Here is a 57671-nt window from a genome sequence, read left to right as displayed (position 1 = left end):
GTGCCAGGTATTATAAAAAAGTCCATGAAAAAATTCTGCAGGATAGTTAGCTCCTGCAGGATTTTTTCATGATGTGGTAAATTAAATCTAGGTAAAACTTTTTTCAGGCAGGGGTTGCTGTTCAGTAAGAGCAACCCCTTGTATATTCTGGATTCAAGGAGAATGAGGCTGATCAGTAAGAAATTCCTCGTAATTGGCGGGACAAAATCGAGGAATTTCTTTCATTTCCTGAAGACAGGTTACTCACCCGGTGAAAATGCTGCGATTTAATAAAATATAACATGAAGGGGGCGGTGTAATGGAGGAAACCGAAATAGTGCGTTTTGGTGTTTCCATGAGCCGGGAATTAGTGGAACAATTTGACCAGATGATATCCGGGCAGGGATATGGAAACCGTTCAGAAGCGATTCGCGACTTAGTTCGGAAAGCGCTGATAGACCCCAAGCGGCTTCAGCTTGAAGAAAGTGTTGCCGGAACGATTGTGATTGTATACAATCATCATTTGTCAGATAGTCTTACTGATTTACAACATCATTATCATCATGAAATTGTGTCGACTATGCATATCCATTTAAATTTTCATCAATGCCTCGAAATTATTGTAGTACGCGGGGTGCTGAAGCGGTTGGCGGAATTGCAGCAGCGGATTCAGGTGTTAAAGAATGTCATATATGCGGAGTTATCGGTTACGAATATTGATGCCGATGGGGAAGAACATGTTCATTCTGATGATTGTGATTGATTAAGAGCGGCGCATCTATTCAATTGATTTAACTGCTGTAAATGATTGAGATCTGGAACATGCCGTTGCCCAGACCTCATTTTTAATTAATCATTTATAGTTAGGCCAAGCCCAAAGCCCTGGCGCTTTGTGCAACAATAAAACAGACTGTAAAAGCGACGATGGTGGGGATAAGAAAGGAAAGAAACGTCCACTTGGCACTGCCGGATTCCTTATAGACGGAAAGCAGTGTGGTTGTGCATGGCCAATGAAGAAGACAAAATAACATCGAACAAGTTGCTGTAAGCCAGGTCCAGCCATGGCTGACCAAAATTTGGCGAAGTTCTTCCAGGCTTTCAAACTCCATCAATTGACCTGTTGCTAAATAACTCATGAGCAAAATGGGCACAACGATTTCATTGGCGGGCAGGCCAAGAATAAAAGCCAGGAGGATAAATCCGTCTATGCCAATAGCATGCCCCAAAGGCTGTAAAAGGGCTGCCAAATGTCCGATAATGCTCATATCACCTATGTAAACATTGGCAAGGATCCAGGTGATCGCACCGGCAGGAGCTGCCATAATAACGGCACGCCTTAGGACAAAAAGTGTCCGGTCGATCAGGGAGCGGTAAATAATCGCGCCGATTTGTGGCGGCCTGTAAGGCGGTAATTCCAGTACCAGAGAGGAAGGCTCGCCTTTTAATATGGTGTGGGACAAAATCCAGGATGCGGCAAAGGTTGCTGCAATACCAAGAAGAACCAAGCAGGTAATCACCATGGAAGCAACGGCTGTTTCCAGCTCGCTGGCGAAGGCTCCGCCGACAAAAATGGTTGCAATAGCGATAAGGGTAGGAAAACGGCCGTTACAAGGTACAAAGTTATTGGTCAGCATGGCAATCAGCCGTTCCCGCGGTGAGTCAATAATCCGGCAGGCCACAATACCGGCAGCGTTGCAGCCAAAGCCCATACACATGGTTAAAGCCTGTTTGCCGCAAGCTTTGCATTTTTTGAAAAGATTATCCATGTTGAAAGCAACTCTTGGCAGATAACCGAGATCTTCCAACAATGTAAATAAGGGGAAGAAAATAGCCATTGGCGGCAGCATAACAGATACCACCCAGGCCAAGCCGCGGTAGAGACCCAGGACCAGCACACCATGCAGCCAAGCGGGAGCGGCGGCAGCTTGAAACCATATAGTAAGCTGCTCTTGAAAGGCAAAAAAAGCATCGGCCAGCAAGCCGGAAGGTACATTAGCTCCTTCAATTGTTATCCAAAATACCATTCCTAACAGTGCTAGCATGATGGGATAGCCAAACAGGCGGGAGGTAAGGATATCATCAACTTTTGTTTCCCAGTTGGCTTTCGTTTGCATTTGGCTTCGAACTACTTTGTGTGCTATCTGTTCAGCGTTAGCGTAAATATCGGAAACAATCTGATCACTAAACGTATTACCGGAACTGAGACGCAGTTTGTCTGCCACAGTGCAGATTTCGGCAAAAGTTGGCATTGATTTATCTATTCCGTTCATAAATAAGCAACCTCCCTTAAGTCAGTTTCATTTTGAAAATTTAAATAGCGAGTGATGTTTTCAATCATTGTTTTATCTCCATCTAATAAGCGCAGCGCAACCCAGCGAGGATTTAGCTTGTGACTTACAATAGGTTGGATAGAGGGGAGGAGTGCTTGAATGGCCTCTTCAATTTCCGGGGAATAAATGGTCTGTTTAGGCTTGCTTTTACGAAGGCCGCTGCTAACCTGGTGGATTATTTCTTTTAAATTGTTTATTCCTTCTTCCCTACGGGCAATAGTAGCTATAATTGGAACGTCTAGTTCTTTTTCTAATTCTTGTAAATGAATTGTAATATTTTTTTTGTTGGCTTCATCCATAAGATTGACACAGATAACTACGCTGGGAGTAATTTCCATGATTTGCAGGGCCAGGTTCAGGTTGCGCTCCAGGCAGGTTGCGTCTAAAACGACAACGGTAGTATCCGGCTTGCCAAAGCAAATAAAGTCACGGGCAATTTGTTCTTCTGTGGTGTGTGCCAATAGAGAATACGTTCCCGGCAGGTCAACCAATAAAAATTTCTTTTTACGATGGGAAAAGGTTCCCTGTGTATTATCAACGGTTTTACCCGGCCAGTTGCCGGTATGCTGGTGAAGTCCTGTCAAAGCATTAAATACAGTACTTTTGCCAACATTCGGGTTCCCGGCCAGAGCAACGACATATTGCTCCGGAACAGAGGATATTCCGAAATGTTCCCGTAATATCCGACAATGATTCTCTTCATTCATACTGATTCGCCTCCATACACTATATAGGGATATACCTTGATCATACTGGCATCGTCACTGCGCAGGGCAACAGTGGTATTGCGGACTCCAAAGGCGATAGGGTCGCCGGACGGACTTTTCCGAATGCATTGCACGGGGGTTCCGGGAACCATTCCTAAATCCATAACCCTTCGGCGCAATAACCCTTTAAGCTCTACAGAGGATATTTTGCAGGTTGCGCCTACCACAAGGTCTGCCAGTGAAGTTGATTTTGCTGTAATATTCATACGTTCACCTCCTTCTAAGTTTACCCAGGCTAACTTTTTATCAGCTCTATAACATTGAGGATAAAATAAGGTTAGCTAAAGCTAACTAGGTGCTCAAAAAATGATTAGCTTCAGCTAACATCAGCTCTTCAACCTGTTGCTATAGAATATGGTGTAAGCGAAAAAGTGCCACTGCTGCTAAAATATTTTTTAGCAAAAAAAACTAGCGGCCGCTTATACTGGCTTGCTAGTTTTTTGTAAACAAGATAAAGGTATAGGGATATTAGGGATTTTGTAAATAATACGAACGTAGTGGTTGCAGGCCGGCAGCGAACTCATATACCAGCGGTATGCCGGTTGGGATTTCCACTGCCATGATGTTATCAGGACTGATTTTATCAATATGTCTGACCAGGGAACGTAAACTGTTGCCATGGGCTACCACCAGCAAGCTGCGTCCCTGAAGAATTTCCGGTGTCAGGGTTTCCTGCCAGTAGGCAATAACCCGTTTCTCGGTATCTTTCAATGATTCGGTGGCTGGCAACTGATCTTGCGGAATGGCGGCGTAACGGACATCATGACCGGGAAAACGCGGATCTTCTTTTGACAAAGCAGGAGGAGCGATATCATAACTTCTGCGCCAAATTTTAACTTGCTCGTCACCAAAGATTTGAGCGGTTTCCGCTTTATTACGCCCCTGCAGAGCGCCATAGTGGCGCTCATTCAGTTTCCAGGTTTTATATTCAGGTATCCAAAGCTGATCCATTTCCTCTAACACGATATGCATAGTTTTAATGGCCCGTTTCAGGCAAGAAGTAATAGCCTTATCAAACTGATATCCAGCCAGGTGCAGCAGCTTTCCCGCTTTACGGGCTTCATCCACTCCTTCAGCCGTCAGATCAACATCCGTCCAACCGGTAAAGCGGTTGGTCCGATTCCATTCGCTTTGTCCGTGACGGATAAAAACAACCCTGTAAGTATAGTCTGTTGAGTTCGTAGCCGACATGGTAAACACCTCGCAATAAGTAGTTTTAAGTATAAATTCGACAAAATACAAATATTACCTCTGTCATAGCATCGTGGTTACTCAACTGTTGGTTTGTTTTATATATCCATTACGGTTGTTGCAGGAAGGCGAGACGACCGGGAAGTTACCGAACTTAGAGGAATTTATAAAATCTTTGGAAGAGTATACAGGATATTATAGATAAAAATAGGTATTTATGTTATAATGAACGCAATCGAATATTCCGGGGAGCTTGTATGGCAGGCTGAGAGGAAGTAATCAAACTTTGACCCATATACCTGATTTGGATAATGCCAACGTAGGGAAGCCTGTGGTGTTATGTTATAAATACAAGAAGGATATGCCGATGGGTGTATCCTGTTTTTATGTAGTACAAAGTATGCTAGGTGGAGGAGGAGCGTCCTGCGCCTGGAGCTAAAAGACAGCTAAATAGCGAGGGAGCTCGTGTTTCGAGATGAGAGGAAGCTTTTTAGCTTCGACCGGCCTGATTGGTTATATGCCATGGGGAAAAGCTATTTAGTTAGTCATACCTTGCTGACGATATTTATTCCCCTGTATGGCGTAATCCATTCGGACAGGGGTTTAAGCAGGTTATGCTTAAAAAATAAATATTGTTTGTGAGGTGTTTTTTTTTGAAAGAGAAATCCGGACTTTTAAAAATGGTTATGCTGTCAATGTTGATTGCCGTCGGGGTAGTTATCTCGCCTATTCTTCGGATTGAAGGAATGTGTCCGATGGCTCATTTTATAAACATTGTTTGCGCTGTGTTCCTCGGTCCGTGGTATTCCCTGCTTTGTGCAACGCTGATTGGCGTAATCCGGATGATGTTCATGGGTATTCCGCCGCTGGCTTTGACAGGAGCGATTTTTGGAGCCATGTTATCAGGAATCTTGTATAGAATATCTGGAGGCATATTGATTTGTGCCGTTATCGGAGAGGTTGTCGGAACAGGCATTGTTGGAGCTATTGTTTCTTATCCTGTCATGACTTTTCTCTGGGGCAAAGAAGGGCTTACCTGGATGTTTTATGTCCCGTTATTTATTTCCGGCACGCTGATTGGCGGACTGATTGCATATGTTTTTCTTAGCGCACTGAGAAAGGCAGGCATACTGGCAACTTTTCAAAAGAGATTAGGAGCAAAAGTGTATGATCAACCCAAAATTCAGTATCACTGATCTGCTGAAGATACGATGCCAGGTTAAGGCACAGAAACCGTTAATTCACTGCATTACAAATCCTATTTCCATTAACGACTGTGCTAATGTGGTTCTTGCTGTTGGCGCAAAACCTATTATGGCAGAACATCCGGCGGAGGTTTCGGAGATCACAGCCACAGCAAAGGCATTAGCTGTAAATCTCGGCAATATTACTGACCAGCGCATGCAGGCAATGCTGCTTTCCGGTAAAGTAGCCTGCGAAAGGCATATTCCTTCGGTTATTGATCTTGTTGGTATTGGCTGCAGTCATCTAAGGCTTGACTTTGCCAAGCGATTTATTTCCAAATGCCACCCTAACGTTATTAAAGGCAATATGTCGGAAATTAGGGCACTTTGCAGCGTTGAAAGCCATGCAAGGGGGATAGATGTTGGTGATCAGGATATTCTTACTAACGATAATCTGGATGATAGCATAAAACTGCTACAGGCACTTTCATTAAAAACCGGTGCTGTTGTCGCCGCAACCGGTAATGTTGATATAATTACGGACGGAAGGGATACCTATCTGATTGCAAACGGCTGTGAAATGCTTTCTATGATTACAGGTACGGGTTGTATGTTAAACGTTTTGATTGCAAGCTTTATTTCCGGTAAACACATTATCGCCGGGACGATTTTGGCGACCGCTTTAATGGGAATCGGCGGAGAAATTTCTCAACGTGTACAGGGGACCGGAATGTTTAGAACGGCCTTGTTAGACAACCTCTTCGGTATATCAGACAGTGTGTTTTCAGAAAAAATCAGGTACTCAAAACATTAAAATACTTTACAGAGGCCCTGCGGGGAGAATGCTCCTTGCAGGCTTTTTTGTTGGGGCTGGATTATTTCATTTGTTAAAGGCCAGCAAACGGACAGGTTAGAAGAAGCTTGATTATTGTGAGTTGTGACCGGACAACTAGGGTTGTTTTAGTTTGTTTCCAGTGGCTTGCGATGATTGCTTAAGGTTGCGGGATAAGAGCATCGACAAAGAAATGTTTATTGACGCTTTTATCCTGGTTGAAAGAAAATTATAGTGCTTGAATATACTGAATAATACAAAAATAATGACACTATAGTTTCATTATGGTAATATAAATAACCGGGGGTAAAAATAGTACACTGAATAATTGCTGAAACTTAGAAATGGAGAGATGCATATGGAAAAAGATAATGCATTGCATGAAGATTTACATCGGGGTTTAGAAGAACGGCATATTCAATTGATCGCTCTTGGCGGGGCAATTGGCGTAGGTTTGTTCCTTGGAGCCGGTGCAGCGATAAAAACAGCGGGTCCGTCGTTGATGCTTGTCTATTTATTTGCAGGTATCATTATGTTTTATATTATGCGGGCCTTAGGTGAAGTGGCTGTTGCCTATCCGGTATCCGGGACTTTTAGTGCACATGCGAATATTTTTCTGGGACCGCTTTACGGATATATTACTGGCTGGACATATTGGTTTATGTGGGTCGTGACTTGTATGGCCGAGATTACGGCAGTTGGAGTGTATGTTACTTTCTGGCTGCCTGAAGTTCCGCAATGGATTCCTGCGCTATTGGCACTGGTTGTTATGACTGCTGTTAATATAATCAGTGTTCGTGCATTTGGAGAGTTTGAATTTTGGTTTGCCCTGATAAAAATAGTAACCATTTTGATCATGATTTTTGCCGGCTTAGCTATGATTATCTTTGGTTTGGGTAATGACGGTGTTGCCATTGGTATTTCCAATCTTTGGACTCATCAGGGATTTTTTCCGCAGGGTATAGGTGGTATGGCAATGGCTTGTGTTATGGTGATGTTTTCTTACCTGGGGATTGAGCTGGTCGGAGTCACGGCTGGTGAAGCCAAGAACCCGGAAACATCACTGCCGGCAGCCATTGACAAAGTATTTTGGCGCATTCTGATTTTTTATGTTGGTGCATTATTCGTAATTATGTCTTTATATCCATGGAATCAAATTGGTACTATGGGGAGTCCTTTTGTTTTAACATTCAATAAACTGGGGATAAGAGCAGCGGCCGGGATCATTAATTTTGTAGTATTGACAGCAGCGCTGTCCTCCTGCAACAGCGGTCTTTTCAGTACAGGGAGAATGCTGTATAATCTGGCATTGCAGGAAAAAGCGCCGGCGGTATTTAAGAAATTAAGTTCGCATCAGGTACCTGTTAGAGGTATTTTGATTTCAGCCGTTTTTTTATTAATTGGGGTGGTTCTCAACTATTTGGTTCCTGCCCAGGTATTTACTTATGTTACCAGTGTAGCTACATTTGGGGCACTTTGGATTTGGGGGATAATTTTGCTTATTCAGAAAAAGTACCGGGAAAGCCTGACTGCTGAGCAGATAAAGCAAATAAAATATCCCATGCCCCATGCTCCTGTTTCAACCTGGCTTGGCTTGGCATTCCTTATTTTTGTTGTGCTGGTTATGTTTTTTGATAATGATACGCGAGTTGCGTTATATATTGCACCAGTTTGGTTTGGCATTGTTGTTGCCTCTTACTATGTGTTTGGCATGGCTAAGGATAAAAAAGAATAATCTTAACTTATTTTTGCAGCAGCCTTTGATATTTTACTATCAGGACATCAAGCTCTTGACTAATTTTTAGAATTTCGGGATCAGTAAGAGGCACAGTGAGGGCCAGGTCGTTCAGTCTTTTGCGCAATTTCTCGATTTTTTCTTGCAGCTCAAATAAATCCGACATGGAGTGGAGCCCCCCCTTTCCCGCAGTATTCACGGAAAAGGTGATCTTTATGTAGCAAGGATAGGATTTAAATTTGTATTACTATCAGTGCCCTTAAAAATAATTATTACTGGAAATGATAACTTTAATTGCCGTCGATCCTCGCGTCATTCCTCTTGGCTCAAAGGTTATGAAAAAGATGTCATTTCACTGTCCCTGAGAGTTTCAGGCAGAAATAAAAATCCGCCGTCACCAGAGCGTAACGGTGGATTTCTTGATTTTCCTTAGCCGGATAAAGGATCAAGTGTATTTCTTCAGACGTCAGGTATTTCTTATTATTGTTGCGCAGAAGCTGTTAATTCGGTTTTTACTTGCTGGATATCAGCCGGATTTGCAGGGGCGGCCGGTTTGTAATATCCTTTTTGCTGAGCCGTTTGCACAATCTGATACTGGCGCTGTTCATCCTGATTTCTCATTTGCTGGAAAGTCGACCGTAATTGAGAATTATTGGTTTCAGCAATAACATTAGCATATGTAGCTAAACTGCCTTTTATCATGGCCAGGTAATCATTGAGCATATCTTTATCATTCATTTCCAATTTCCTCCTATTGCAAAAATGACATTAGCTTTTGTTTAGAATTTCTGGCCTCCGATGCATCCTGTATAAACAATTGCTTGAGCTGAGAATCGTTGCATTGTTGGGCGTATGCCTCAAGCTTGTTGGCTACGGTCTCATGACCACCAATCATGTGACGTAAATGCTGAAGTTCCATTTGATTTAGCTGTGCCAAACTTAACACTCCTTTCGAATATAATACAAGATTATTATTGTTTTTTTGGATAAACTTATTCAAAATAAAATATGGTAATATAAGGGAAAATGGCTAAGGGAAGTAATTGCGGAAGAGGGATACGTCGTTCTTATCAGATTTTTTCTTTGCTTCATTGCTTTATTCGATAAAATTTTGCTATTGTCAGTATTTTTATCCGTAAGCTGCACTGTGATTCTTGAGCTAGCCGGCAGGGGCAGTTAATTTGAGACGTGGAAAAGAGCCAGCTGTCGTTGGCTCTTTTGGGGGGACGATAATATCATCGGCATGGCCTGAACGGACATAAGTCTTCAAGCCACTGTGGGGTTACTGGTTTACAGCAAAGCCGGATTTTTCCTTGTTTTAAATTGTGCTAGCCAATAGGATCTTCAATTAATGTTGCAAAAATAAAATCATGTTCATGATCCTCAACTTCAGTAGTCGTTCCGCATACAAAATGCACATGTCTGTCCTCATCGACAAACACGGCGGGGCCTGAACGAACACAGATTTCATGAAAATGATCCTCGTAGAAGTCTGTCTTTGTTCTTATTTCATGGATGTGTTGACAATTACCGATTGGAATTACTTCGTCTGAAACTCCGGCAAAGCGATGATTGTGAGGATCCTCTTCCAATTCTGCGAGTCTGGTGCTTCCCAAAAATTCATGTACGTGAGTTTGCTGCTCTTCCTCGCAGTACTTTCTTGTATCATTGGACATCGTTACACCTCCTTTATGTAATATTCTATGTTACATAAAACGGTAATGTGTTTTTAATATTATGAACGAAGAGAAAGACGCGAGTGCAGAATTTGCCGCAGCATTCCGTATTCCTCATGCCGGAAAGAATTGACTAACATCGGAAAAACGCCAACAGCAGATTAGTAGTTGGCGTTTTTCTAATGTATGGTATGCGTACATGTTGCATAAAAGCAGGATAGCGGTTAATTATTGCCATTCTCTTCTATATATCTTTATATCTTTTCATCTAGTTGTAAACGATGATACAATAAAGTGATACGTTACATATGGGGAGGTTTTATGGTAAAACAAAGTTTGTCCGTTTTTTTGTGTTTGATAGTAACAGTGCAGCCGGTGGTTGCCGGGGCTGGCTCTTTTACTTCCGGATCGCCGTTCCGTCAGATAGAGTTAACATCGAGCTCCTCCTTTGATTTATCTATTGCAGGGCCTGCGCTGGCGACCCAGGAGCAGTGCGTACAATATTTGCTTAGACACAACCCTTTGCCGCTAATTACTGTTTCACCGAAACAACTGGTAGCATATTATTATGAAGAGGGTGAACGTGAGGGAATCCGGCCCGATGTCGCTTTTGCCCAGGCGTTGCATGAAACAGGAAATTTCCGCTATGGCGGGGATGTAGTACCTTTACAAAATAACTATTGCGGTCTGGGAACTACCGGCGGTGGGGTGAAAGGAGCCTGGTTCGATTCGGCTCAAATCGGGGTACGGGCTCAAATACAGCATTTGGTCGCTTACTCCTTGACGCGGAGACCGGTGCTGCCTGTTGTTGATCCACGGTATGAACTGGTTCGCAGGTCGCCTTCTTTTGGACAAGCGGTAAGCTGGACGGATTTAAACGGGAGATGGGCTGTGCCGGGCACTACCTATGGACAAAAAATCCTGCTGATTCACCAACGGATTTTGGCTGGTATGTAGGCTGCTGAGAGCAAAAAGCAGGACCAAAAGTTTATTTGAGAGTGTGCAGCGAAAGTATATGGGCACTGACACCAATACCTACAACCAGTAATAGAAGTTTGATGTATAGAATCTGTATCCCGAAACTGGATAAAGCGAGAGAACTCCATAACAGGAGCAATGCCAGAATTTTTGTCCGGCGTTTCACTGCCCTGTAGGTTAGATAGTTATAAATATAACTGCCCAATATTCTATGGTGAATCAGCCAGTTATGCAGTCGCGTTGAACTGCGGATAAAACAGTAGGAAGTAAGCAGCAGAAACGGTGTAGTGGGCAGCAGGGGAAGAAAGAGCCCAATAACCCCTAAACATAGCGATAAGCAGCCAATTCCTATTAAAAGATATTTCTTAATCATACCGGTTTGCACGATAATGCCCTCTTCTTTCCTTGGCGCTAAAGAATCAACTGTAATGTAATCTTTATTATACAGCATTGCAGCGGGCTGCTCTAGCTTGGCAGTTGGAATTTTATTTTCTATGCACGGTGTGTTGTTTTTTTGAATAAACTAATTCGATGTGATAAAATAAGATATAATGCCGATAGAAGTGCTCGGAATTGATGGAATGCAGGGAAAGAGGTGGAAGCAATGCATTGTGTACAACCTGTCGCACCGCAGATTTTTTGGGTAGGCGGCAATGACAGAAGGCTGGAGCGTTTTGAAAATATGTTTCCGCTGCCAAATGGCGTGGCGTATAATTCATACTTAATTGTAGATGAAAAAACCGCACTTGTGGATACAGTTGATGCTGCTATCAGTGCGCTGTTTTTGGAAAATGTCGTTCATGTGCTGCAGGGGCGTAGTCTGGATTATCTGGTTATCAATCATATGGAACCGGATCATTGTGCCAATATTGAGGAATTAGTGCGGCGCTATCCGGATGTGAAAATTGTGGGCAATAAGAAGACTTTTCAGTTCATTGAGCAATTCTATACCCTGGATAAACGGGAAAACTATCTTGAAGTGAGTGAGCGCGACGAGATCAGTCTGGGCAGGCATGTACTTAAATTCTTTTTTGCACCAATGGTGCACTGGCCGGAAGTGATGTTTACCTATGAACAGCAGGAAAAAATTTTATTCTCTGCCGATGCGTTTGGTTCTTTTGGAGCGTTGTCCGGCAATTTGTTCAGCGATCAAACCGATTTTGAGTCGGCTTACCTGGAAGAGTTCAGGCGTTATTATGCCAATATTGTGGGAAAATACGGAATACAGGTACAAGCCGTATTAAAAAAGGTGGCCGGTCTGGAAATCAGGATGATTTGCCCGTTGCACGGCCCGGTCTGGCGTAGGGATTTGCCGTATGTTTTAGACAAATATGACCGCTGGAGTAAGTATGAGCCGGAGAAAAAAGGGGTTGTGCTGCTCTATGCCTCGATGTATGGCAATACCGAAAACGTCATGAATATCATTGCCAATAAATTAGCGATTAAAGGAATTTCCGATATGCGAATGTACGATGTATCCAAAACACATCCTTCTTATATCATCGCGGATGTGTGGAAATATAGCCACCTGGTTATTGGTTCGCCTACCTATAACATGGGGCTGTATTACGTGATGGAGGCTCTGCTGCGTGAAATGGCGGGTTTGAAATTACAAAACCGGAAAGTGGCACTTATCGGCAATTACACCTGGTCCAGCATGGCAGTTAGAGTGATGCGTAATTTGATAGAGGAAATGGAAAATATGGAGATCATCGGAATGCCGTTTACGATAAAGTCCTCCATGAAAGTTGAGCAGGAGGCGGAACTAGACAAATTAGTAGACGATATCTATGTATCGGTGACTGTGTAAAGGCACTGCCGGCAAAACGCCGTGCCCGGCAGTCCTTGTAACCCGGTTTGCAGTGTCTCAATAAGCAAGAATAAATATAGGTTCAAACTGCAAAACAGCGGAGAAGTTCAATTATAACTTTCCGCTGTTTTCAGTCTGAATTTTTTACGATATCTTATCAGACGGAACCGGTCAAACCGGTGGCAAGCTGGTAATACCTGCCTCGCTGGGCGAGCAGTTCTTCGTGATTGCCGCGTTCAATGATGCTGCCATTTTCCAGAACCATGATAGCGGCGGCATTGCGGATGGTAGAAAGGCGGTGGGCGATAACGAAAACTGTTCGGCCTTCCATAAGGGCGGACATTCCTTTTTCCACCATCCGTTCGGTACGGGTGTCGATGGAACTGGTTGCCTCGTCCAGGATCAGCACCGGTGGTGCGGCAACGTAGGCCCTGGCAATAGCAAGCAGCTGACGCTGGCCCTGGGACAAGTTCGCTCCATTAGCATTGATGACGGTGTGATATCCTTGCGGCAGACGCCGGATAAAAGAGGCTGCACTGGCCCGCTCGGCAGCTTCCATACAGTCTTCGTCGCTGGCGTCAAGTCGTCCGTAGCGGATGTTGTCCAGTATTGTACCGGTAAATAGCTGGGTATCCTGCAGTACCATGCCGAGGGAACGACGCAGGCTCTCTTTTTTTATCCGTTTGATATCAATGCCATCGAAGGTTATACTGCCTTCATGGATATCGTAGAAGCGATTGATCAGATTAGTGATAGTGGTTTTTCCGGCACCGGTCGAACCGACAAAGGCAATGGTCTGACCGGGCTTAGCGTAAAGGGAGATATTGTTAAGCACTGTTTTTTCCGGTCCATAGCCGAAGGTGACATTATGGAAGCGTACATCACCCTTCAGGGGGATGTACTGACGGCTGTCCGGTAGGTACCAGGACCAGATATCGGGGTGGGACGGATCTTGAAGTATTTTGTAGCTTCCCTGGTTGTCGGTTTCCGTACGAACTAGTACGACATCGCCTTCGTCGGGCTCGAATTCCTGGTCCATAATTTCAAAGATCCGTTCAGCTCCGGCCAGTGCGGATAAAATATTGTTGAATTGACTGGATAGTTGCGTAATCGGTTGGCCAATCTGGCGGGAATATTGCAAAAAGGCGGCCAGGGAACCGATATCAAACCTTCCCATAATGGTTAGGATGCCGCCAAAAACTGCCGTAGCTGCATAACAGGCATTATTCAAGTTGACCATAATCGGCATGATGATACCGGCTAGAAAATTGGCTCTGGCAGCTGTCTGGCGAAAATTTTCATTCAGGTGGTTGAAAGAGCGTTTGGCCGATTCTTCGTGGTTAAATACTTTGATTTCTTTCAGACCGCTGATGCTTTCTTCGATGTGGCCGTTTAGCTCTCCAAGGATTTTCTGCTGATTTTTAAAATACTCCTGACTTTTTTTACCGAACTTGATGCTGAGACAGACCATCAGCACGATGATTAATGCGGTAACGACGAATAAAAGCGGGCTGAGTACCAGCATGAGCACGATGGCGCCGGTAAGGGTGATGACGCTGGATAAAAGCTGAGTCAGGCTTTGTTCGAGCATGGTTTGTATATTATCGACATCATTGGTATACCGGCTCATCAGTTCACCGTGGGTATGAGTGTCGAAATATTTCAGCGGCAGGGTTTGCATGTAGTTGAAAACATCATGGCGCAGGATATTGCCGGTACGCTGAGCGATTCTGATGGTAGTCCGGCTTTGGACATAGGCGGCTGCCACACCGGTCAAGTAAAGCAGACTGAGACCTAGTAAGGCCAGTGCCAGTCCGGAAAAGTTCTGAGGGAGGATATAGTTATTGATCAGCGGCTTCAAAAAATAGGAGCCGGCCAGCATGCTGGAAGAGTTAATTAATAATGCTGCCAGCATAATCAATATCAGCATGCGGCTGTCTTCAAGATACCTGGTGAGGCGAATAAAGGTTTTGCGAAGATGTTTTGGCTTTTCCGGGCTGACCGGCATACCGCTGATATGACCTCTGGATTTTAAAATTCCTCGATTTTCAGCCATTATGACACCAGTCCTTCCTGCTGTGAAGTGCAAATTTCCCGGTATACCGTATTGTTCTTCAGAAGCTCGGTATGTGTACCGATACCGGAGATTTTCCCGTCATCCAGTACGATAATCTTATCGGCCTCTTTAACAGAACTGATGCGTTGAGCTACAAGCAGCACGGTGGTATTGTTAAAGTTCCGCTGCAACGCCTGACGGACCTTAGCTTCGGTTGCTGTATCCAGCGCACTGGTGCTGTCATCCAAAAGCAGGATAGCAGGTTGTTTCAGCATGGCTCTTGCGATACACAGGCGTTGTTTCTGACCGCCGGATACGTTAACGCCTCCCTGTCCGAGTTCGGTGTCGTAACCGTGCGGAAAGTTCATGATAAAATCGTGGGCTTGAGCATTGCGGGCTGCTTGTTCGATTTCATACTGCGTTGCCTGTTCATTGCCCCAAAGAAGATTGTCACGGATTGTGCCGGAAAACAGCATGTTTTTCTGTAATACCATACCGATACTTGCCCGCAGACTGTTTAGCGTATAACTGTGGACGTCCTTGCCGTCAATCAGTACCTGTCCGCCGGTTGCATCGTATAACCTGGGAATCAGACTTACAAGAGAGGTTTTGCCTGATCCTGTGCCGCCGACAATAGCAACAAACTGCCCAGGTTCGACACTAAAGCTGATATCGGTTAGGACGTTTTTTTCATTACTGTCCGGGGCATAGGAAAAATCTACATGACGGAATTCAATTTTCCCTCGCGCAATGGCAGCATTGGCAGTGCTTTTTTGCTTACAGGGTGAACATTCCGCTTCGGTATTTAGCACTTCCAGAATTCTTTTGCCACTGGCCTCAGCACGGGCCAGCAGAATAAAAATGAGAGAAAAGATCATAACACTCATCATGATTTGCAGAAGATAACTAATGAAACTGATTAAGGCTCCGGTTCCCATTTCCCCTGTACCCACCATATTGCCGCCAAACCAGATAGTCGCCACTGTCGCGCCATTTAGGATCAGCAGCATAAGCGGCATGATCAGGCTGATCAGGTTGCCGGCATGTACCGCCGCTTGTGTCAGTTCGTCGTTGGAATGTTTAAATTTCAACTTTTCATAGGCTTCACGGACAAAAGCCTTGACTACCCGTATGGCAGTCAGGTTTTCCTGAATTGTGCCGTTTAAATTATCCAGTTTGTGCTGCGTTCTGGCAAAGCGTTGTTCTGCTGACCGGATAATTAACAGGACGCCAAAAGTCAGCAGAGGAACGGCAACGAAAATGACCATGGAGAGTTTCAGGTTAATGCTCATGGAGAAAAATATGGCGCTCAGGAGCATTAACGGAGCGCGAAGCAGCATACGCAGTGCCATCATCAAGGCGTTTTGCAGTTGGGTAACATCGCTGGTTAGCCGGGTAATCAGTGATGCACTGCTAAACCGGTCAATATTGGTAAAAGAAAAAGACTGCACTTTGTCAAACAAGGACTGGCGCAGATTAGCGGCAAAGCCCTGACTGACTTCGGCCGATAGTTTCATGTTTAAAACACCGAAACTGATGGCAATACCCGCCAGCAAAACCATAAACAGGCCGGTTCCGGCAATATAGCCAATATCCTGGCTGGGTATGCCGCTGTCTACAATTCTCGCCATGAGCAAAGGAATCATCATTTCACAGATAACATCAATACCTACCAAAAGCAGAGAATACAGCAAGGCCTTTTTATAAGGTTTTATATAAGGATACAGGTTACGTATCATGAGCTTCGCTCCTTCTAAAGGGAATCGGTGTTTGTGCACCCATGTCCTCAAGGTTGTGTATCATACGGAGATAAAATTGTTTTAACTGTCCTGTTTCCGCTTCACTAAATCCCCGGAAGGTACCCAGGTCAATTTTCTTAATGGCGTCTTCACACTCACTGATAAAGCGCAGCCCTTTATCGGTAAGGGTGATATAGTTGCGCCGCAGATCGCTTTTATCTGATACTTTGCGGATAAGACCAGCCTTCTCCATGCGTTTTACGGAGATGGCGACGGTAGCCGGACTGATGCCGATTCGTTCGGATAACTCTTTTTGGGTGGCCGACATGTTTTTCATATCGCCTTTCAATGTAAATAAAATGGCCGGATGGCTGGCTTCACTAAGGCCGCGCTCTACCATTTCCGCCTTCATCAGGTTGTAATGCATCCGGTTAAACGTGCGGAACAGCCATTCCAAAGCATTTGAATCATAAAGCATGAGGATATCACCGTCTCTGTAGTTTTTTGTTTGCCGACAAATAATTTGCCGACTAAATAATTATAAGCGTTTCTGACTCTATAGTCAAATCGGCTTACGGAAACTAGCAGAGTACAAGTCAACGGTATTAGGGTGTAGAAATTAAGCTATAAAAATACTAAAACTACATACCCTAAAAATGGTTATTGTTTATCTATTCTTGTATTTGGGGAGAATATAGGTTATAATAAATTTGACTACATTGAGCGGTTTAATAGCTATTTTCGGTATTGAACGGACGGCTTTTGAGTTACGACGAATTTACAACTAACGATCTCGGCGATGGACGGAACGTGGGTTGTTATCTAAAAATATATATAATAGTGGAGGTAGTATTCTTTGGAATCAAAAAACAAACTGCTTGTTATCCCCTTAGGCGGACTAGGGGAGATAGGCAAAAATATGACGGTTTTCCAGTATGGTGAGGATATTGTTATTTTAGACGCCGGCCTTGCCTTTCCGGAAGACGATATGCTGGGGATTGATCTGGTTATACCGGACTTTACCTATCTTTTGGACAACCGGGATAAGGTACGTGCCGTTGTTTTGACGCATGGGCATGAAGACCATATCGGCGCATTATCCTATTTGCTGAAAGAGATTAACGTTCCGGTTTATGGGACGAGACTGGCATTGGGGCTGGTGGAGGACCGGCTGAAAGAAAACCGGGTGGGCAATTATAATTTGGTGCCGATTAAGCCGGGCAATCAAATTTCGTTAGGGGCTTTCCAGGTAGGGTTTATTCAAGGCAGTCATTCCATTCCGGATTCCTGTGGTTTGTATTTTAAAACGCCTGTGGGTACGGTTGTCCATACCGGGGATTTTAAGATTGATCAAACGCCGGTGGATGGCAAATTAATCGACATTCATAAGTTCGCCGAATTGGGCGATAAGGGTGTTTTGCTTTTGATGTCGGATAGTACGAATGCCGAACGGCCCGGCTATACGGGATCGGAACGGGAAGTTGCCCGGGCTTTGGACGAGGAGTTTCAGTATGCAAAGGGCCGGATTATTATGGCCACTTTTGCTTCGAATGTATCCCGCATACAGCAAGCTGTTCATTCCGCTTGCAAGTATGGGCGGAAAGTGGCGGTGCTTGGCCGCAGTATGGTCAATGTAGTCAATATTGCCATGGATTTGGGATATTTGGAAATTCCGGAGGGAGTACTGATTGAACCGGAAGAAATGAAACAGTTCCGGGAAGATCAAATATTGATTTTGACCACCGGAAGTCAGGGGGAACCGATGGCCGGATTGAGCCGGATGGCCACCAACAATCATCGCAGTGTCTCCATTAGTCCGGGAGATACGGTGCTGATTGCCGCTACTCCCATTCCAGGCAATGAAACGTCCGTATCGAAAACAATCGATAACCTGCTTCGTCTGGGAGCTCATGTAGTCTATGAAAAAATATCTGGAATCCATGTTTCCGGTCATGCCAGCCAGGAAGAACTGAAGCTGATGCTGAATTTGGTACGCCCCAAGTTTTTTATCCCGGTACATGGTGAACACCGGATGCTGAAACGCCATGGGAAACTGGCGGAGGAATTAGGTGTGTTGCGGGAGAATATTTTTATTGGTGAAAACGGTCATGTGTTTGAATTTACGAAAAACACGGGGCGGATTTCCGGTAAGGTAACATCGGGAAAAGTCTTTGTTGATGGTTTGGGTGTCGGGGATGTCGGTAATATCGTTATTCGCGACAGGCAGCAGCTGTCTAAAGAGGGAATTCTAATTGTTGTTGTTACTTTAGATAAGCAGCGGGGCGCTGTGGTAGCGGGTCCTGATCTGGTATCGCGTGGGTTTGTTTATGTACGGGATTCGGGCGATCTGATGAACGAGGCACAGAACCGGGTCAAGGGAGTGCTGGAGCGTTGTGAGGCCAGCAATATTACTGAATGGTCAACCATCAAAGTACAGGTTCGCGAGACACTAAGTAAATATCTGTATGAAAAAACCGGCCGTCGTCCAATGATTTTACCGATCATTATGGAAGTGTGACAAGTTAGGTTTCCTGAACTTAGAAGGGGGTATCTTTAAGGTACTCCTTTCTTTTTGTTAATCACGGGGATAAGGTTGAGATGGAGGTTGAAGAAGCACGGGGATGGTTCCCTGGATAATTTTAACAGAAAAGAGAGAAGACTGTCATTTGACGAAAAAGCTGGCTGGAATTCAAAAATACTTGACGGATGCCATACCATGTTTTATAGTGTATATATACTGTACAGGAGTATAGTATAACAAGGAGGGGGAATCATGGGCCAAAATGGTGAAATAATAATTAAAATTGACGGTATGTCCTGTGGACATTGCAAAGCGGCTGTGGAAAAGGCATTGCGGGATGTTGCCGGAGTTATCACTGCCGAAGTGGACTTAGGGAAAAAGCAAGCGGTGGTAACCGGGGCCGCAGCCCTGTCCGATCTTCGGGCCGCTGTGGAAGATGCAGGTTATGACGTCGTCGGCTAAACAGCCGGAGGGTAAAGCGCAAGCGGAGACAATAATTTATGCCTGATCCGCTTGCGCTTATTTTTTCAGCCACTCTCCTCCGACAAGCAGTGGAATAGCTATTCTTTTGTTTTAACATATCAGGTAAGCGGGTTTGAGTTGACATAAAAGAAGCAATGCACTATGATTATAATACGGTCATTATGATTGCTTAAATTTTATAGTGAAAAGGAGAGTATTCCATGAAGAAAGTTTTGTTAGTATTGTGTATGCTGTTATTCGCCACTTCCGCTGTTTGTTCGGCTAGTCCTATGCCGGAATTTTCTTTGGGGCAGATTGCTCTTGATGTAAATATGGGCGCCCCTAATTTATCTACAAATCATGGTAAAGTTGATGGTGACAGTCATGTAGGGTACAGTCTGACGGTAGGTGTCGGCTTGGGGTATGCCGGACAATATACATATAACAAATTTAAGGCCGACAGTCCGTTGCATGGCAGCGGCAGCATTAAATCCCAGCAATTTTATTTGGTCAATAATATCGTTGATACCATCGCCAATGTTTCGCTTTTTGGCGGCCTTTCTCAAACACAAGCTGACGGCGGACCAAAACGCAGTGGGTTGGTTGTGGGGATTGCCGGAAGTGTGCCGGTTGCACCCAAAACGAAAGCTTATGGCGTATTGAGTGCCGGCAACCGTCTTTCCGGTTATGAAGTTGGCCTTAGTTATAAAATGACCGATAATGCTAACTTTAACCTGGGGTATCGTGACACTAAGTATAAAAATATCACCTTCAGCGATGACACCAAAAGTGATGTTACGGCCAAGGGACTGGTCGGCGGTTTTACATTAAAAATCTAAGCCCGGATGATTAAAAGCAGTGCAGGCAAAATTAACAAAAACCATTAACCAAACGGTTAGTGGTTTTTGCTGTTTATGGGAGCTTTCGGTTGGTGCATGACTTGGTCGCGGTACAGAGAAGGCATTTTATCGTAGAAGCAACAAAATATTGAAAATTCTGTATATTTTGCTCCCGATAGTTGTAATCAATACCCGGGCGCGCTATAATAAATATGGCACAGAGGATCCATTTTGCAAACTTTTTTTATGTTTGATAGAGGCCGGCGGTAGGATGAGGAATGTGCAATATAAACAAGACCAAAAGCACTTTCGGGCTGGAAGGCTTTTGGCTGAAGCAGGGTTGGCTAGGCAGTTTCGTCCAAAATAGCGCCGATATAATTTTTTATTTTGCCGATCATATCCAGATATTCCTCAGGAGGACATTCTTTTAGAACTTTGCCGGATTCAATATCAACCACCTCTACCATAAACTGGTCACTTTCTTCGTGAAGCTTAAACCGGAGTTTGGTATTAATGGATTCCAGAAAGTTGTTTAATATGTTATTTAATTTCTCTGCTTTTTGTTCGTCTATTTCTTGCTTTTGTTTGGGGCTGGCTTCCTGGCCTGCTTCAAAATCCACTCCTGTGGCAACAGCAGTTATATTTTGTCCGCTGCTATAGTAGTTTGATAACGAAGGCGGCATAGAAGACAGTGGGCTTAAGGACGTAATGCTATTGATATCCAAAAGACTCACCTCGCTATGGTTTCTTTGTGAAAATTGTATTATACATATTATCGGGAAAAATACGAAAAACTTTAGCACTTTTTTTCTTTTTTTATTATTTAATATTTTTCTGTTTAAAACGTTTCAGACGCTGAAGGCATAAATAAGGATATGAGAGGCAGGGGTGTGTGATGAAAGCCAGTGGGGCAGACAAATCAAGAATGTATTTTTTTGATAATTTGCGGGCTGCCATTATTTTGATCATGGTTTTCTTTCATGTGGCTATGGGTTATACTACCTGGGACCTTAAGTGGTGGTATGTGAATGACATCCAGAAAAATAGTTTTTTTGACCTGTTTGTTTTTGCAACCGATGTGTATATTATGCCGGTCATGTTTTTTATTGCAGGCTATTTTGCTCCTGCTGTGTTACTTAAACAGGGCTTGGTACTGTTCTGGCGCAATAAACTGATACGCATAGTCCTTCCCTGGCTGGGCGGAGTGCTGATGATTGCGCCGCTTATTGCGTACAGTGCAATTTTCAGCAGGACTGAAGCTCCGCCAAGCTATTTTTCTTTTTGGCTGTATGATTTCTTTGGGGCTTATTATCAACAGGCTCATTACTGGTTTTTAGAAATATTGGCTGCTTTTTTTCTCTTGTTTACCACGGCGTATTCGTATAAACCGGAGTATTTTAAACAACAGTTGCCGTGCAAACAGCCGTCAGTTCGTTTTTTTACGTTCTTTGCTTTACTTTCTGCGGTTCCTTTCTTTGTTGCCAATTTATTTTTCTGGGTTGATGCATGGGTACGTATTGATATTTTGTTTGTAATTCAACCAGTACGTATTGGTTTATATCTGTGCTATTTTTCACTGGGAATTTATGCCTGGAAACAGGCCTGGTTCAGTGAAACCGGTTATCGTCCGCCTTTATTCCAATGGGGTATTCCGGCAGTGCTGCTGTTGTTTCTTTTTTTGTTCTATCGTGTGAATTTTACTCTTTCACCTGAAATTTCACCACTACATAAAGCGGGGCACGCGCTCCTGTTTTCCTTCTTTTCTTTAACTGCAACATTTACATTTATCGCTTTTTTTCAAAAGTTTGCCGACAGTGATGCCTATTTGTGGCGTAGGTTAGCCGCTAATTCTTACACCATTTATTTTATTCATCAATGCGTGGTCATCCCTCTGGCGTATATGGTAAAAAACCTTTCTCTTAATGTGTGGGTAAAATATGCCGGAGTATCGGTAGTGTCGGTGGTTTTATGTTTTTTAATTGCCGAATATTGGATTCGGCCCTTAATAGTTCGGGGAAATATGGAGAAAAGAAAGCGATTGACAGGGTGACGAAAAAATTGTTACTATAAGGAAGTAATATTGTAGAATAGTAGATATTGTGTAGAATTTGGAAAATGCAGGGCGGCGGCATAGTAGATTCAGGCACTCCGACTTCGGAGTGCTTTTTTACATGACGGACTGCCAAAGGTAGAAAGGTAGGATGGAGAATTGAGCATTCAGCTAGTCATTATTGTTGCTTATATTTTTGTATTATTCGGGATTAGTATGTATGTAAAACGGCGTACAGCGAACAGTTCCGGTTTTTTATTTGCCGGACGCAGGCTGACTATACCTCTGGTTGCAGCGAATATTGCCGGTACGGCGCTTGGTGCGGCATCAACGATCGGGGTATCGGAGAATGCCTTCCAGTTTGGTATTGCCGCTGGGTGGTATAATGTGGCTTGGGCCGCTGGTGCCGTCAGTATGGCTTTGGTGGCCGCTAAAAAATACCGTGAATTGAATTGTACTACGATACCGGAGCTGTTTGAGCGGTATTATGATAAAAAGGGACAGATTGTTGCTGTAATCGGTATGATTACTATTCAATTGGTGATTACCTCTCTGCAGTATATTGCCGGAGGAGCTATCCTTTCTTCACTGCTGCCGGATATTTTTTCGCTGGAGGGCGGCATGATAACCAGTGCCATTGTGTTTATCGGCACCACGATACTGGGGGGATTATGGTCCTCCGGTCTGTCCAATATTTTAAGCGTAAGCTTAATTTATGCCGGTATCTGCGTCAGTACGGTTACAATTGTTATCCGGCAGGGCGGGCTGGGGACTATTGCGGCAGCATTGCCTGCCGGCACTGACTGGTTTGGACCTTTGGGAGGCTTTGGCCTGATGACGGTTGCCGGCTGGTTCGCCGTTATGATGACCCAGACCATTACGGCTCAGGGCCCTGTTCAGGTGGCCTGCGCGGCAACCAACGGTTCTGTGGCCCAAAAGGGATTTTTGTGGGGAGCATTATTGATGCTGCCAATAGGGTTCTTATGTGCGATTATGGGACTGGCGGCACGGGCTGTCCATCCGGACATGCAGGCTACGCTGGCAATGCCATATATGATTATGGGACTGGAACCGGTAGTCTCCGGATTGACATTAGCGGCTCTTTGGGCGGCAGATGTAGCCACTGCCTGTCATATTTTACTGGCGGCAGGGACTTTGTTTACACAGGATATCTATAAGCGTTTTTTTCAGCCGGGAATTAGTGATGCCAAGTACACGCTGGTAAACCGCTACGCCATATTGATTTTGGGTTTAATGACTTTGTGGTTGGCTTTTAACGCGGTTGGCATTGTGAGAACGATGATGATCGGCCTTAGTCTTACTACGGCATTTACTTTGGTATTTTTGTTTACTATGTTTGCTCCAAAGTTTTGCCGGAAAAATTCGGCTTTTTATACGACGGTGGCCGGTATTTTAGTGTTGGTTGCTTATCAGTTTATACCGGCGGTTAGGGCACTCGGACATCCGATTTATTTGGAATGGATCATTTGTCTGATTACGTTCTTTGGCACATATTTAGTTGATAGAACTCCTATTTCAAACTTTGAGGGGATTAAGCAGGAGGCGGCGTAACGTGGAAGGAAACAGCGTGGAAGTCGGTAAAGCGGCCTTAGCGATGGCGATCAGTGAAGGGCGGCAGGCCGAGCAGGTTATTCAGGAACAGCTTAAAAGCCGTAGTATTTATGCGGTGGCTATTGATTTTGGCGGTGAATACCTGCCTTCCGTTAAGAAAATTATTGAACGGGCCGTAGTGGCCGCACAGCGTCAGGGCCTTGTCAGGAATGATCATGTTGGTGAAGGCGCGGTAGCCGGTGCTGCCCATGCTGCGTTGGAACAAATTACGCCGAAAGCTGCCGGTCTGAATGTCGGCGGAAAGATCGGTATTGCCCGATCAGGTGAGCATTTGTGCGTAGCTGTTTATTTTGGCGTGGGTGTACTTAATCTTAATGAGGTTGCCGTGGGTTTGGCACACCGCTCCATCGCCCAGGAAAAGTAAAGCAAACCTTATTAAAAAGGAGTCTAGAACATGCAAGAGATGGAATTGGCCTTTGGAAAGGGTATGGTGCGTCTGGTCCTGCCGGAAGCGCGGCATATTGAAGTGGTGGAAGGCAGCCAGGCGGCCGGAGTGAGGGATATTACCAAAGCGGCACAACAGGCTCTAACCCGGCCGATAGGCGCTCCGCCCCTGAAGAAGATTATCAGTTCTTCGGATACCGTAGTAATCATAGTATCGGACATTACCCGGCAATGGGTTAGGCATGATTTATTTTTGCCTGCACTTATTAATGAATTGAATGCCGCAGGCGTTCCGGACAGTCAGATTACGGTTATGGTTGCTCTGGGAGCGCACCGTCCCCATAGCGACAGGGAGAATGTTCTGAATTATGGTCAGGAAGTTGTAGACCGGGTTGCCATAGTACAAAGTTATGCCCTGGAGGAGGAGCATTTTGTGCAGATCGGGACCACGTCCCGCGGTGTGCCGGTGACTATCAACCGCCGTATAGTAGAGGCCGACCGGATCATTTTAACAGGCGGCATTTGTTATCATCCGATGGCCGGCTTTGGCGGGGGGCGCAAAGCCATTTTACCCGGGGTGTCCGGCTATGACAGTATCCAGGGAAATCACCGCTTTTGCCTGAGCCCCGTGGTGGGAGAAGGGGTAAACCCGCTGTGTACGTCCGGAAATCTGGAAACCAATGATATGCACCAGGATATGATGGAAATGGCACGTATGCTGGAGCCGGATTTCTTGTTTAATGTGGTGCTGACTCCGGAAGGTGAAATTTCCGGATTTTTTGCCGGTCACTGGATTGAAGCCTGGCAGGCCGGCTGCCGTAAAGTGGAAGAGATTTATGGGGTCGCGGTTGAGCAGCAGGCCGATCTGGTGGTTGTTTCTGCCGGCGGTTTCCCTAAGGATATGAATTTTTACCAGGCCAGTAAATCCATTCATAACGCGGTGCCTGCAGTGAAACAGGGCGGGATGATGATTGCTGTCATGGAATGTCTTGATATTAATGATCCGCCGGACTTCAGCCAATGGTTCGATTATCCGTCGCTTTTGGAAGCAGAATTGGCGTTGCGTAGGGCGTTTACCGTCCCTGGTTTTATTGCTGTAAAAATGAGATATACCGCCAGGGAGATTCCGATTGTAGTCGTAACATTGGCACAAAACGCCGAATTTTTTTCGAAAACCGGTATTAAGGCAGTGAACAGTATGGAGGAAGCCATCCGGGTTGCCGCGCAAAGGCTTGACTTGTCTAACTGCAGGATTATGGTGCTGCCACACGGCGGGAGTACGCTGCCTCTAATAAAGAAATAAAATATGGAAAAAATACCTGTTTATCTTGCCGGGCGGCATGTAAACGGGTATTTTTATTTAAAGCACGTAGCAAGTATATTCCCAGCACTCTCATAATAAATTGCAGGGAATCCGATCCAAGTGATATTCCCGTTTATTTCAGTTCATTTCATTGGGTATGCAGTATTTGCTTTGTGTATAAATCTTCATTATCATGTTCATTTAGGGGGAATTCTCCGTAAACGAGTTATAAACATTGATTCTGGAGAGTGAGAATATGGAGATGGACAAGTCATACAGGATGATGGAAATGTTAAGAAAGAGGCAGAGTCGCTTGCTTAACCGTATCAGAGCATTGCAAAATGAACTTAGCAAAATAACGCGAATGCAAAAAGCATACGAGCAGGAAAGCTGCCGGTTGCAGACGATTGCTGAAATAACAAAAGCGGGCATATGGGATTGGGATGTGGTTAATCAAGTTTTTTATCATAACAGCCGTTGGAAAGAAATTTTTGGCTATGAAAGTCACGAACAGATTGTCATACCGGATGACTGGAGTATTTACTGCCATCCGGCGGAGAAAGAATCATTGCAGCGTATTCAAGAGGAACATCTGCAGGGAAATACAGATTTTTTCAAAATGGATTTTCGTTTGAAACAACGAGATCATTCCTATCGTTGGGTCCGGGTTTGCAGCAGGGCGTTTTTTTACCAGCATAAACAGCCGGTACGGTGGATAGGAGCTATTGTCGATATTCATGACAGTAAAATGCGCGAGAAGTGGACAAAAGAACGAAAATCCCTGCTAAAGGATTTTGTATCCGCGATATCCGATGCAGGTTATATTTTTGATGAAAGTGGTAATTGCGTTGAAAATTTCAGTAATCGGAAAGAGCGTCTGCCGTTTTGCGAGAGCAGAGAGGGGGATAAAACAATCTTTGATATTATTCCTTCTGCCCAGGCAAAACAAATATATGAAAATATCAGCAGGGTTATTGCAACACAAACCACCGGGAGATTTACATTAAATATAAATCTCCCGGCTGTAGGCCGGCGGACTTTTATTATCCGCATTACACCAATGGATTACCAGACCGGGGGAAAAAAGACGGTTGCGATGATATTGCTTGATGTGACTGAACAGGAAAAATCCAGATATATGCTGCAAGTTGCTTATGAAGCGCGACGGCGAAGTGAATTGTTAAATGAATTTTTGTACGAAGAACATTCTGTAACAGAGGAAAAAATGGTTCATGCAAGCAATATGGGACTGGAGTTCACTGGATTTTTATTTTGCCTGGTTATCACTATAGAGGTACAGAATAAGGATTTTCTTAATCATGGAGGTACCTATATTGATATTCAGGCTATTAAAGACGAAATCATTGACGATCTGCAGGGTATTAATGGTTGTACTACCTGGAGAAACCGGAATCAGATCGGGGTCTTATGCCGCATTACCGCTTTAGACCAACCATTTGTAAACAGCACGATGGAATTGGCACAATATATCAAACAGAGAATAGGGGATCACCATGAGGATTTGCGGGTGACTATTGGTGTCGGCGAGATTCATAATGGCTTAGCAGGGTTCCGGGAAAGTTTTCAGCAGGCATTAGAAGCCAATATGGCTTCTAGTTGTGTTGAAGGGAACGGTGAAATTATCCATTATAAAGATTTAGGAATATTGCAGCTTTTTTTAGATCAGGGAACACGTTCGAGAACCGCTGCGTTCGTCCGGGATACGATTGGAAAACTCATAAAATATGACACTGACAAAGGAACTGATTATCTGACGACTTTGGAAATGATTTTACAGAGTCAGAGTTTAAAAGAAACTGCAAACAGATTGTTTTTACATCACAATACGGTCGTTTTTCGTAAACACAGAATCGAAGCTATATTGGGAGTATCGATTAGTCATTTTGAAACAAAATTAACATTGGCAACGGCAATCAAACTGTACCGGCTCAATTTGCCAAAGTGACCTTAATTTATTTGGAGAGCTGTTGATATTGGTTCTTAAGTACAATAGACAGGTCTTTTTTGGGAAAAAGTTTGATATCCGGTGCCAATAGTTTTTTTGTCCTATCCGTTCTAAACTAATTAGTAAATGCTGTAGCTTACTGTACAGGCAGGAAATTATGCTACGAGGAGGGCTATGATGAATTTTAAACATACCAAGGGATCTAACGTACTTGGTTATGCCGCACATGATATAACGGATAAGTTCGGGAGACTGTTGCTAGCCAAGGGGACTCTGCTTACGCCCAGTGTGATTGAAAAACTGGAGCTCAGGGGAATTAGTTTTGAAATTTTACCGGCTCAATTAAAAAAACATAGTATTGTTTCCGGCAACCATCTGTTACAAGGCCATGATCCCCGCTTTCGGGTACCGGCAAAATTGGACCCGAAATTTCAACGGCTGGATATGGAAGTTGTCGGTCCAGCATCAAAATACTTGAATAAATTTTTGAAAGAAATCCAGGAGGATCCTTTTTTAAGTAATAATATCAAAGTTCTTGCTCAGGGGCGCAGGGTCACGTATTCCCATTCGATTAATGTCGCTTTGCTGTCCATCTCCATCGCAAAAAAACTGAAATTTGATGAGGCGGCTTTGCGCGATCTTACTTTGGGGGCCCTTTTTCATGATATAGGAAAGATACTGTTGCCTAAGTCGGTTTTAAACGAGGAAGAAGAAATCAGTGCGGGAGGAGAAATGATATTTCAGCAACATCCCGTGTTAGGAGGGGAACTGCTGGCAGGAGACATGTTGCCGCCAAGTATATATTTGGTAGCGCAGCAGCACCATGAAAAATATGCGGGAGACGGTTATCCGCAAGGCCTGGCCGGGGAGGAAATTCATCGCAATACCGTTATTGTAAGTGTTGCCAATGATTTCGACAAACTCACAACCGCCACTACGCAACGGGAAGTTCTTTTGCCGGATGAAGCTCTCGTCCATATATTACAATATAAAGAAATTGACTATCATCCTTTAGTTGTGGACGAGTTTAGTAAACTATTCATTTAAACAGGTTATAGTTAATCTTTGAAACTGACCGGGACGGTGATTGACGAGCCAACTAAGCAAGTATTTACTAAGCCGGCTACATATAGAAAACCCCGCTTTCCATCTGAAAGCGGGGTTTTTCTAGAGTCGTTTTGTTAGCAGAGGTACGGAAAGGTAAAGGCCTGTTATTGTCAGGAGAATCATGCCAATGGCAGTTATGTCAATAATCCAGCGGAAGTTTTGGTTACCGATCATTCCCTGATGGAGTTCTTTTAACATGGGCAGCGATAATACTCCGGTTGAGGCGGGAACTGTTTTACTTATGTTTGGGTTATTACCGGCAGTTAAATCAGAAGGGGGTGTTTCCTGAACGGTTTTTACGCCGGACCTTTGCGGCGGATGGTTTTTTGTCGCTCCGATCAGCCCGGGTTCAGCCAGAATAAGACCGGTAAAAGCCTCAAGCAGCAGAAAGATGGATAAAATGAGTCCCAGCCACATATGCAGCTTCCGGGCAATTTGTATATCGTTCACATTTAAAGACCTCCAATATTTTCCTTGCTGCCAGTATAGTAGAAAAATATGATAAATGTATGACAGGAAGTAGTATAGCAAGAGTCTGCAGCCAATGATTGAAGGAAAATAATGGCAATATAAGACCGGAATTTTTAATATGGGATAAAGAAAAAACCTTAATTGTAACTGCATGATGTAGCGCAAAAACAGAAACTGACACCGGATATAAAACGGTGTCAGCGTATTTTGAGCAATCTTCTGCAAGGCGGTTTTGTTTACTCCTCCTTAACCGGGGTTCACTTCCAAGTAAGGTAGTTTATTATTTTCAGTATAGGCGCCGGTACACTCCTGTAACAGGGTCTTGATCGTTTCATAACAGGGGGCGTCTTCATATAAGATCCGGTACAGGCCATTTAGCAGCGGCAAATCACGGATAGCCAGTTTCTGTTCTTCCTGAAGCTGTTGGGCCATTAAGTAACCGAACCGGATAGCTGGATATCCCTCTACAGTAATTCCCTCGGCTTTCATCTTGGCAATGGCCTGACTGGCAGTAAGGCCGGCTCCGAGAACTTCGCCAAGAGTACGGTTACGCCCGGCTTCACCGGTTACCTCAAGATCTCCCACTCCGGGAAGGCCGTAAACCGAGGATAGCCTGCCGCCCAGCGCTTTGGCCAGAAGACCCATCTCAGCAATAGCAAAAGTGAACAGGGCGGACTTTGTATTGTTATGCAAAAAGCCCTGACGGTCTTTAAAGCCTTCGGCCATGCCCAATCCCACGGCATAGGCATTTTTCATGGCAGCACAAATTTCCGTACCGATTACGTCGGTATTGACTTCGACCCGGTAGGCATCGGTCATTAGTTTGCTTTGCAGGAATCTGGCAGCAGCCAAATTGGCACTGGAATAAGTAACCGATGTGGGCGATTCCCATACTACTTCAATGGCTTTGCAGGGACCGCCGACGAAGACAAAAGAAATGCTTTCTTTCAAATGTTCGGGTAAGCGTTCTTTAAGAATATGGGGTAAAAGGACGACTCTGCCGCTTGCATCATATTCAAAGCCCTTGGTAACGCTGCCGACGATCATACCGGGAGTTAAATAGGGAATAACACGTTCAAAAATCATCCCCAGCGCATTAGAGGTTATCGCCATAATCACCATTTCGGTATTTTGCATGGCCGCAGTCAATTCTTCTTCATAGAAGGGTTTGACTGCCGGCGGCAAAGGATGTTTATGTTTCGGATGATCCTGGCCTGCTTTTAAAGCCTTGATAATCTTATTGTCGAGTTCGGTGCCCCAAAGCCGTACTTCATGTCCATTTTTAATAAGCGGCACAGCTAAAGCGCTTCCCATCGCACCTGCTCCAATAATTGTTACTTTTGACATTTGTCAACACTCCTCTTTTTTGTTTGGTGGAGTAAGAGAACAACAGTTGACAAAATGGTGCCTACCGCCTTTATCATAACAGATTTTATTGAAAAATCAATAGTGTGGAATACAGAGTCATATAAGTGTCTGTGGTCCCCAATGTGCTCCAGTTGTCATAAAAATAGCCAGCCTGGCAGAATTTGTGTATAATAATCCCGTAAAAATAGCGGATTTCTAATTAAATTCTCTATATTCGCAATAATCTGATCTGTTGGAAATTTTTCGAAGGGTGGTAGTATTTGTTCAAAAAAAATAATAATTAATTTTAAAACATTTATATAAAAAGGGATTGCCGGTTTTTTGCGCAAAACGTGTCAGAGCTTGGCACGCTAATTGCAGTATATAAGGGCGGTGGGGTAAATGCAACAGTTACAAGACATTATCAATCAGGAAAACAAAAAAAATCCTCTGACTGACGAGGAGATTGCCAAGCAGCTGGGGATGGGAAGGAGTGATGTGGCCAAAATAAGGCGTTCTCTGGGAATCGGCAATTCCCGGCAGAGAATGCGTGAACCGATGAAAAAGGCAATTCAGGAAATACTGGCTGGTTTCCCCGCACTGTCCGAACGGGCATTAACGCAAAAATTAAATGAAGCCGGTTTTTGTGTGTCGCGCCATGCCGTCAGTGAGGTATGGCAGCAGATTAAGGCGGCGGAACCTACTCAGCCGCTTAACGGTAACAGGATTAGGAGGGCTGATAATCATTCTCCGGCTACTAGCAAGGAGAGACTGCAAACAGCATTTGATGCTTTAATCGGATCACAGGGGAGTTTGCGGACTCAGGTGGAGTTGGCCAAGGCGGCTGTCCTCTACCCGCCCAAGGGTTTGCATACCCTGATTGCGGGGGCGACCGGCGTTGGTAAAAGTGAACTGGCGTTTTGTATGCACCGTTTTGCCGTAGAGTCCGGCAACAAACCGGAACATACGCCCTTTGTTGTCTTTAACTGTGCAGATTATGCCGAAACTCCGCAGTTATTAATGGCACAGCTGTTCGGATATGTAAAAGGTGCTTTTACCGGTGCGGATACGGATAAGGAAGGGTTAGTGGAAAAGGCTAATCAGGGGATGTTGTTTTTAGATGAGATTCACCGGCTGCCGCCGGAAGGTCAGGAAATTTTGTATTATTTAATCGACAAGGGGAAATTTCGCCGTTTGGGTGAAAGTGATACCTTTCGTGGTGTCACCTTAATGCTCATTGCGGCAACTACGGAGAATATAGAATCCTTTTTATTACTGCCTTTCCGCCGCCGCATACCAATGGTAATTGAGCTGCCGGGGCTTGCCCAGCGTCCGCTGGAAGAACGGTTTCAAATTATAGTGAGTTTTGTCAGAGAAGAAGCCAGCCGCATTCAATTGACTATTCGTGTTGCGTATAACGCCGTTGTGGCTTTGCTCATGTACGAATGTCACGGCAATATCGGTCAGTTGCGGTCGGATATTCAGGTAGCGTGCGCCCGTGCCTTTTTAAAACATATGGTGCAAAAGGAAGAGTTGTTAAAAGTGGAAATAACCGATTTGGCGCCTCAAGTGGTGAGGGGCTTGCTGTATCTGACGGAACAACGCCATGTGGTAGAAGCCATTTTACAGGGCGACCTGGAGGTCTCGCCAACGGACCAACAACGCTATCCCTTGCAGGAGACGCCTTATTTGCTGCCAGGTGCGGTATATCAGGAAATTGAAGACAATTATATCAAGATGGAAAATCAAGGGATTGATATTTCTATTATTAACCGGGTGATCAGCGATGAGTTGGAAATGAAAGTCCGCCAGCTGATTAAGCAGGTGCAAAAGAATAAGCGCACCTTAATCCGGCAGGATTTGGAGAAAATTGTCGGTGAAAAAATTGTCAATGCGGTGGACCGGATGATTAAACTGGCGAAAACCCGGTTGCCGGATATTGATGATAGCCTGTTTTATTGTTTATCCACTCACCTGGCAGCAAGCTGTGAACGCTTACGCATGAATACGAAACTGATTGTAAATCCCCAGTTTCAGCAGCTGCAAAATGAATATCCGTCAGAATATGAACTGGCCGGTAAAATGATACAGATTGCATCTTACTACCTGGGCAATGATCTGCCGGAGGATGAAATCGGTTTTATTACTATGTATCTCAAAGCGTATGCAAAAAAGGATCCGCTAAATGGAGCGCATGTGGGGGTTGTTGTACTAACACACGGCCGGGTAGCGGAAGGTATGGTGCAGGTAGCTAACCGGCTGCTGGGGGTTGAGTATGCCAAAGCCCTGGAAATGCCACTGGAAGAAAGCTCAGAGGCTGCTTTGCAGCGGGCGCTTCCGATTGTCAGACAGGCCGACAGTGGCAAGGGGGTGCTGATACTGGCCGATATGGGATCTTTAGTGGGTTTTGGCAAGCTGATCACGGATGCGCTGGGTGTTGTAACGCGTACGGTAACACGGGTCAATACGCCGATGGTTATCGAGGCTGTACGCAAAGCGCTTGTGCCGGATGCGGATATCGACGAAATAGCTAATGCCTTAAAATGGGATAATTTGAGTTGTGAGTTGGATGAATATCATGGCGGGCCGGAGAATAAGCTGCCGGATGCCATTGTCAGTATTTGTTTGACTGGTCGGGGGACTGCAGAGTGGGTTGCCAGGATGATTGACGATTTTATGCCGGAGAAACAGGTAAAACTGATCACCCTGGGGGCTTTAACTGATGAAGATGTCCAAAGCCGGCTGACGCAAATCGGCCAAAGCTATAACTTGCTGGCGGTGGTTGGAACGATCAGGACGTTAGTACCGGGAATTCCTTTTATTACCGCTAAGGAAATTGTCAAAGGGAACGGGCTGGAAAAACTCAAAAAAATTGTGCGGTTGCGGGGCGGTTATTATAAGCCTGGGCCTGAGCTGCCGGATACCGCCTGCCTGTTGAATGGGCTGATTCGGCCGGAACTGGTGTTCTTAAAACAATTCTGTCATAACAAGAATGAAGTGCTTAATAGTCTCGGGCAGCGGCTGATCCGGCAGGGGTATGTGCGCGAACAGTACATTGTATCCATCCATGAACGGGAAGCGTTGGCCCAGACTGTATTTCAGGATGTGGCCTTGCCGCACGGCAGCCCGGAATATATCGTCAAACCGGCAATTGCCGTTATGACCCTTAAGCAGCCGATTGAGTGGGTTGACGGACATCAGGTGGAGATCGTCTTTATGTTGGCTCTGAACAGCTATCAAAAAGATGCATTCCGCAAGCTGTATGCACTGCTCAATGATGGTGAACAGCTGCTGAAAATGAAACGATCGGAAAATATAGAACAATTTATACGGGTGGTTACAGATGGGGAAATGTTTTGAGTTTGATAAAAAAGCGATGGCCGTTGGTTTGGAGGCCAGCGATCAGGAAGACGTATTAAAACAGATGGCGCAAACGTTGTACAATGCAGGCTATGTTCTGGATTCCTACGGTGAAGCGATTATTCAGCGCGAACGCAGCTTTCCTACCGGTTTGCCAACAGGCGAGAACGGGGTAGCCATTCCGCATACGGATGTTTGCCATGTTAAAGCTCCCATGATTGCGGTCGGGACCCTTAAAGCACCCGTAGAATTTAAAAGTATGGGTGGACTGGAGGAGGTTGTACCGGTAAAAATCATTTTTATGCTGGCGATGAAGAATAGCGATAACCAGGTTAAGTTATTATCGCAGCTAATGCAGATCATTCAGGACCAGGAGTTGCTGGAACAACTAGCCGCGGCACAATCGGTCAGTGATGTGATTACCCTGTTGAATGGCAAAATTTATCTTTAGATACTGTAAAGGGGAGAGGAAAACATGAAACCCTTCCGGGTGCTTACCGTTTGTGGAACAGGAATTGCCACATCGACCGTGGCAGCTGAAAAATGCAAGGAGTTTTTGACGAAGCGTGGGTTGAATGTAGAAGTCATCGAGTGCAAGGCTGTGGAGGTAGCCGGAAAAATTCCTGTATATAATCCTCATGTGGTGGTAGCAACCACTCCGATTAATGATAGTGCCTTACATGGGGTGAAAAAGTTTGTCGGTTTGCCGTTTTTGATTGGTGTGGGCATGGATAAGTTAGCTGATGAAATTGCCGAATATTTAAAAAGCTTAGAGTAGTGATTGTCTGCTTTAAGCTACGTTGCAATTAGACAGGTACTAAAATCAAAATATGGGAGGGTAATTTATGGAATTTATTAAATTTATTCTCGATCTAGGCCCCACGGTTATGATGCCGATTATCATTATGGCATTAGGCTTGCTATTTCGTCAGGGATTTCCCAAGGCATTCCGTTCCGGTTTGACTATCGGCATCGGTTTTGCCGGTATCTTTTTGGTTATCGGTATGCTGACCAGCAATCTTTCACCCGCCACGCAGGCTATGGTTAAAAACTGGGGACTGCATCTGGACGTCATGGATGTCGGCTGGCCAATTGCTGCGGCGATTAGTTTTGGCACCCCGATAGTTCCCGCTGTATTTGCCTTAGGCCTTTTTATCAATGTTGTGATGCTGGCGATGAATTGGACCAAAACCATGGATATTGATTTATGGAATTACTGGCATTTTATCTTTTCCGGAGCGTTGGTGATGTACCTGACCAATAGTGCGGTATTGGGCATCATTGCCTCCGGTATTACGATCGTGATTATTTTTAAACTGGCCGACTGGACCCAGCCCTACCTGGAAAAGGTGTTTAATATGCCCGGTATTTCCCTGCCCCACACCGAATCCATATCCTGGGCACCGTTGGGCATTTTTTTTAACAGTGTCATAGATAAGATTCCTGGTATTAATAAAATTGATATTAACCCGGAAAAGATTCAAGAACGGTTCGGTGTTTTTGGGGAGCCGATGCTGATCGGCTTAGTATTAGGCGCGTTCATTGGTGCGCTGGCCGGCTACGATATGAAAGGAATTGTTCAGTTAAGTGTCAATATGGCTGCAGTACTGTTCTTAATGCCCCGCATGGTAAGGATTTTGATGGAAGGGCTACTGCCTTTATCGGAAAGCGGACGGGAATACCTAAATAAACGTTTTCCCGGTAAAGAAGTATTTATCGGACTGGATGCCGCGGTTGTCATTGGAAACCCTTCGGTTATGGCTGTTTGCCTGTTGATGATTCCGATTACACTGCTTCTGGCTGCCGTACTCCCAGGAAACAGGATACTGCCATTTACTGACTTGGCCGGTTTGCCGTTCTGCCTTTTGTGGGCAGTGGCACCAACCGGGGGGAATGTGTTCCGCGGATTGATCATCAGCACCATCTTTATGGTTGGTATCCTCTACATTGCGACTGACCTGGCGACGGTAACCACGCTGATGGCTAAGGGCGTAAATTTCCCCTTCCCGGAAGGCACGGCTGCTATTTCATCATTGGACGGCGGCGCACATTTAATCCCGTATATCTTATTTAAAATTGTCGAATTCTTCCACTAATTAAGGCAGTCCAATGTTCCGGTACAGGGTATGGTTTCTCATACCCTGTACTTTTATATAGAGGTCAGTTGACGAAGCAAGAGTCAATGCACGATACGGACTCGAATAATATAGTAAGAAAAGGTTGATTATATCGGACGGTATTTGCATAAAATAATGGAGCTTTTTTTTAATACATGATACAATAAAAAGGTATTTACATGAGGGAGGTAACTTATGATTTATGAAATGATGAGAGCGATGGCGGGCCCTTATGTTTGTAGTGTGGCAGATGCCTATATTGCTCACCAGGATGTTCTCAATAGCATCGTAGTTGCCGGGGGGATAGCTTGGCTGGTATATGATAGAAAATACCGCAGCCGTCACAAAACCGATGCAGATCAAAAAGCAAACTTTTATGGTCTGAAAGCACCGGAGAAACGCTAGAGCGGATTTTTACATGTTTTTGCAAACGAACTTATAGTATTCCAAAATATTTTTGTAATGGGAAAAGCATAATGAAGGGCTGGCTGGAATAGAAGGTTAGCTTTACACGGTAAAATTGTCAAGAAAGATTTTCCTGTAGAGTGGATCCGGCAGGATTTTCGTCACTTGCTGGCGAATGTTAGCAACCATTAGTTTGTTTGCACAATAAACTAATGGTTGCTAAATTGTTAAGGATAGGTAAATGCATATGAAAACTGCTGATCAGATATTAGTAAAACAAATTAATAAAATGATTGTCTTAAACACCATCTATAGAAAGTGCCCCATATCCAGAGCGGATATTGCCAAGGTTACCGGCCTTAATAAGTCGACGGTATCTGCTTTGGTGGATGAGCTGTTTATGGAGGAATTAGTTCTGGAAACAGGCATTGGCGAATCACAGGGGGGCCGCAAACCCGTTAATCTGTCAATCAATAAAGATGTCGGCCATATCATCGGGATTGATTTAGGTGTTAACTACATCTTAAGTGTTATGACGAATTTTGCCGGAGATATTGTCTGGGAAAAACGGGTTGACTTGCAAGCCACACAAAAATTTCCGGTGCAGCGTATCGCCGATCTGGAAGACTTAATTCAGGAAACCATTATGCATGCGCCACAGTCTGTGCGGGGAATCATGGGAATTGGGATCGGAGTTCCGGGCATTGTGAACTATGAACAGGGGCTTATTTTGTCGGCTCCCAATTTAGCCTGGGAGAATATCGCCCTGCGGGAAATTATAAAAGAGCGCTTTGGCATCCCTGTGTTTATTGATAATGAGGCCAATGCCGGTGCAATCGGGGAAAAATGGTTCGGAGCCGGGAAAAAAGCCGACAATCTCTTATATGTTAGTGCCGGAACCGGGGTGGGGGCGGGAATTATTATTAATAATGAACTGTACCGTGGCTTTAAGGGGCTGGCGGGTGAAATCGGTCATATGACACTGGCGCTGGATGGTATTCCCTGTTCATGCGGCAATACAGGCTGTTGGGAAGAATACTCTTCCGAAAAGGCGTTGTTCCGGTTTATGAAAGAGCATATCAAGGGGGAGACGCTGACTATATTTGATGTGCTCGAGCGAGCTGCCGGCGGTGATGAGCTGGCCCGGGCGGCATTCCGGTATGTGGGAAAATATCTGGGGGTGGGTGTGGCAAATTTGATTAACGCTTTCAATCCTCAATTGGTGATAATCGGCAATACCCTGCCGCTTGCCGGCGACATACTCATGGATGAATTAAGACGGGAAGCAGCCATGCGCTGTTTTTCTTCCAGACATTTTAACGTAAGAATTTTATCTTCGCAACTGAATATGCATGCCTGTGCCATGGGGGCTGCGACCTTAGTGATTTCCCGGATGTACGCCTTGCCCGTGTCCTAAGTTGCTGCTATACACGGGATTGTTCCTACGGGAATAAAAGGATTTGAAAAAATTTTATTTTATATAGAAGGAATATTCTGTTATATATCGAATTAGTTTATCTATCCAACAAACCAAATAAAACCAATACATGGTGTGACGAGAAAATTGGTATTTATTTTTTTAATTAGTTAGTTTATCCGAACAACGAACTTTTGTGAATTAAGGAGGAGTTCAAGTGTTTTTTTTGGGGATTGATCTAGGAACATCGTCGGTAAAAATTTTGTTGCTGGCGAACGATGGGAAGGTTTTACAAACTGTAACCAAGGATTACCCTGTCTATTATCCTAAACCCGGCTGGGCTGAGCAAAATCCTGAAGACTGGTGGGACGCAACCAGAAAGGGTATTCGCGAGATTTTAGATATGACCGCTGGAACTGCACAGGAAGTGAAAGGAATTGGTTTAAGCGGGCAAATGCACGGAATGGTGTTACTTGATCAGGAAGATCGTGTGCTTATGCCGGCTTTATTGTGGTGCGATCAGCGGACGCAGGATGAATGCGATGAATTAACGGAACAATTAGGCTTTAAATTGTCGGAATATACAGGCAACAAGGCGCTGGCCGGCTTTACGGCACCGAAAGTGCTGTGGGTAAGACGCAACCGTCCGGAGATTTACCGCCGCATTGCACATGTTTTATTGCCGAAAGATTATATACGCTGGCGGTTGACCGGAGATTATGCAACCGATGTCTCCGACGCCTCAGGAACTCTGTTTTTTGATGTAGCCAGGCGGGAATGGTCAAGAGAAATGCTGGTATTTTTAGGGCTGTCTGAACAGGTTTTACCTACATGTTATGAATCTTATGAAATCACCGGTCATGTGTCTAAACAAGCCAACGCTGAGACCGGTTTGTGTGCCGGAATTCCCGTTGTCGGCGGTGGCGGCGATCAGGCAAGCGGTGCAGTGGGAACGGGGGTGGTTGCTGCAGGCGGGGCTTCGGTCGCATTGGGGACTTCGGGTGTGGTGTTTGCCTGCCAGGAAAACTATTCGGTGGATAAAGAAAATCGCCTTCATTCTTTTTGTCATGCTAACGGGAAGTGGCATGTCATGGGCGTTATGTTATCGGCTGCATCTTGTCTTAAATGGTGGGTTGAAGAGGTTTGTCAATTGGATGGTTCGGCGGGCTATACAGCCTTGCTGGAAGAAGCCGCAGCAGTGCCGCCAGGCAGTGAAGGACTGGTTTTTTTGCCTTACCTGCTGGGCGAGCGGACACCTTACAGCGATCCTTATGCGCGGGGAACGTTTGTCGGACTGACAATGACACACACTCGTAAACATATGACCAGGGCTATTTTGGAGGGAGTGGCTTTTGGCCTGCGCGATTCGCTGGAAATTATCCGGCAGCAGCATATTCCCGTAGACGAGGTAAGGGTAAGCGGCGGCGGGGCTAAAAGTGTCCTGTGGCGGCAAATTTTGGCCGATATTTTAGGTTTGCCGGTTTGCCTGGTTAACTCAGTGGAAGGTCCGGCCTTCGGAGCGGCCATTTTGGCGGCTGTGGGAGTTGGTGCGTTTGAAGGAGTGGAAAAAGCTTGTAGTGCGATAATTAGAACGGTGGAACAAACGGAACCGTTAACGGCTAATATTGCAAAATATAACGAGTTATATGCGATTTACCACCGATTATACGGCACTCTGCGACAGACCTTCCGTGAACTCGGTAAAATCTAGCGGAGTGGTTGTATAAAATACAATGGTTTTAGGAGGAGAAAGCATGGCGTATTTTACTGGATTGGGGAAAATTACCTATGAGGGGGCGAAATCCAAAAACCCGTTGGCATTTAAGTATTATAATTCCAAGGAGGTAGTGGCTGGTAAGACGATGGAAGAGCATTTGCGTTTTTCTGTTGCTTACTGGCATACGTTCACGCATGAAGGCTCCGATCCGTTTGGCAGCAGTTCCATGCTGCGGCCCTGGGATAAATACACAGGGATGGATAAGGCAAAAGCACGGGTGGAGGCCGCTTTCGAACTGTTTGACAAGCTGGATGTTCCCTTTTTTGCCTTCCATGACCGGGACATTGCCCCGGAAGGCATGACACTGCAGGAAACCAATGCCAATTTGGACGTTATTATCGGCATGATAAGGGATTATCTAAAGACCAGTAAGACCAAATTGTTATGGAATACGGCCAATATGTTTACCCATCCCCGCTTTATGCACGGTGCGGCCACTACCTGTAATGCCGATGTGTTTGCCTATTGTGCCGCCCAGGTTAAGAAAGGGCTGGAAACAGGCAAGGAATTGGGTGCCCAAAACTATGTTTTCTGGGGAGGCCGGGAAGGGTATGTCACTTTGCTGAATACGGATTTGAAGCTGGAGCTGGATAATCTGGCGCGGTTTTTCCATATGGCGGTCGACTACGCCAGGGAAATTGGGTTTGCCGGACAATTTCTGATTGAACCTAAGCCCAAAGAGCCAACCAAGCATCAGTATGACTTTGATGCGCAGACGGCTATGGCTTTTCTCCGCAATTATAATCTGCAGGATGCTTTTAAAATGAATATCGAAGCCAATCATGCCACACTAGCTGGTCACACCTTCCAGCATGAATTAAGAATGAGCCGCATCAACGGCATGCTGGGATCGGTTGACGCTAATCAGGGCGATATGCTGCTCGGCTGGGATACGGATGAATTTCCGACCGATCTATATGAAACAACCTTGGCCATGTACGAGATTTTGCAAAACGGAGGACTGGGGAAAGGCGGGTTGAATTTTGACGCCAAACCGCGCCGCGAATCTTTTGAACCGGAGGATTTGTTCTATGCCCACATTGCCGGTATGGATACCTTTGCCAGAGGGTTGAAAGTGGCGGCAAGACTGATTAAAGATCAGGTGTTTGAAAATATAATAGCCGAACGCTATAAGAGCTTCCGTGAGGGAATCGGCCTGGAGATCGTATCCGGCAAGGCGGATTTTCATACGTTGGAACAGTATGCGCTGCAAAATAAACCAATAATAAATAAGTCAGGCCGTCAGGAACAAATAAAGGCAATTTTGAATCAATATTTGCTGGAAGTGTAGTTAACCACCGGGGAAGTCTGAATTCAAAATAATAGGAGGGGACAAATCGTGTTTAAGAAAAAAAGTGTTTGCTTGCTTATTACGGTGTTTGTTTGTATTGCTTCCTTATTCATGATGGCCGGGTGCACAAGACAGGAGACTACCGCTTCAAAAGATGCGGCAGCCCAGAAAAAGACAGTGAAGATTGGCCTTAGTATGGATGATTTAAGGCTGGAAAGATGGCAGCATGACCGGGATATGTTTGTAGCCAAGGCCAAGGAACTGGGTGCTGAAGTGGTTGTGCAGTCGGCTAACGGAGATGATCAGACTCAGTTTTCACAATGCGAAAATTTAATTGCCCAGGGTGTGGATATCCTGGTTATTATTCCGCATAACGGGGATGTGCTCGCACCGATTATTGAGCAGGCCCACAAGGCGGGAATTAAGGTATTGAGCTACGACCGCCTGATTACCAAGTCGGATGTTGATTACTATATTTCCTTTGACAATGTAAAAGTCGGTGAGTTGCAGGCCAAGGCCATTACCGAACTGGTACCGAAGGGAAAGTATTTCTTAATGGGCGGTTCACCGGTTGATAATAATGCGAAACTGTTCCGGCAGGGACAGATGAATGTGTTAAAACCGTTAATTGATAAAGGGGATATTGAGGTGGTTGGCGATCAGTGGGTTAAAGACTGGCTGCCGGAAGAAGCCTTAAAGATCATGGAAAATGCACTTACTGCCAACAACAACAAGATCGATGCCGTTGTAGCCTCCAATGACAGTACTGCCGGTGGAGCCGTGCAGGCGCTGGCTGCTCAAAATCTGGCCGGCAAAGTGCCGATTTCCGGTCAGGATGCGGAGCTGGCTGCCTGTCAGAGAATTGTGGAAGGCACTCAGACGATGACCGTATACAAACCGATCAAACTATTGGCTCCTTCAGCGGCTGAAATTGCAGTAAAAATCGCCAAAGGCGAGCAGGTGAAAACCGACGGAGTTGTCAATAACGGCAATAAGGATGTTCCTTCCGTCTTGCTAACACCGATAGCGGTTACTGCTCAAAATATGGCTGATACAGTCATTAAAGATGGCTATAACAAGCTGGAAGATGTATATAAAAATGTTTCAAAAGACAAATGGCCTAAGTAATCACTTCCATGGCAGGTGGGGCAGCACCCCACCTGCGTAACTTAAATATGAGGGGATAGTAATGGACGACATGATTTTGGAAATGCAGGGCATTGTCAAAGAGTTCTCCGGTGTAAAGGCTTTGAAAGATGTTTCTTTTGCTGTAAAGAGAGGCGAAATTCATGCGTTGTGTGGAGAAAATGGCGCTGGGAAATCAACTTTGATGAAGGTGTTGAGTGGTGTATACCCACATGAAACTTATCAGGGGGATATCATATTCAATCAGCAAAAGCTGATTATCCATAATATTGCCGATGCGGAGCAGGCCGGCATTGCCATTATTCATCAGGAACTGGCTCTTTTTAAAGAACTGCCTGTATATGAGAATATTTTTATTGGTAATGAAATAAGCTCACGGGGCAGGATTCATATTCCGGCTATGCTGGCGAAAACACAGGAGCTGCTGCAGGAAATGAAACTGGATGTCAGTCCGTATACACCGGTCAAGCAATTGGTGGAAATTTGTAAAGCCTTATCGAAAAATGCAACTTTGTTGATTTTAGATGAACCTACGGCTTCTTTGTCGGAAGGAGAAGTAGAGATTCTTATGGACATTCTGGGACAATTAAAAGCGAAAGGTGTAACTTGTATTTACATATCACACAAACTGGATGAGGTTCTCCGTTTAGCGGACACGGTGACAGTCCTTCGTGACGGCCGGACCATTGGTTCGCGCCCGGCCAGGCTATTGACCAAGGCTGATATTGTACAAATGATGGTCGGACGGGAAATCACCGATTTATATCCCAAGCAAGTCCACGTGCAGAATGAAGAAATTCTTACCGTTAAGAATTATACAGTATACAGCAGCAGTGATCCGGATAAAAAGCTGGTTGACAACGCGAGTTTTTCATTAAAACGCGGTGAAGTGCTTGGTTTTGCAGGACTGGTGGGAGCGGGACGAACCGAATTGGTGTCGGCGATTTATGGCTTTCACAACGGGAAATGTCACGGTGAGGTCTTTCTGGAGGGCAACCGGTTAACTATTCACCATCCCAAGGATTCCCTTAAGCAGGGAATTGCCATGATACCGGAAGACCGCAAACGTCACGGGATTATAGAGATTATGTCGGTAAGAACGAATATGACGCTGGCTAATATTGAGAAATATCGCCGGACGATGGATTATATTGATGATTGCCAGGAATTAAGCGATGCTAATCGTTATCTGGAACGGCTAAAAATTAAAGCTCCCGGCTTAAATACCCGCATTAAAAATCTAAGCGGTGGCAATCAGCAGAAAGTAGTACTGGCTAAGTACCTATTGCGCAAAGTAAAGATATTGATTTTGGATGAGCCGACGCGCGGAATTGATGTGGGGGCAAAATATGAAATCTACAATTTGATTAACAGTCTGACGGCGGAAGGAATTAGTATTATTCTGATTTCATCCGATTTGCCGGAGATATTGGGAATGGCCGACCGTATACTGGTTATGAATGAAGGACGGATTAAAGGTGAATTCGTCAATAGCCAGGATTTGGACCAGGAACAAATCATGCATTGTGCTGTGGGGGGGACTACCGCATGACAACGGAAGTGGAAAGAAAACAAGCTGGTCTTGAAAGCGGACCAAAGATGTCGTTTGCGTCCATGTTTCACTTTGACGTAAAAACATATACCATGATTTTAGCGTTGATATCGATCTGGGCTATTTTTACATTTGCCACCAGCGGGGATTTTTTAACGCCCAGAAACCTGTCCAATTTATTCCGGCAGATGTCTATTACCGGTATTTTAGCGATTGGAATGGTGTTTATTATTATTGCCGGACATATTGACCTGTCGGTCGGATCACTGATGGGACTTCTGGGCGGTGTGGCGGCCGTTCTTAATGTCTGGTACAGAGTGGATGGAATGGTAACGGTGGCGCTAACGCTGGTGCTGGGATTAATGATTGGTATTTTTAACGGCTGGCTGATCGCCTATAAGAAAATACCGGCATTTATAGTGACTTTGGGTGGCATGCTGGTTTTTCGGGGGATATTGGTCGGCATGACCAAAGGCACCACCGTAGCCTCATTGGATTCGAAACTCCGCTTTATCGGCAATGCTTACCTGATTGATGAAATCGGTATTATGCTGGGGCTGGCTGCGATTGCTATTCTGGTGTACCACTCCTTTTCCGGGCGGAAACTGCAAACCCAATATGGCCTGGCGGTTCCGCCGGCGTCAGCTGAAATCGTAAAGATCGCTTTTGCGGCGGTGTTAGTCGGCTTATTTATTATGATTCTAAATTCTTATCAGGGATTTCCGGTGCCGGTGCTGATTTTGGCGATTACGGCGGTAGTGTTTGTGTATGTTTTAAATAAAACGGTTTTTGGCCGCCGGGTTTATGCGATTGGCGGCAATGCCGAGGCGGCGAAGTTGTCCGGAATCAATGTCGAAAAAATGACATTAAGCATTTTTGCACTTAACGGATTATTAGTTTCTATTGCCGGAGTATTACTTTGTTCTCGTTTGAATGCAGCCTCAGTGGCTGCCGGACAAAATGCCGAAATGGATGCTATTGCAGCCTGTGTAATCGGCGGTGCCAGCCTGATGGGCGGCATCGGCAGCGTGGGCGGAGCCATTGTTGGTGCGTTGGTTATGGCCAGTCTGGATAACGGCATGAGTATGTTGAATATAGAAACTTTCTGGCAGTTTATTGTCAAAGGTTCCATTCTGGTGCTCGCGGTATGGGTGGATATTGCAACCAAGAATAAAAGTAAGTAAACGAATAGCGTAACAGTAGATTCGGTTTTCGTGTGACCTGCAATCACATAAAGACCGAATTTCTTTATGGCATCCTCTTTACTAAAATGGAAAGCGAGTGAATCAAATGGCTGTTACCGTTAAAGAAATACAATATAAAACACTGGGAAAATGCGTTGAGTTATCTAATGCTACGATTGAGCTGGTTATTACGACCGATTGTGGGCCCCGGGTCATCCGGGGCGGATTTGTTGGTAAGGCAAATGAATTTTGCGAGGACAGTCCGGCTGTTCAGGAAACATACGGCAACAGCACCTGGAAGATGCGGGGAGGTCATCGTTTATGGCATAGTCCGGAGTATTTTCCGCGTACGTACATGCCGGATAATGAAGCGGTGGCATGGAATCGGGTGAATCATGGCATACGGGTTGTTCAGGAATGTGAGCGCTGGGTGCAGATACAGAAATCTATGGAAATTACGCTGCAGGGCGATAATAAGGTGCGGGTCAAGCATTGCCTGTTGAACCGTAATGCCTGGGCGATTGAAGTGGCGGCCTGGGCTATCACGGTTATGGCTCCGGGCGGAACGGCCGTTGTAGCGCAGCCGTCGCGTGACACCGGCTTCCTGAGTAACCGGGTGCTGGCTTTGTGGCCGTATTCCAAAATGAATGATCACCGGGTATATTGGGGAGAAAAATACATTACGCTGACACAGGACTTAAAGCAAAAGCAGCCTTTCAAGTTCGGTATAGCTAATGAGGCAGGGTGGGCGGCCTACTTTAACCACGGTAACCTTTTTATTAAAAGACATACTCATACCATCGGTGGAACTTATCCGGATTTTGGTGTTTCTTATGAAACCTATACGAATGATTTTATGCTGGAGATGGAAACGCTGTCTCCGGTTGTGAAGCTGGAGCCCGAAAGCAGCTTGCTGCATGAGGAGGAATGGGAATTTATAGCAGGGATTCCTCTAACGGATCCTAGTGAAGACAATATGGATGCGGTTGTAAAAAAATATATACGCTGAGATTCCAACTCGGCACACAGAGCCGGTAAATTTCCCGCTACGGCCGGAGCAGTGCCCTGGAGTGTACAGTTGTTTAGATTCATAACGATCTTTTGCAGGGAAAGATAATATATTGTATTCAATCTGATTTTTGGTGGTTTGGAGCGGTTTTTTGCCGTTACAATGTTTGACAATTATTATGTGACGTGCTATCATGGCAATGTAATCGACTTTTTGACAAATGAATAAATAGTCTGAGGTTAGGTGCCCGAAAGGGCTTAATAGGGAAGTCCGGTGTAAGGCCGGCGCGGTCCCGCCACTGTAATGAGGAGCAAAGCCAAGATATGCCACTGGGAGAAATCCTGGGAAGGTTTGGTTGCGCGATGATTCTGAGCCAGGAGAACTGCCTAGCTGTTAGTCACCGTTTTACCCACGAGCGATGGGGAGGGGATTTCAGTGCAAAACATTTGTGCGTATTTCTTCCCGGCTTACATGAGGCCGGGATTTTCTATTATGATGCCATGTTATTGTCTGTTTTCGAATCTCTCGCTGGCCGGGGGATTCTTTTTTTGATATGTGACACTTCGTTTAGGCTGCGGAGTGGTGACATATAAAACTGTTCAACTCACTATTATTTTATTTATTTTTTGACCGGCAGCCGGTCGATCCGTGCAAACGGATTCCCTTTTTCTACTGGGAAGCGTAATACGGCACTAACCGGTGCGCTTCCTTTCCATACTTGGTTGTAGCAGCATTTCCATCTTTTGATAGGATTTTTTATGACTAAAGGAGTGATCAGTACCGTATTGCCAGGGATGTGAAAAATTGAACAAAAGAAAGGATTTTATACGATGGCCATGGAGAGTAAAAGTGAACAGGAAGTCCTGCCTAAGGTAACGTTTGACGAATTTTCCATTCCGGAATATGAACAGTGGAAACAGGAAGCCGTTACCTCATTAAAAGGCGGTGTTTTTGAAAAGAAGCTGTTAACAAAAACATATGAAAATATCATGCTTCAGCCGATTTATACCAGAGAGCATGTCAAAGCGGTAGGAGACTCCCCTGCTTTGCCCGGTACAGGAAATTATCTACGGGGAACCAGAGTTGATGGATATATAACCGAACCCTGGCTGATTTCTCAGGAATGCGACGAGTTTTTGCCGGAACAGTTTAATACCCTGCTAAAACATGAACTGGAGAAGGGATCAACCGGTATCAATGTTGTCCTGGATACGGCAACAAAGGAAGGCAGAGATGCAGCACCGGAAGTCGATGGTTTGCTGCTGACAACCATTCAGGATGCCGACGAGGCCTTCGCGGGAATTGATTTAACCCTCTATGATCTGCATATGGCTACCGGTGCTTCCAGTACGATGATCTTAGCCATGGTATGTGCCATGCTGAAAGCCAATGGCCGCTCATTTTCCGGTTTGTCGGGATGTATAGGTGCCGATCCGGTAGGCACGTATGTGCAAAATGGGACACTTCCTTGTTCGCTGGATGCGTTGTTTGATGAAATGACTCAAGCCTTGCAATGGGCAGAAGCTGAGATGCCGAAGCTTAGAACCATTTTAATTTCGGGACAGACATATCATAATGGCGGTGCCAGCGACATACAGGAAATAACCTATGCGCTGGCTACGGCCATAGAATATATCCGTGCCCTGCAGATCAGGGGCATAGATTGTAACCGCAGCGCCAAGCGGATGCGTTTTAGTTTTTCACTCGGTGCCAATTTTTTTATGGAAATTGCTAAAATGCGAGCCGCCAGAATGGTATGGGCCCAGATTGTGGAAAGCTTTGGCGGGGATAAAGAAGCGCAAAAAATGAATGTGCATGCCCGGACGTCCCAGTTTACGAAGTCGGTTTATGATCCTTATGTCAATATACTGAGAACAACTACCGAGGCTTTTTCCGGGGTGGTCGGCGGAGTGGACAGCCTGCATGTGGGATGCTTTGATGAGGCTTTGCGGATGGGAGACGAGTTTTCCCGCCGTATCGCCCGGAACACACAGATCATTTTGCAAAACGAATGCAATTTGCGGCAGCCAGTCGATCCAGCCGGCGGTTCCTGGTATATCGAGACCCTGACACAGGAGATTGCGGAGAAAGTATGGAATTTATTGCAGGAGACCGAAAGTTCCGGAGGGCTTTTGAAAGCTTTAAGGCAGGGGCTGCCGCAGCAGGCCGTACAGGAAGTCCTGGAGAAGCGCTTTGGTCAGCTTGCCAAACGGGCTGACCGGGCAGTGGGCATTAATATGTATGCCAATACCCGGGAAAAGCTGCTGGAAGTTACGGCAATCGATACGGAGAGTATCCGCGGCAAGCATACCCGGCAGGTTACAGAATACTGCCGGGACATTGATCAGGTATATTGCGCGGAAAAACTGAAAATAGTAACCGATTCCATGAGTAAAGAGCCGGGAGAATTGCTTGCAGCTGCATTAGAGGCATTTTCCGGCGGCGCCACGATAGGACAGGTAACGGAAGCCATCCGTCAGGACGAGTTCCCGGAGGCGGAGATTAAATCTATCGGCAAACACCGGTTTACCGAACAATTTGAGGCTTTACGCCAAAAAACTGATGATTATAAAGCCAAGACCGGAAATAATTTGAAAATATTCCTGGCCAATATGGGACCTATACCGCAGCATAAAGCCCGTGCTGATTTTTCTACGGGATTTGTTGAAGTAGGCGGTTTTGAGGTGCTGAAAAACGACGGATTTCCTGACGTGGATAGTGCCGCCGCGGCAGCTTTGGCATCCGGAGCGCAGGTGACGGTTATTTGCTCGACCGATGATACGTATCCGGAACTGGTCCCGCCTCTAGCTAAAAAGCTGAAAAGCGAAAAGCCGGAGATGATTGTCATTCTGGCGGGCGCACCGGCGCCCGAATATGAACCTGCCTATCGCGAAGCGGGTGTTGACGAGTTCATTCATATACGGGCTAATTGTTACAAGATACTAAGCTGGCTGCAAACAGCAGGGGGGATTGCCTGATGTACCGTAAACCTGATTTTACCAATATGCCGTTGAAAAAAGAAGACCGGCCCGCTGATGTCGCCGAATGGAAACAACAACTGCAAAAGAAGAACGGAAAGAGTTTTGAAGAATTATACTGGCGGTCCATGGAGCAGATTGATGTGAAGCCGCTATATACGGCCGAGGATTTACAGGGCATGAATCACCTGGAATACATGGCCGGGATTCCGCCGTTTCTGCGCGGGCCATATCCGACTATGTATGTAACGCGCCCCTGGACGGTGCGCCAGTATGCCGGTTTTTCCACAGCGGAAGAAAGTAATGCTTTTTACCGCCGGAATCTGGCTGCCGGGCAGAAGGGCCTTTCTATTGCCTTTGACCTCGCCACACATCGCGGCTATGATTCCGATCATCCGCGGGTTGTCGGCGACGTCGGCAAGGCCGGTGTTGCGGTCGATTCCATTTTGGATATGGAAATTTTGTTTTCCGGTATCCCCCTGGATAAAATGTCGGTTTCGATGACAATGAATGGCGCCGTCTTGCCGGTTATGGCTTTTTATATTGTAGCGGCTGAAGAGCAGGGAGTTAAGCAGGAAGTGCTTTCCGGCACAATTCAAAATGACATTTTAAAAGAATTTATGGTTCGTAATACGTATATTTACCCTCCGGCGGCTTCCATGCGGATTATCGGCGATATTTTTGCTTATACCTCGCAATTTATGCCGAAGTTTAACAGTATCAGTATTTCCGGTTATCATATGCAGGAAGCCGGAGCTACCGCCGATATCGAGCTGGGATACACACTGGCCGATGGGCTGGAATATATACGGACAGGTGTTAATGCCGGCCTGAATATCGATGCCTTTGCGCCGCGGTTGTCTTTTTTCTGGGCTATGGGCAAAAATTACTTTATGGAAGTGGCAAAAATGAGGGCCGGACGTTTATTGTGGGCTAAAATCATTAAACAGTTTGGTCCGAAGAATCCGAAATCCATGGCCCTCAGGACTCATTCGCAGACTTCCGGCTGGAGTCTGACCGAACAGGATCCCTTTAATAATATAGTACGTACCTGCATTGAAGCGATGGCGGCGGCTTTAGGACATACCCAGTCTTTGCATACCAATGCGCTTGATGAAGCCATTGCTCTGCCGACCGATTTTTCGGCCCGGATTGCCCGGAATACGCAATTATATTTACAGGACGAAACGCAGATTTGCAAGGTGATTGACCCCTGGGGCGGTTCTTATTATGTGGAAGCATTGACCGACGAATTAGCCCGCCGCGCCTGGGCGCATATCCAGGAGGTAGAGGAGCTTGGCGGTATGGCTAAGGCCATTGATACCGGTTTGCCGAAAATGCGTATTGAAGAAGCTGCTGCCAGACGGCAGGCCCATATTGATTCCGGGAAGGAAATGATTGTTGGTGTCAATCGCTTCCGGTTGGAGAAGGAAGATCCGCTGGATATTCTGGAAGTCGATAATACGGCGGTACGGCAAGCCCAACTTAAACGGCTGGAAACGTTGCGGGCCAACCGTGACGAAGACAAGGTACAGTCTTGCCTGGAAGCGATTACCAATGCAGTGGAGACCGGTGAGGGAAATTTGCTGGATCTGGCAATAAAAGCCACAAGAGCCAGAGCCAGTCTGGGGGAAATCTCCTATGCGGTGGAAAAAGTCTGCGGACGGCATAAGGCGGTGATTCGATCGATATCAGGCGTATACAGCAGTGAATTTGCTGATGAGGATGAGATTGCCGAAGTACGGAAAATGACGGATGAATTTGAAGCAAAAGAAGGTCGCCGGCCCAGAATTATGATCGCCAAGATGGGGCAGGACGGTCATGACCGTGGAGCGAAAGTCATTGCCACGGCTTTTGCCGATCTGGGATTTGATGTGGATATCGGACCGCTCTTTCAAACGCCGGAGGAAACCGCGCAGGACGCAGTAGATAATGATGTCCATGTTGTGGGCATGAGTTCATTGGCGGCCGGACATAAGACACTTTTGCCACAGTTGGTGGAAGAACTAAAAAAACGCGGACGGGAAGATATCATGGTTGTGGCCGGCGGAGTTATCCCGGCGCAGGATTATGAATATTTAAAAGAACATGGCGCGGCTGCCATTTTTGGTCCGGGAACCGTCATCCCGGTGGCAGCAAGAAAAGTGTTGGAAGAATTAATGCGACGTTTGGCCTGGGAAGAGGCATAATATGAGTACCTATAAGCCGGACTGGGCACCGAAAAATGCCGGCAGTGAATTTGCCTGCCGGGTGATGACCGGCGTTGCCGGAGGCCATGACGGCATGCCGGGAATCATTACCGGTGCGGCAAAACCGGCCGATGCCAGCAAGAGAAAGAAACTGGGTGTGGAAGACTATGTGCAGGGCGTTTTGGCAGGCGACCGGGTCGTATTGTCAAGGGCGATCACATTAATTGAGAGCAATGCACCGGCGCATATGGATATGGCACAACAAGTACTGCAACAGCTTCTGTCTTTTGCAGGCAACTCTCTGCGTGTGGGGATTACCGGGGTTCCCGGTGCCGGCAAGAGTACGTTTATTGAAGCACTCGGCTGCATGCTGTGCGACAGTGGGCATAAGGTGGCTGTATTGGCTGTTGATCCCAGCAGCAGTGTGACCAAAGGCAGTATTTTGGGCGATAAAACCCGCATGGAAAAGCTTTCTAAAGAGCCGGGAGCATTTATCCGGCCATCCCCGTCAGGAGGTACGCTTGGCGGGGTGACCCGTAAGAGCCGTGAGACACTGCTTCTTTGTGAGGCTGCAGGATATGATGTGATACTGGTAGAAACGGTCGGCGTCGGGCAAAGTGAGATTTCCGTACGGTCTATGGTGGATTTCTTTTTGCTGGTGGTTTTAACCGGAGCCGGGGATGAATTGCAGGGAATGAAAAAAGGGGTTATGGAACTGGCGGATGCCATTTTGATTAACAAAGCCGATGGGGATAATATGCGCCGGGCCATGGCAGCCAGAGTAGATTATGACCGTATTCTTCACTATCTGCGCCCGGCTACCGAAGGGTGGCAAACCAAGGCCTATACCTGTTCGGCACTAAGCGGGACGGGAATTGCCGATATTTGGTTTGTTATTACCGAATTTCAGGAAAAAATGAAAAAATCGGGAGTGTTCAACCAGCGGCGTAAGGCGCAAACCATTTCCTGGGTATATTCCATGGTGGAGGAGCATTTGCATAATTTGTTTTTTCAGCATCCGAATGTATTAGTTAATAAGGCCGCAATTGAAAAAGATGTGATTGAGGGGCGGCTTTCGGCAACTATGGCAGTGAAACAGCTCATTCACGCTTTTGAGGTAAAATAGCCGGCGGTTGGTTGCACCCGGATATAGGATTTTACAGGCAGCCGGTGAATGATTACGCTATCTGAAAAAATAGTATTTGAAAATAGCGCATTAGAAAGTGGGGAAGGTTTTGGCAGATCATAGGATAAACGATAAAGCTGAGAAAAAAGCCATTCTGGTGATTAGCTTTGGAACAACTTATCCGGAGGCATTAAAGGTTAGCATTGAAGCTATTGAACAAAGAATTAAAGAAGTGTTTGCCACATATGAAGTTCGCCGGGCGTTTACTTCCCGAACGGTTATCCGTATTTTAAGTAAACGGGATGGATTTAATATTGATAATGAAAGGGAGGCCTTGCTTCGCCTGCAGAAAGATGGCTATAGTGAAGTATATATTCAGCCGCTGCATGTGGTACCGGGTGCGGAATACGATAAGATTAATCAGCTGGTAAGTGAATATACCCGTATGGACTGCCCGGTTTTTAAAAAAATAGCCTTGGGCCGGCCGCTTTTAGCGAACACAGGACAGGGAGAAACTCGGGACGATTATTTGACAGCTATTGCGGCTGCCTGCAAGCAGGTTCCTGACCTGGAGGAAAAAGAGGCTGTCGTCTTTATGGGACACGGCGGGCAACACCCGGCCAATGCCGCTTATGCGTTGCTGCAGCGGAAATTTGAGGAAGCCGGATATAATCATATTTTTGTTTACACAGTGGAAGGTGCGCCTTCCCTGCAGCGGGTTATGGCTAAACTAAAAGAGAAATCTTTCAGCAAAGTATTGCTGATGCCATTTATGCTGCTGGCCGGTGACCATGCGCTTAACGATATGACCGGTCCGGACGAAGATTCGGCGCAATCTCAGCTGACGGCAGCAGGGTTCCAGGTCCGTTCTTATGTTCATGGCCTGGGAGAAAACACTTTTATTCAGGACTTATATATACAGCATTTGCAGGATGCGATTGCAGCTTTTGCAGGGCATAATGTTGTTAAAAACACTAACTAAAGGTGTTTTAATAAAAATGTTAAGGAGTGGATTGAATGGTTAGAAAAAGGGTACTCATGATTCTAGCGGTGTTTGTTATGACGCTGTGTATGGGATTTGCAGCTTTTTCCCCGGTGACGTACGCAGCGGAGGCAAATGCTGCCAAGAAAGCGATTTTGGTGGTCAGTTTCGGGACAACCTTCCCGGATACCCGTAAAGCGACAATAGACAGTGTTACGGAAAAGATACGCACAACTTTCCCGGATTATGAAGTTCGTCAGGCGTTTACTTCCCGTATTATTATTAAACGGGTACAGGAGAATGAAGGCATTAAATATGATACGGAAAAGCAAGCGTTGGCAAAACTGCAGGCGGACGGGTATAAAGAGGTTATTGTACAGCCGCTGCATATGGAAGCCGGCGATGAATATGACAAGGTGCGCAAGGTAGTTGAATCGTATCAAGGAACAAAAGCCTTCGATAAAATTGCCTTAGGCCGTCCCATATTGTATTATGTAGGCCAGGAGGAAAAACCGGACGATTATATGATTGCCATCAAAGCATTGCAAAAGCAATTTCCTAAAATCGACCGCAACGAAGCTGTTGTCTTTATGGGCCATGGCGGAGTACATCCCTCCAATGCCGCCTATGCCGCTTTGCAGATGAAAATAAAAGACGCCGGTCTCAACAATGCCTTTGTATTTACAGTGGAGGGCTATCCCAGCTTTGAGAATTTATTGGAAACCTTGAAAGCCAATAAAATCAAGAAAGTTACGTTAATGCCGTTAATGGTGGTAGCCGGTGATCATGCCAATAACGATATGGCAGGAGATGAAAGCGATTCGTTCAAGTCGCAATTGCTTGCAGCCGGTTACAAGGTGGATACCTATCTTCATGGCTTAGGTGAAAACGCAGCCATCCAGGATATTTATGTTCAACACGTAAAAGATGCTATCAGCGGTGAACTGACCCAAAGAAGTGCCGATGCACCGTCGATCCCTGTTATTGAATAATAAATAAAAGAGCGCCGTTTCCGGCTCAAAACCGGCAACCGGCGTTTTTTTTGGTGTGAATAAAACAGGATGCGGAAGCTGTTATCTTCTCAGGATAAACATGGTACAATAAAGAAGTACAGACAAATAAGGAGCGTCATAATAGATGTTTAGAGAAAAAACGGTTTTAATTACAGGGGGAACATCGGGAATTGGCTTGGCAACCGCCAAATTATTTCTGGAACAAGGGGCAAAAGTTGCTTTGGTGGGACGCAACGAAACAAGAGGTATGGAAGCGTTGGAAACACTCGGGAGATTTTTCCGTCAGACTAGCTATATCCAGGCTGATATTGCTAAAATTGAAGAGTGCCGGAAATGTGTTGAAGAAACGGTCCGGCAGTTTGGCAGTATTACCACTGTCATTAATTGCGCCGGTACATATATGGAGAAAGCGATTGACGAGATCACGGAAGACGAGTACGAGTACGTCATGAATGTCAATGTGAAAGGCACGTATTTTGTTTCCAAATTTGCTATACCTGAATTAAAAAAAGCAGATCAAGGGGCGATTGTGAATATATCCTCCGATGCCGGACTTCAGGGGAACTGGCTTTGTACGGCATATTGCGCCGCTAAAGGCGCAATTAATACGTTTACCAAAGCATTGGCGTTGGAACTGGCTCCGTACGGTATCCGGGTGAATGCGGTATGCCCCGGTGATGTGCATACACCGATGTTGGACAGGCAGTTGGAGCGTGTCATGGACCGGGAGAGAGCCATCAAGGATATGAACAGTATTTATCCCTTGGGAAGAATGGCTTTGCCGGAGGAAGTGGCTAGGGTGATCTGTTTTTTGGCCTCTTATGAAGCCTCTTTTGTTACCGGTGCGTTGTGGCCGGTGGACGGTGGATTAACTGCCGGCTGATTAAAAGAATGACTTCAATCATCAAATGGTATCTTGAAAAGGAAGTTTTAAATCACAATAACATACAGAGGGATAGGTGCCCTACGGGGCTTAATAGGGAAGAGCGAAAGACTGGTGCAGTCCCTCCGCTGTTAGGTTTCTTTTATAATCAACTTTTACGGCTGTACAGGTTAATTATAAAAGAACCCTTTTTTTAGTCTGCTTTGCGTCGGCAAGCAACCATAAATGCCGGTGTCCGTCTATTTATTTGTTTGATTCGTTTGAGAATTATTGTGTTTTCCTTTTATTGACAATTTCTTTGAGGAAGAGTATGATTAAAGGAGATTCAAAGAAAAATCAAATGATGTATATTCGGCAATATATGAGACAGGTGCCTTTAGAGGCTTAATAGGGAAGACCGGTGAAAAACCGGCGCGGTCCCGCCACTGTAACAGGGAGCGAATCCAAGGTATGCCACTGGGACGGAAAGTTCCGGGAAGGTTTGGACGAGCGATGATCTGGAGCCAGGAGAACTGCCTGTTTGACAGTCACCGTTTTTCACCCACGAGCGATGGGGAGGGGATTTATTTAGAACAATCCATCCTTCCCGGTATAGTAATGCCGGGATTTTAATTTTGATGGACAGAACACAACCCTCCCTGTATAACCCGGGGAGGGTTGTGTTCTGTAGCCGGATTGAAATATAAAACATGAATAGAATATAGCGAGACGGGTGCCCTTAGGGGCTTAATAGGGAAGTCCGGTTAAAAGCCGGCGCGGTCCCGCCACTGTAACGGGGAATAAGCTCATGATATGCCACTGGGATAAATCCCGGGAAGGTTTGAGTACATGATGATCCGGAGCCAGGAGAACTGCCTGTTTAACAATCGCCGTTTTGACCTGCGCGTGACAGGAAGGGGATTATTGGAGTGTCTGGATGTCGCTCCGGCAGGGTACTGCCGGAGTTATGATAAACGGGTTTCTCTTATGATCAGTCTTGTCATGACGAAAAAGACTGGTATAAGGGGAACCCGTTTTTTGCTGGTAAGGAACCACCCTTTGAGACACTGGTACAACTGATTCTGGAAAATCGCAGCGAGCAGGAAATCGAAACAGTGATCTTCTTGTATCCAGGTCGGTTTGCCGGTTACACTGGCACAGGTCGGTATCCGGTTTTTTTCTGAGGATGAAATATACCAGGTCGTGGAAGTGGCCTGTGCTGATGGTGAGATGATCCATAATGAGCCGTTTGCCGTGACGGTGGACAGTGTATACAGTGCCATTCTGGCTGCCGATGCACTGGGAAAATCCTATTTGCGGGCATAGTTGCAAAAAGAATTTTGGGCAGATAGCGGATCGTTCAATGAAAGCCTTATCTCCTGCCGTGAGCCGGAGATTTTTCTTGATAAAAGCGGTATTGACGCCGGATTTAGGGCAGACGTATTTAGTGTAAAGGAGGTGATTCACCGTTCTGAAACAGGAATTTTCTTATAGAGTACCTGGTAACGTCAGACAGGTAACTATCATAAATCAGGGAGAGAAAACATGAGAAAATGGAAGCAGGATATTTTGATTTTACTGGCAGGGTGTTGGCTGGCAACACCGATGACAGCGGCTGCTGGGCAAGAAGAGCAACCGGAATTCAGACTGGAGGCTGTCAATGTTACGGCCTTGCGCTATGAGGCGACCGATTTGGAAACGCCGGCAGACATTTCCGTATATACTCAGGAGCAACTTAAAAGGACGGGGGCCAATACTTTAGTAGATGCCTTGAAGTTTACCAATGGACTGATGTACCAGTCGATGGGGCCTTACGGACAGGCTAACGGCAGCATGACCAGTAAGCTGGCGATCCGCGGAGTGGAAAAGGGCACCCTGGTATTGTTAAACGGCGTCCCGATCAATTTGAACGGGTATTACTATTTGGATCAGATACAGCTTGACCAGGTGGAAAGGGTGGAAATACTGAAGGGCAGCGGTTCGGTATTATATGGCAGTGAAGCGTTTGGCGGTGTTATCAATATTATTACGAAAAAGACCGTCCAGAATAGTGTCCGCTTTTCTCCGGGCAGCGAGGGGCCGGTTTATGGAATCACGCTGCAACAAGACAAGCTGAGCATGATTTATGATTATAGCAGGCCCAAAGATACAGGAATTATTGCTCCCAAGACGCTAACCGGCTATGGTGATAGTGAGAAAGACAATCTGTCATTGGGTTACCGGCTCAATGATCATGTTAATATCAATTATCTGTACAGTCGTACCGACTACCCGCTATATAAGAAGAATACCGATAGGACAACCAAAGAAATCCGCGATTATACCGACACCAAACATTTTTTACAGCTGGAGTATAAAGAAGGAGATTGGTTAAACAAACTTTTTTGGAATCACCAGACACTGGATAATGAAAAAACTGCCTATAAGTATCCGTCGGGAGGCGTCAAGGCTACCATTACCAATGAAAGCAGTAAAAATGATGTCTGGGGGCTGTCAACCCAGAAAAACTGGAACCATCATGGCGCGAACTGGGTTTCCGGCCTGGATATCCAGTACGAAGCTTATGAAAGTTCAAAAGCAATGACAGATCATTCCCGCAATCATTATTCGGCCTTTCTACAGTGGGATAAAAACCTTACGGATAAGACCAAGGTTATTTTAGGTGCCCGTGAAGATTTGGTACATACTGATGATGGTCAGCATATTGATGCATTTTCGCCGCAGTTGCAAACGGTGACCAAAATTACGGACAACAGCTCTTGGTATACAAATATCGGAAAATCATTCCGTATGCCGACGTTTACCCAGTTATACAAGGACAAGGAAAGTGATTTTGTTTCTAATCCGGATCTGAAACCGGAAACGGGCTATAACTATGAAATCGGTTACAAAAAACAATATAAT

The 57671-nt window shown here is 45.5% G+C and carries 50 protein-coding genes and 4 riboswitches (1 of these 54 only partly in view); of the genes, 35 read left to right on the top strand and 15 right to left on the bottom strand.

From position 1 onward, the window contains the following. Nucleotides 1-298 precede the first annotated feature (298 nt). Complete coding sequence (gene nikR, locus P22_RS03920; RefSeq protein WP_054258912.1) at nucleotides 299-742, top strand: nickel-responsive transcriptional regulator NikR; 444 nt, start codon at nucleotides 299-301, stop codon at nucleotides 740-742. A 100-nt stretch (nucleotides 743-842) separates the two neighbouring features. Here the strand turns inward: nikR and P22_RS03915 are convergent, their stop codons facing one another. The 4 genes from P22_RS03915 to gpmA all read right to left on the bottom strand — a co-directional run bounded on the left by P22_RS03915 (nucleotide 843) and on the right by gpmA (nucleotide 4267). Then, nucleotides 843-2249, bottom strand: coding sequence for a nucleoside recognition domain-containing protein (locus tag P22_RS03915; RefSeq protein WP_054258911.1), 1407 nt, complete (start codon nucleotides 2247-2249; stop codon nucleotides 843-845). Further along, complete coding sequence (locus P22_RS03910) at nucleotides 2246-3016, bottom strand: FeoB small GTPase domain-containing protein (RefSeq protein ID WP_054258910.1); 771 nt, start codon at nucleotides 3014-3016, stop codon at nucleotides 2246-2248. The genes P22_RS03915 and P22_RS03910 overlap by 4 nt, the downstream gene beginning before the upstream one ends. Continuing rightward, a complete protein-coding gene (locus P22_RS03905; RefSeq protein WP_054258909.1) occupies nucleotides 3013-3282 on the bottom strand; it encodes a FeoA family protein in 270 nt (89 codons plus the stop codon). Before P22_RS03905 ends, P22_RS03910 begins: the two co-directional genes overlap by 4 nt. 262 nt (nucleotides 3283-3544) lie before the next feature. Then, nucleotides 3545-4267 carry a 2,3-diphosphoglycerate-dependent phosphoglycerate mutase gene (gene gpmA, locus P22_RS03900; protein ID WP_054259084.1) on the bottom strand — a complete coding sequence of 241 codons (723 nt, stop codon included), beginning with the start codon at nucleotides 4265-4267 and terminating at the stop codon, nucleotides 3545-3547. A gap of 235 nt (nucleotides 4268-4502) precedes the next feature. Next, a riboswitch (TPP riboswitch) is annotated at nucleotides 4503-4611 on the top strand. A 309-nt stretch (nucleotides 4612-4920) separates the two neighbouring features. On the opposite strand from gpmA, the gene thiW reads away from it, so the two are divergent. The 3 genes from thiW to P22_RS03885 all read left to right on the top strand — a co-directional run bounded on the left by thiW (nucleotide 4921) and on the right by P22_RS03885 (nucleotide 8018). After that, entirely contained in the window at nucleotides 4921-5463 is a 543-nt protein-coding gene (thiW, locus tag P22_RS03895; protein ID WP_054258908.1) for an energy coupling factor transporter S component ThiW, read from the top strand. Continuing rightward, the gene (gene thiM, locus P22_RS03890) at nucleotides 5435-6265 is read left to right on the top strand and encodes a hydroxyethylthiazole kinase (protein ID WP_156318846.1); all 831 of its coding nucleotides are present in this window, start codon (nucleotides 5435-5437) and stop codon (nucleotides 6263-6265) included. The genes thiW and thiM overlap by 29 nt, the downstream gene beginning before the upstream one ends. 376 nt (nucleotides 6266-6641) lie before the next feature. After that, on the top strand, nucleotides 6642-8018 hold the full coding sequence (locus tag P22_RS03885; RefSeq protein ID WP_054258907.1) for an amino acid permease: 1377 nt from the start codon (nucleotides 6642-6644) through the stop codon (nucleotides 8016-8018). Between the two features lie 7 nt (nucleotides 8019-8025). Here P22_RS03885 and P22_RS20005 read toward each other — a convergent pair whose 3' ends face one another. From P22_RS20005 to P22_RS03870, 4 genes are all read right to left on the bottom strand, one after another. After that, nucleotides 8026-8184, bottom strand: a complete 159-nt coding sequence (locus P22_RS20005) for an aspartyl-phosphate phosphatase Spo0E family protein (protein WP_072169772.1) — start codon at nucleotides 8182-8184, stop codon at nucleotides 8026-8028. Nucleotides 8185-8498: 314 nt separating this feature from the next. Beyond that, on the bottom strand, nucleotides 8499-8756 hold the full coding sequence (locus P22_RS03880) for a spore coat protein (protein WP_054258906.1): 258 nt from the start codon (nucleotides 8754-8756) through the stop codon (nucleotides 8499-8501). 13 nt (nucleotides 8757-8769) lie between these two features. Next, a complete protein-coding gene (locus P22_RS03875) occupies nucleotides 8770-8964 on the bottom strand; it encodes a hypothetical protein (protein ID WP_235814554.1) in 195 nt (64 codons plus the stop codon). Between the two features lie 382 nt (nucleotides 8965-9346). Beyond that, a complete protein-coding gene (locus P22_RS03870) occupies nucleotides 9347-9694 on the bottom strand; it encodes a YmaF family protein (protein WP_054258904.1) in 348 nt (115 codons plus the stop codon). Between the two features lie 321 nt (nucleotides 9695-10015). On the opposite strand from P22_RS03870, the gene P22_RS03865 reads away from it, so the two are divergent. Further along, nucleotides 10016-10651 carry a glucosaminidase domain-containing protein gene (locus tag P22_RS03865; protein ID WP_054258903.1) on the top strand — a complete coding sequence of 212 codons (636 nt, stop codon included), beginning with the start codon at nucleotides 10016-10018 and terminating at the stop codon, nucleotides 10649-10651. A gap of 31 nt (nucleotides 10652-10682) precedes the next feature. Here P22_RS03865 and P22_RS03860 read toward each other — a convergent pair whose 3' ends face one another. Further along, nucleotides 10683-11123 (bottom strand): YbaN family protein, encoded by a 441-nt coding sequence (locus P22_RS03860; protein WP_235814546.1) that lies wholly within the window; start codon nucleotides 11121-11123, stop codon nucleotides 10683-10685. A gap of 153 nt (nucleotides 11124-11276) precedes the next feature. On the opposite strand from P22_RS03860, the gene P22_RS03855 reads away from it, so the two are divergent. Continuing rightward, entirely contained in the window at nucleotides 11277-12482 is a 1206-nt protein-coding gene (locus P22_RS03855) for an FprA family A-type flavoprotein (protein WP_054258902.1), read from the top strand. Between the two features lie 157 nt (nucleotides 12483-12639). On the opposite strand, the gene P22_RS03850 is transcribed toward P22_RS03855, so the two are convergent. Genes P22_RS03850 through P22_RS03840 form a run of 3 tightly spaced genes read right to left on the bottom strand, consistent with a single transcriptional unit; the run spans nucleotide 12640 to nucleotide 16755 of the window. Then, entirely contained in the window at nucleotides 12640-14538 is a 1899-nt protein-coding gene (locus P22_RS03850) for an ABC transporter ATP-binding protein (protein WP_072169771.1), read from the bottom strand. Next, nucleotides 14538-16277 (bottom strand): ABC transporter ATP-binding protein, encoded by a 1740-nt coding sequence (locus tag P22_RS03845; RefSeq protein ID WP_054258901.1) that lies wholly within the window; start codon nucleotides 16275-16277, stop codon nucleotides 14538-14540. The genes P22_RS03850 and P22_RS03845 overlap by 1 nt, the downstream gene beginning before the upstream one ends. Then, nucleotides 16267-16755: a MarR family winged helix-turn-helix transcriptional regulator gene (locus tag P22_RS03840; protein ID WP_054258900.1), complete on the bottom strand. Its 489-nt coding sequence runs from the start codon at nucleotides 16753-16755 to the stop codon at nucleotides 16267-16269. The genes P22_RS03845 and P22_RS03840 overlap by 11 nt, the downstream gene beginning before the upstream one ends. Before the next feature lie 378 nt (nucleotides 16756-17133). On the opposite strand from P22_RS03840, the gene P22_RS03835 reads away from it, so the two are divergent. The 3 genes from P22_RS03835 to P22_RS03825 all read left to right on the top strand — a co-directional run bounded on the left by P22_RS03835 (nucleotide 17134) and on the right by P22_RS03825 (nucleotide 20099). Then, nucleotides 17134-18795 carry a ribonuclease J gene (locus tag P22_RS03835; protein WP_054258899.1) on the top strand — a complete coding sequence of 554 codons (1662 nt, stop codon included), beginning with the start codon at nucleotides 17134-17136 and terminating at the stop codon, nucleotides 18793-18795. Nucleotides 18796-19050: 255 nt separating this feature from the next. Then, nucleotides 19051-19260 (top strand): CopZ family metallochaperone, encoded by a 210-nt coding sequence (locus P22_RS03830; RefSeq protein WP_054258898.1) that lies wholly within the window; start codon nucleotides 19051-19053, stop codon nucleotides 19258-19260. 221 nt (nucleotides 19261-19481) lie between these two features. After that, entirely contained in the window at nucleotides 19482-20099 is a 618-nt protein-coding gene (locus tag P22_RS03825; RefSeq protein WP_054258897.1) for an outer membrane beta-barrel protein, read from the top strand. Between the two features lie 344 nt (nucleotides 20100-20443). On the opposite strand, the gene P22_RS03820 is transcribed toward P22_RS03825, so the two are convergent. Continuing rightward, the gene (locus P22_RS03820; RefSeq protein WP_054258896.1) at nucleotides 20444-20824 is read right to left on the bottom strand and encodes a flagellar protein FlaG; all 381 of its coding nucleotides are present in this window, start codon (nucleotides 20822-20824) and stop codon (nucleotides 20444-20446) included. Between the two features lie 170 nt (nucleotides 20825-20994). Between P22_RS03820 and P22_RS03815 the strand changes: the two genes are divergently transcribed. From P22_RS03815 to P22_RS03790, 6 genes are all read left to right on the top strand, one after another. Beyond that, on the top strand, nucleotides 20995-22149 hold the full coding sequence (locus tag P22_RS03815; RefSeq protein ID WP_054258895.1) for an acyltransferase family protein: 1155 nt from the start codon (nucleotides 20995-20997) through the stop codon (nucleotides 22147-22149). A 159-nt stretch (nucleotides 22150-22308) separates the two neighbouring features. Then, a complete protein-coding gene (locus P22_RS03810; protein ID WP_054258894.1) occupies nucleotides 22309-23721 on the top strand; it encodes a sodium:solute symporter family protein in 1413 nt (470 codons plus the stop codon). A gap of 1 nt (nucleotide 23722) precedes the next feature. Next, nucleotides 23723-24145 (top strand): HutP family protein, encoded by a 423-nt coding sequence (locus P22_RS03805; protein WP_054258893.1) that lies wholly within the window; start codon nucleotides 23723-23725, stop codon nucleotides 24143-24145. 30 nt (nucleotides 24146-24175) lie between these two features. Next, the gene (gene larA / locus P22_RS03800) at nucleotides 24176-25468 is read left to right on the top strand and encodes an NPN-dependent 2-hydroxyacid racemase, LarAH10 family (protein WP_054258892.1); all 1293 of its coding nucleotides are present in this window, start codon (nucleotides 24176-24178) and stop codon (nucleotides 25466-25468) included. Nucleotides 25469-25757: 289 nt separating this feature from the next. Continuing rightward, a complete protein-coding gene (locus tag P22_RS03795) occupies nucleotides 25758-27434 on the top strand; it encodes a PAS domain S-box protein (RefSeq protein ID WP_172675804.1) in 1677 nt (558 codons plus the stop codon). 177 nt (nucleotides 27435-27611) lie between these two features. Continuing rightward, nucleotides 27612-28481: an HD-GYP domain-containing protein gene (locus tag P22_RS03790; protein ID WP_054258890.1), complete on the top strand. Its 870-nt coding sequence runs from the start codon at nucleotides 27612-27614 to the stop codon at nucleotides 28479-28481. A gap of 120 nt (nucleotides 28482-28601) precedes the next feature. Here P22_RS03790 and P22_RS03785 read toward each other — a convergent pair whose 3' ends face one another. Beyond that, entirely contained in the window at nucleotides 28602-28991 is a 390-nt protein-coding gene (locus P22_RS03785) for a PepSY-associated TM helix domain-containing protein (RefSeq protein ID WP_156318844.1), read from the bottom strand. Nucleotides 28992-29258: 267 nt separating this feature from the next. Continuing rightward, nucleotides 29259-30359: an NAD(P)H-dependent glycerol-3-phosphate dehydrogenase gene (locus P22_RS03780; protein WP_054258889.1), complete on the bottom strand. Its 1101-nt coding sequence runs from the start codon at nucleotides 30357-30359 to the stop codon at nucleotides 29259-29261. A 402-nt stretch (nucleotides 30360-30761) separates the two neighbouring features. Between P22_RS03780 and P22_RS03775 the strand changes: the two genes are divergently transcribed. The 20 genes from P22_RS03775 to P22_RS03675 form a co-directional block, all read left to right on the top strand. After that, nucleotides 30762-33719, top strand: coding sequence for a sigma 54-interacting transcriptional regulator (locus P22_RS03775; RefSeq protein ID WP_054258888.1), 2958 nt, complete (start codon nucleotides 30762-30764; stop codon nucleotides 33717-33719). Next, on the top strand, nucleotides 33703-34170 hold the full coding sequence (locus tag P22_RS03770; protein WP_054258887.1) for a PTS sugar transporter subunit IIA: 468 nt from the start codon (nucleotides 33703-33705) through the stop codon (nucleotides 34168-34170). Before P22_RS03775 ends, P22_RS03770 begins: the two co-directional genes overlap by 17 nt. A 24-nt stretch (nucleotides 34171-34194) precedes the next feature. Continuing rightward, entirely contained in the window at nucleotides 34195-34497 is a 303-nt protein-coding gene (locus tag P22_RS03765; RefSeq protein ID WP_054258886.1) for a PTS sugar transporter subunit IIB, read from the top strand. A gap of 67 nt (nucleotides 34498-34564) precedes the next feature. After that, the gene (locus P22_RS03760) at nucleotides 34565-35815 is read left to right on the top strand and encodes a PTS galactitol transporter subunit IIC (protein ID WP_054258885.1); all 1251 of its coding nucleotides are present in this window, start codon (nucleotides 34565-34567) and stop codon (nucleotides 35813-35815) included. A gap of 216 nt (nucleotides 35816-36031) precedes the next feature. Beyond that, nucleotides 36032-36241: a hypothetical protein gene (locus P22_RS03755; RefSeq protein WP_054258884.1), complete on the top strand. Its 210-nt coding sequence runs from the start codon at nucleotides 36032-36034 to the stop codon at nucleotides 36239-36241. Nucleotides 36242-36488: 247 nt separating this feature from the next. Continuing rightward, on the top strand, nucleotides 36489-37658 hold the full coding sequence (locus P22_RS03750) for an ROK family transcriptional regulator (protein WP_054259079.1): 1170 nt from the start codon (nucleotides 36489-36491) through the stop codon (nucleotides 37656-37658). A 217-nt stretch (nucleotides 37659-37875) separates the two neighbouring features. Beyond that, entirely contained in the window at nucleotides 37876-39369 is a 1494-nt protein-coding gene (gene xylB / locus P22_RS03745; RefSeq protein WP_054258883.1) for a xylulokinase, read from the top strand. 43 nt (nucleotides 39370-39412) lie between these two features. Beyond that, nucleotides 39413-40726, top strand: a complete 1314-nt coding sequence (xylA, locus tag P22_RS03740) for a xylose isomerase (RefSeq protein WP_054258882.1) — start codon at nucleotides 39413-39415, stop codon at nucleotides 40724-40726. Nucleotides 40727-40774: 48 nt separating this feature from the next. Then, nucleotides 40775-41854 carry a D-xylose ABC transporter substrate-binding protein gene (gene xylF / locus P22_RS03735; protein WP_082378388.1) on the top strand — a complete coding sequence of 360 codons (1080 nt, stop codon included), beginning with the start codon at nucleotides 40775-40777 and terminating at the stop codon, nucleotides 41852-41854. Between the two features lie 61 nt (nucleotides 41855-41915). Then, nucleotides 41916-43424, top strand: coding sequence for a xylose ABC transporter ATP-binding protein (locus tag P22_RS03730; protein ID WP_054258881.1), 1509 nt, complete (start codon nucleotides 41916-41918; stop codon nucleotides 43422-43424). Then, nucleotides 43421-44608, top strand: a complete 1188-nt coding sequence (locus P22_RS03725) for a sugar ABC transporter permease (RefSeq protein ID WP_054258880.1) — start codon at nucleotides 43421-43423, stop codon at nucleotides 44606-44608. The genes P22_RS03730 and P22_RS03725 overlap by 4 nt, the downstream gene beginning before the upstream one ends. A gap of 106 nt (nucleotides 44609-44714) precedes the next feature. Next, a complete protein-coding gene (locus P22_RS03720) occupies nucleotides 44715-45617 on the top strand; it encodes a hypothetical protein (protein WP_054258879.1) in 903 nt (300 codons plus the stop codon). 224 nt (nucleotides 45618-45841) lie between these two features. Continuing rightward, nucleotides 45842-46022: riboswitch (cobalamin riboswitch) on the top strand. A 425-nt stretch (nucleotides 46023-46447) separates the two neighbouring features. Further along, nucleotides 46448-48595, top strand: a complete 2148-nt coding sequence (locus P22_RS03710; RefSeq protein ID WP_156318843.1) for a methylmalonyl-CoA mutase family protein — start codon at nucleotides 46448-46450, stop codon at nucleotides 48593-48595. Then, nucleotides 48595-50784: a methylmalonyl-CoA mutase gene (gene scpA, locus P22_RS03705; protein ID WP_054258877.1), complete on the top strand. Its 2190-nt coding sequence runs from the start codon at nucleotides 48595-48597 to the stop codon at nucleotides 50782-50784. Before P22_RS03710 ends, scpA begins: the two co-directional genes overlap by 1 nt. A gap of 1 nt (nucleotide 50785) precedes the next feature. Continuing rightward, nucleotides 50786-51910: a methylmalonyl Co-A mutase-associated GTPase MeaB gene (gene meaB, locus P22_RS03700; RefSeq protein WP_054258876.1), complete on the top strand. Its 1125-nt coding sequence runs from the start codon at nucleotides 50786-50788 to the stop codon at nucleotides 51908-51910. Between the two features lie 109 nt (nucleotides 51911-52019). Then, a complete protein-coding gene (locus P22_RS03695) occupies nucleotides 52020-52892 on the top strand; it encodes a sirohydrochlorin cobaltochelatase (protein ID WP_235814545.1) in 873 nt (290 codons plus the stop codon). 89 nt (nucleotides 52893-52981) lie between these two features. Continuing rightward, nucleotides 52982-53884 (top strand): sirohydrochlorin cobaltochelatase, encoded by a 903-nt coding sequence (locus tag P22_RS03690; protein ID WP_054259075.1) that lies wholly within the window; start codon nucleotides 52982-52984, stop codon nucleotides 53882-53884. 145 nt (nucleotides 53885-54029) lie between these two features. Then, nucleotides 54030-54788 (top strand): SDR family NAD(P)-dependent oxidoreductase, encoded by a 759-nt coding sequence (locus P22_RS03685; RefSeq protein ID WP_054258875.1) that lies wholly within the window; start codon nucleotides 54030-54032, stop codon nucleotides 54786-54788. Nucleotides 54789-55139: 351 nt separating this feature from the next. Continuing rightward, nucleotides 55140-55323, top strand: a riboswitch (cobalamin riboswitch). Nucleotides 55324-55481: 158 nt separating this feature from the next. Continuing rightward, nucleotides 55482-55662, top strand: a riboswitch (cobalamin riboswitch). Nucleotides 55663-55907: 245 nt separating this feature from the next. Further along, nucleotides 55908-56093 (top strand): hypothetical protein, encoded by a 186-nt coding sequence (locus tag P22_RS03680; protein ID WP_054258874.1) that lies wholly within the window; start codon nucleotides 55908-55910, stop codon nucleotides 56091-56093. Nucleotides 56094-56312: 219 nt separating this feature from the next. Then, on the top strand, nucleotides 56313-57671 hold the 5' portion of the coding sequence (locus P22_RS03675) for a TonB-dependent receptor plug domain-containing protein (RefSeq protein WP_054258873.1). The gene runs 522 nt beyond the window's last position; only the first 1359 of its 1881 coding nucleotides appear in the window; the start codon lies at nucleotides 56313-56315; its stop codon lies off the right edge, out of view.

Origin of the sequence: Propionispora sp. 2/2-37 (genome assembly GCF_001298735.1) — a bacterium.
Lineage (GTDB): Bacteria > Bacillota > Negativicutes > Propionisporales > Propionisporaceae > Propionispora.
This window is presented reverse-complemented; position numbering and strand designations above follow the sequence as displayed.

Excerpts from the sequence above, each read along its gene's own strand:
- nikR (WP_054258912.1), top strand. The coding sequence starts at position 299 with ATGGAGGAAACCGAAATAGTGCGTTTTGGTGTTTCCATGAGCCGGGAA.
- P22_RS03915 (WP_054258911.1), bottom strand. The coding sequence starts at position 2,249 with ATGAACGGAATAGATAAATCAATGCCAACTTTTGCCGAAATCTGCACT.
- P22_RS03910 (WP_054258910.1), bottom strand. The coding sequence starts at position 3,016 with ATGAATGAAGAGAATCATTGTCGGATATTACGGGAACATTTCGGAATA.
- P22_RS03905 (WP_054258909.1), bottom strand. The coding sequence starts at position 3,282 with ATGAATATTACAGCAAAATCAACTTCACTGGCAGACCTTGTGGTAGGC.
- gpmA (WP_054259084.1), bottom strand. The coding sequence starts at position 4,267 with ATGTCGGCTACGAACTCAACAGACTATACTTACAGGGTTGTTTTTATC.
- thiM (WP_156318846.1), top strand. The coding sequence starts at position 5,435 with ATGATCAACCCAAAATTCAGTATCACTGATCTGCTGAAGATACGATGC.
- P22_RS03885 (WP_054258907.1), top strand. The coding sequence starts at position 6,642 with ATGGAAAAAGATAATGCATTGCATGAAGATTTACATCGGGGTTTAGAA.
- P22_RS20005 (WP_072169772.1), bottom strand. The coding sequence starts at position 8,184 with ATGTCGGATTTATTTGAGCTGCAAGAAAAAATCGAGAAATTGCGCAAA.
- P22_RS03880 (WP_054258906.1), bottom strand. The coding sequence starts at position 8,756 with ATGAATGATAAAGATATGCTCAATGATTACCTGGCCATGATAAAAGGC.
- P22_RS03870 (WP_054258904.1), bottom strand. The coding sequence starts at position 9,694 with ATGTCCAATGATACAAGAAAGTACTGCGAGGAAGAGCAGCAAACTCAC.
- P22_RS03865 (WP_054258903.1), top strand. The coding sequence starts at position 10,016 with ATGGTAAAACAAAGTTTGTCCGTTTTTTTGTGTTTGATAGTAACAGTG.
- P22_RS03860 (WP_235814546.1), bottom strand. The coding sequence starts at position 11,123 with ATGCTGTATAATAAAGATTACATTACAGTTGATTCTTTAGCGCCAAGG.
- P22_RS03855 (WP_054258902.1), top strand. The coding sequence starts at position 11,277 with ATGCATTGTGTACAACCTGTCGCACCGCAGATTTTTTGGGTAGGCGGC.
- P22_RS03850 (WP_072169771.1), bottom strand. The coding sequence starts at position 14,538 with ATGGCTGAAAATCGAGGAATTTTAAAATCCAGAGGTCATATCAGCGGT.
- P22_RS03845 (WP_054258901.1), bottom strand. The coding sequence starts at position 16,277 with ATGATACGTAACCTGTATCCTTATATAAAACCTTATAAAAAGGCCTTG.
- P22_RS03840 (WP_054258900.1), bottom strand. The coding sequence starts at position 16,755 with ATGCTTTATGATTCAAATGCTTTGGAATGGCTGTTCCGCACGTTTAAC.
- P22_RS03830 (WP_054258898.1), top strand. The coding sequence starts at position 19,051 with ATGGGCCAAAATGGTGAAATAATAATTAAAATTGACGGTATGTCCTGT.
- P22_RS03825 (WP_054258897.1), top strand. The coding sequence starts at position 19,482 with ATGAAGAAAGTTTTGTTAGTATTGTGTATGCTGTTATTCGCCACTTCC.
- P22_RS03815 (WP_054258895.1), top strand. The coding sequence starts at position 20,995 with ATGAAAGCCAGTGGGGCAGACAAATCAAGAATGTATTTTTTTGATAAT.
- larA (WP_054258892.1), top strand. The coding sequence starts at position 24,176 with ATGCAAGAGATGGAATTGGCCTTTGGAAAGGGTATGGTGCGTCTGGTC.
- P22_RS03795 (WP_172675804.1), top strand. The coding sequence starts at position 25,758 with ATGTTAAGAAAGAGGCAGAGTCGCTTGCTTAACCGTATCAGAGCATTG.
- P22_RS03790 (WP_054258890.1), top strand. The coding sequence starts at position 27,612 with ATGAATTTTAAACATACCAAGGGATCTAACGTACTTGGTTATGCCGCA.
- P22_RS03780 (WP_054258889.1), bottom strand. The coding sequence starts at position 30,359 with ATGTCAAAAGTAACAATTATTGGAGCAGGTGCGATGGGAAGCGCTTTA.
- P22_RS03775 (WP_054258888.1), top strand. The coding sequence starts at position 30,762 with ATGCAACAGTTACAAGACATTATCAATCAGGAAAACAAAAAAAATCCT.
- P22_RS03770 (WP_054258887.1), top strand. The coding sequence starts at position 33,703 with ATGGGGAAATGTTTTGAGTTTGATAAAAAAGCGATGGCCGTTGGTTTG.
- P22_RS03765 (WP_054258886.1), top strand. The coding sequence starts at position 34,195 with ATGAAACCCTTCCGGGTGCTTACCGTTTGTGGAACAGGAATTGCCACA.
- P22_RS03760 (WP_054258885.1), top strand. The coding sequence starts at position 34,565 with ATGGAATTTATTAAATTTATTCTCGATCTAGGCCCCACGGTTATGATG.
- P22_RS03755 (WP_054258884.1), top strand. The coding sequence starts at position 36,032 with ATGATTTATGAAATGATGAGAGCGATGGCGGGCCCTTATGTTTGTAGT.
- P22_RS03750 (WP_054259079.1), top strand. The coding sequence starts at position 36,489 with ATGAAAACTGCTGATCAGATATTAGTAAAACAAATTAATAAAATGATT.
- xylA (WP_054258882.1), top strand. The coding sequence starts at position 39,413 with ATGGCGTATTTTACTGGATTGGGGAAAATTACCTATGAGGGGGCGAAA.
- P22_RS03730 (WP_054258881.1), top strand. The coding sequence starts at position 41,916 with ATGGACGACATGATTTTGGAAATGCAGGGCATTGTCAAAGAGTTCTCC.
- P22_RS03725 (WP_054258880.1), top strand. The coding sequence starts at position 43,421 with ATGACAACGGAAGTGGAAAGAAAACAAGCTGGTCTTGAAAGCGGACCA.
- P22_RS03720 (WP_054258879.1), top strand. The coding sequence starts at position 44,715 with ATGGCTGTTACCGTTAAAGAAATACAATATAAAACACTGGGAAAATGC.
- P22_RS03710 (WP_156318843.1), top strand. The coding sequence starts at position 46,448 with ATGGCCATGGAGAGTAAAAGTGAACAGGAAGTCCTGCCTAAGGTAACG.
- scpA (WP_054258877.1), top strand. The coding sequence starts at position 48,595 with ATGTACCGTAAACCTGATTTTACCAATATGCCGTTGAAAAAAGAAGAC.
- meaB (WP_054258876.1), top strand. The coding sequence starts at position 50,786 with ATGAGTACCTATAAGCCGGACTGGGCACCGAAAAATGCCGGCAGTGAA.
- P22_RS03690 (WP_054259075.1), top strand. The coding sequence starts at position 52,982 with ATGGGATTTGCAGCTTTTTCCCCGGTGACGTACGCAGCGGAGGCAAAT.
- P22_RS03685 (WP_054258875.1), top strand. The coding sequence starts at position 54,030 with ATGTTTAGAGAAAAAACGGTTTTAATTACAGGGGGAACATCGGGAATT.